The organism is Alterinioella sp. B-7 (assembly GCF_056857775.1).
The window spans coordinates 1-56,688 of sequence record NZ_JBSXNT010000028.1 but is presented as its reverse complement, the minus strand read 5'-3'; the positions used below and the strand labels follow the sequence as shown (position 1 = coordinate 56,688).

The 56,688-nt window shown below is 65.5% G+C and carries 48 protein-coding genes and 2 tRNA genes (1 of these 50 only partly in view); 18 read left to right on the top strand and 32 right to left on the bottom strand.

From position 1 onward, the window contains the following. Positions 1–170, top strand: the 3' portion of a protein-coding gene (locus AC13C7_RS07890) for an MBL fold metallo-hydrolase (RefSeq protein WP_482867138.1). 709 nt of this gene lie to the left of the window's left edge; only the last 170 of its 879 coding nucleotides appear in the window; its start codon lies off the left edge, out of view; its stop codon occupies positions 168–170. Positions 171–240: 70 nt separating this feature from the next. Then, positions 241–315 (top strand) — tRNA-Asn (locus AC13C7_RS07885). Between the two features lie 122 nt (positions 316–437). Here AC13C7_RS07885 and AC13C7_RS07880 read toward each other — a convergent pair. Next, entirely contained in the window at positions 438–3,842 is a 3,405-nt protein-coding gene (locus AC13C7_RS07880) for an indolepyruvate ferredoxin oxidoreductase family protein (protein ID WP_482867137.1), read from the bottom strand. A gap of 173 nt (positions 3,843–4,015) precedes the next feature. On the opposite strand from AC13C7_RS07880, the gene AC13C7_RS07875 reads away from it, so the two are divergent. The 4 genes from AC13C7_RS07875 (at position 4,016) to grxD (ending at position 8,122) form a co-directional block, all read left to right on the top strand. Next, complete coding sequence (locus AC13C7_RS07875; RefSeq protein ID WP_446120688.1) at positions 4,016–4,918, top strand: LysR family transcriptional regulator; 903 nt, start codon at positions 4,016–4,018, stop codon at positions 4,916–4,918. Between the two features lie 286 nt (positions 4,919–5,204). Next, positions 5,205–7,364, top strand: coding sequence for a phosphoribosylformylglycinamidine synthase subunit PurL (gene purL / locus AC13C7_RS07870; protein ID WP_482867142.1), 2,160 nt, complete (start codon positions 5,205–5,207; stop codon positions 7,362–7,364). 125 nt (positions 7,365–7,489) lie between these two features. Continuing rightward, entirely contained in the window at positions 7,490–7,720 is a 231-nt protein-coding gene (locus AC13C7_RS07865) for a BolA/IbaG family iron-sulfur metabolism protein (RefSeq protein ID WP_474888113.1), read from the top strand. 42 nt (positions 7,721–7,762) lie between these two features. Next, positions 7,763–8,122, top strand: a complete 360-nt coding sequence (gene grxD, locus AC13C7_RS07860) for a Grx4 family monothiol glutaredoxin (RefSeq protein WP_172319406.1) — start codon at positions 7,763–7,765, stop codon at positions 8,120–8,122. Between the two features lie 91 nt (positions 8,123–8,213). Here the strand turns inward: grxD and der are convergent, their stop codons facing one another. The 3 genes from der to AC13C7_RS07845 form a co-directional block, all read right to left on the bottom strand. After that, entirely contained in the window at positions 8,214–9,650 is a 1,437-nt protein-coding gene (gene der / locus AC13C7_RS07855; protein ID WP_482867136.1) for a ribosome biogenesis GTPase Der, read from the bottom strand. Between the two features lie 264 nt (positions 9,651–9,914). Continuing rightward, entirely contained in the window at positions 9,915–11,243 is a 1,329-nt protein-coding gene (locus AC13C7_RS07850) for a PQQ-like beta-propeller repeat protein (RefSeq protein ID WP_482867135.1), read from the bottom strand. Positions 11,244–11,291: 48 nt separating this feature from the next. Continuing rightward, the gene (locus AC13C7_RS07845) at positions 11,292–12,035 is read right to left on the bottom strand and encodes a tetratricopeptide repeat protein (protein ID WP_482867134.1); all 744 of its coding nucleotides are present in this window, start codon (positions 12,033–12,035) and stop codon (positions 11,292–11,294) included. A gap of 253 nt (positions 12,036–12,288) precedes the next feature. Here AC13C7_RS07845 and AC13C7_RS07840 point away from each other — a divergent pair, with 253 nt between their 5' ends. After that, positions 12,289–13,581 carry an efflux RND transporter periplasmic adaptor subunit gene (locus AC13C7_RS07840; RefSeq protein WP_482867133.1) on the top strand — a complete coding sequence of 431 codons (1,293 nt, stop codon included), beginning with the start codon at positions 12,289–12,291 and terminating at the stop codon, positions 13,579–13,581. Beyond that, positions 13,578–17,279, top strand: coding sequence for an efflux RND transporter permease subunit (locus AC13C7_RS07835; protein WP_482867132.1), 3,702 nt, complete (start codon positions 13,578–13,580; stop codon positions 17,277–17,279). The genes AC13C7_RS07840 and AC13C7_RS07835 overlap by 4 nt, the downstream gene beginning before the upstream one ends. A 178-nt stretch (positions 17,280–17,457) precedes the next feature. Here AC13C7_RS07835 and AC13C7_RS07830 read toward each other — a convergent pair whose 3' ends face one another. Further along, complete coding sequence (locus tag AC13C7_RS07830; protein WP_482867131.1) at positions 17,458–19,284, bottom strand: ABCB family ABC transporter ATP-binding protein/permease; 1,827 nt, start codon at positions 19,282–19,284, stop codon at positions 17,458–17,460. 102 nt (positions 19,285–19,386) lie between these two features. After that, complete coding sequence (locus tag AC13C7_RS07825; RefSeq protein ID WP_482867130.1) at positions 19,387–21,393, bottom strand: LysM peptidoglycan-binding domain-containing protein; 2,007 nt, start codon at positions 21,391–21,393, stop codon at positions 19,387–19,389. A gap of 116 nt (positions 21,394–21,509) precedes the next feature. Here AC13C7_RS07825 and AC13C7_RS07820 point away from each other — a divergent pair, with 116 nt between their 5' ends. Continuing rightward, positions 21,510–22,058, top strand: coding sequence for an LOG family protein (locus AC13C7_RS07820; RefSeq protein ID WP_172319412.1), 549 nt, complete (start codon positions 21,510–21,512; stop codon positions 22,056–22,058). Positions 22,059–22,078: 20 nt separating this feature from the next. Here the strand turns inward: AC13C7_RS07820 and AC13C7_RS07815 are convergent, their stop codons facing one another. From AC13C7_RS07815 to AC13C7_RS07765, 11 genes are all read right to left on the bottom strand, one after another. After that, positions 22,079–22,588, bottom strand: a complete 510-nt coding sequence (locus AC13C7_RS07815) for a host attachment family protein (protein WP_482867129.1) — start codon at positions 22,586–22,588, stop codon at positions 22,079–22,081. After that, entirely contained in the window at positions 22,585–22,806 is a 222-nt protein-coding gene (locus AC13C7_RS07810; RefSeq protein WP_172319413.1) for a hypothetical protein, read from the bottom strand. Before AC13C7_RS07810 ends, AC13C7_RS07815 begins: the two co-directional genes overlap by 4 nt. Positions 22,807–23,181: 375 nt before the next feature. After that, a complete protein-coding gene (locus AC13C7_RS07805; RefSeq protein WP_482867128.1) occupies positions 23,182–23,724 on the bottom strand; it encodes a cupredoxin domain-containing protein in 543 nt (180 codons plus the stop codon). Positions 23,725–24,068: 344 nt separating this feature from the next. Then, positions 24,069–24,668: a superoxide dismutase gene (locus AC13C7_RS07800; RefSeq protein ID WP_482867127.1), complete on the bottom strand. Its 600-nt coding sequence runs from the start codon at positions 24,666–24,668 to the stop codon at positions 24,069–24,071. Between the two features lie 199 nt (positions 24,669–24,867). Further along, a complete protein-coding gene (locus AC13C7_RS07795) occupies positions 24,868–25,893 on the bottom strand; it encodes an ATP-grasp fold amidoligase family protein (protein WP_482867126.1) in 1,026 nt (341 codons plus the stop codon). 152 nt (positions 25,894–26,045) lie between these two features. After that, the gene (locus AC13C7_RS07790) at positions 26,046–26,609 is read right to left on the bottom strand and encodes a sarcosine oxidase subunit gamma (protein WP_482867125.1); all 564 of its coding nucleotides are present in this window, start codon (positions 26,607–26,609) and stop codon (positions 26,046–26,048) included. Beyond that, positions 26,602–29,616, bottom strand: coding sequence for a sarcosine oxidase subunit alpha family protein (locus AC13C7_RS07785; protein ID WP_482867124.1), 3,015 nt, complete (start codon positions 29,614–29,616; stop codon positions 26,602–26,604). The genes AC13C7_RS07790 and AC13C7_RS07785 overlap by 8 nt, the downstream gene beginning before the upstream one ends. Next, the gene (locus tag AC13C7_RS07780) at positions 29,613–29,936 is read right to left on the bottom strand and encodes a sarcosine oxidase subunit delta (protein WP_172319419.1); all 324 of its coding nucleotides are present in this window, start codon (positions 29,934–29,936) and stop codon (positions 29,613–29,615) included. The genes AC13C7_RS07785 and AC13C7_RS07780 overlap by 4 nt, the downstream gene beginning before the upstream one ends. A 99-nt stretch (positions 29,937–30,035) precedes the next feature. Beyond that, the gene (locus AC13C7_RS07775; RefSeq protein WP_172319420.1) at positions 30,036–30,230 is read right to left on the bottom strand and encodes a hypothetical protein; all 195 of its coding nucleotides are present in this window, start codon (positions 30,228–30,230) and stop codon (positions 30,036–30,038) included. A 153-nt stretch (positions 30,231–30,383) separates the two neighbouring features. Continuing rightward, a complete protein-coding gene (locus AC13C7_RS07770) occupies positions 30,384–30,626 on the bottom strand; it encodes a hypothetical protein (protein ID WP_172319421.1) in 243 nt (80 codons plus the stop codon). 250 nt (positions 30,627–30,876) lie between these two features. Further along, a complete protein-coding gene (locus AC13C7_RS07765; RefSeq protein WP_172319422.1) occupies positions 30,877–32,121 on the bottom strand; it encodes a sarcosine oxidase subunit beta family protein in 1,245 nt (414 codons plus the stop codon). Positions 32,122–32,387: 266 nt separating this feature from the next. Between AC13C7_RS07765 and ruvX the strand changes: the two genes are divergently transcribed. Both ruvX and AC13C7_RS07755 read left to right on the top strand, forming a co-directional pair. Beyond that, entirely contained in the window at positions 32,388–32,867 is a 480-nt protein-coding gene (gene ruvX / locus AC13C7_RS07760) for a Holliday junction resolvase RuvX (RefSeq protein WP_172319423.1), read from the top strand. After that, positions 32,864–33,097 carry a DUF1289 domain-containing protein gene (locus AC13C7_RS07755; protein WP_482867123.1) on the top strand — a complete coding sequence of 78 codons (234 nt, stop codon included), beginning with the start codon at positions 32,864–32,866 and terminating at the stop codon, positions 33,095–33,097. Before ruvX ends, AC13C7_RS07755 begins: the two co-directional genes overlap by 4 nt. Before the next feature lie 21 nt (positions 33,098–33,118). On the opposite strand, the gene AC13C7_RS07750 is transcribed toward AC13C7_RS07755, so the two are convergent. Beyond that, entirely contained in the window at positions 33,119–33,895 is a 777-nt protein-coding gene (locus AC13C7_RS07750; RefSeq protein ID WP_482867122.1) for an enoyl-CoA hydratase-related protein, read from the bottom strand. A 366-nt stretch (positions 33,896–34,261) separates the two neighbouring features. On the opposite strand from AC13C7_RS07750, the gene AC13C7_RS07745 reads away from it, so the two are divergent. Then, a complete protein-coding gene (locus tag AC13C7_RS07745; protein ID WP_482867121.1) occupies positions 34,262–35,302 on the top strand; it encodes a Hint domain-containing protein in 1,041 nt (346 codons plus the stop codon). A 1-nt stretch (position 35,303) separates the two neighbouring features. Here AC13C7_RS07745 and AC13C7_RS07740 read toward each other — a convergent pair whose 3' ends face one another. Continuing rightward, complete coding sequence (locus AC13C7_RS07740; protein WP_482867120.1) at positions 35,304–36,863, bottom strand: helicase HerA-like domain-containing protein; 1,560 nt, start codon at positions 36,861–36,863, stop codon at positions 35,304–35,306. Between the two features lie 499 nt (positions 36,864–37,362). Between AC13C7_RS07740 and AC13C7_RS07735 the strand changes: the two genes are divergently transcribed. Next, positions 37,363–38,010 carry an invasion associated locus B family protein gene (locus AC13C7_RS07735; protein ID WP_482867119.1) on the top strand — a complete coding sequence of 216 codons (648 nt, stop codon included), beginning with the start codon at positions 37,363–37,365 and terminating at the stop codon, positions 38,008–38,010. Positions 38,011–38,072: 62 nt separating this feature from the next. Here AC13C7_RS07735 and AC13C7_RS07730 read toward each other — a convergent pair whose 3' ends face one another. Genes AC13C7_RS07730 through AC13C7_RS07710 form a run of 5 tightly spaced genes read right to left on the bottom strand, consistent with a single transcriptional unit; the run spans position 38,073 to position 42,717 of the window. Continuing rightward, positions 38,073–38,474 (bottom strand): ACT domain-containing protein, encoded by a 402-nt coding sequence (locus AC13C7_RS07730; RefSeq protein ID WP_446120480.1) that lies wholly within the window; start codon positions 38,472–38,474, stop codon positions 38,073–38,075. Next, positions 38,471–39,682, bottom strand: a complete 1,212-nt coding sequence (locus AC13C7_RS07725; RefSeq protein ID WP_172319430.1) for a beta-ketoacyl-[acyl-carrier-protein] synthase family protein — start codon at positions 39,680–39,682, stop codon at positions 38,471–38,473. The genes AC13C7_RS07730 and AC13C7_RS07725 overlap by 4 nt, the downstream gene beginning before the upstream one ends. Next, entirely contained in the window at positions 39,679–39,942 is a 264-nt protein-coding gene (locus AC13C7_RS07720) for an acyl carrier protein (RefSeq protein WP_482867118.1), read from the bottom strand. The genes AC13C7_RS07725 and AC13C7_RS07720 overlap by 4 nt, the downstream gene beginning before the upstream one ends. Positions 39,943–39,981: 39 nt before the next feature. Next, complete coding sequence (gene lpxD / locus AC13C7_RS07715; RefSeq protein ID WP_482867117.1) at positions 39,982–41,070, bottom strand: UDP-3-O-(3-hydroxymyristoyl)glucosamine N-acyltransferase; 1,089 nt, start codon at positions 41,068–41,070, stop codon at positions 39,982–39,984. A 39-nt stretch (positions 41,071–41,109) separates the two neighbouring features. Next, positions 41,110–42,717, bottom strand: a complete 1,608-nt coding sequence (locus tag AC13C7_RS07710) for a L,D-transpeptidase family protein (protein WP_482867116.1) — start codon at positions 42,715–42,717, stop codon at positions 41,110–41,112. A 353-nt stretch (positions 42,718–43,070) separates the two neighbouring features. Between AC13C7_RS07710 and mepK the strand changes: the two genes are divergently transcribed. Continuing rightward, entirely contained in the window at positions 43,071–43,631 is a 561-nt protein-coding gene (gene mepK / locus AC13C7_RS07705) for a peptidoglycan L,D-endopeptidase MepK (RefSeq protein ID WP_482867115.1), read from the top strand. A 111-nt stretch (positions 43,632–43,742) separates the two neighbouring features. On the opposite strand, the gene AC13C7_RS07700 is transcribed toward mepK, so the two are convergent. The 7 genes from AC13C7_RS07700 to AC13C7_RS07670 all read right to left on the bottom strand — a co-directional run bounded on the left by AC13C7_RS07700 (position 43,743) and on the right by AC13C7_RS07670 (position 51,836). Further along, complete coding sequence (locus tag AC13C7_RS07700) at positions 43,743–44,690, bottom strand: 1-phosphofructokinase family hexose kinase (protein ID WP_482867114.1); 948 nt, start codon at positions 44,688–44,690, stop codon at positions 43,743–43,745. Between the two features lie 25 nt (positions 44,691–44,715). Next, entirely contained in the window at positions 44,716–45,471 is a 756-nt protein-coding gene (locus tag AC13C7_RS07695) for an SDR family NAD(P)-dependent oxidoreductase (protein ID WP_482867113.1), read from the bottom strand. 64 nt (positions 45,472–45,535) lie between these two features. Beyond that, on the bottom strand, positions 45,536–46,627 hold the full coding sequence (locus AC13C7_RS07690; RefSeq protein ID WP_482867112.1) for an ABC transporter ATP-binding protein: 1,092 nt from the start codon (positions 46,625–46,627) through the stop codon (positions 45,536–45,538). Between the two features lie 3 nt (positions 46,628–46,630). After that, positions 46,631–48,274, bottom strand: a complete 1,644-nt coding sequence (locus AC13C7_RS07685; protein WP_482867111.1) for an alpha-amylase family glycosyl hydrolase — start codon at positions 48,272–48,274, stop codon at positions 46,631–46,633. Positions 48,275–48,290: 16 nt separating this feature from the next. Next, positions 48,291–49,439 (bottom strand): carbohydrate ABC transporter permease, encoded by a 1,149-nt coding sequence (locus AC13C7_RS07680; RefSeq protein ID WP_446120461.1) that lies wholly within the window; start codon positions 49,437–49,439, stop codon positions 48,291–48,293. Then, the gene (locus AC13C7_RS07675) at positions 49,439–50,416 is read right to left on the bottom strand and encodes a carbohydrate ABC transporter permease (RefSeq protein WP_482867110.1); all 978 of its coding nucleotides are present in this window, start codon (positions 50,414–50,416) and stop codon (positions 49,439–49,441) included. The genes AC13C7_RS07680 and AC13C7_RS07675 overlap by 1 nt, the downstream gene beginning before the upstream one ends. A 73-nt stretch (positions 50,417–50,489) precedes the next feature. Next, positions 50,490–51,836 carry an ABC transporter substrate-binding protein gene (locus tag AC13C7_RS07670; protein WP_482867109.1) on the bottom strand — a complete coding sequence of 449 codons (1,347 nt, stop codon included), beginning with the start codon at positions 51,834–51,836 and terminating at the stop codon, positions 50,490–50,492. Between the two features lie 262 nt (positions 51,837–52,098). On the opposite strand from AC13C7_RS07670, the gene AC13C7_RS07665 reads away from it, so the two are divergent. From AC13C7_RS07665 to AC13C7_RS07650, 4 genes are all read left to right on the top strand, one after another. Then, positions 52,099–53,130: a substrate-binding domain-containing protein gene (locus tag AC13C7_RS07665; RefSeq protein WP_482867108.1), complete on the top strand. Its 1,032-nt coding sequence runs from the start codon at positions 52,099–52,101 to the stop codon at positions 53,128–53,130. A gap of 4 nt (positions 53,131–53,134) precedes the next feature. Next, the gene (locus AC13C7_RS07660; RefSeq protein WP_482867107.1) at positions 53,135–54,469 is read left to right on the top strand and encodes a GH1 family beta-glucosidase; all 1,335 of its coding nucleotides are present in this window, start codon (positions 53,135–53,137) and stop codon (positions 54,467–54,469) included. Continuing rightward, complete coding sequence (locus AC13C7_RS07655) at positions 54,466–55,416, top strand: glucokinase (RefSeq protein ID WP_482867106.1); 951 nt, start codon at positions 54,466–54,468, stop codon at positions 55,414–55,416. The genes AC13C7_RS07660 and AC13C7_RS07655 overlap by 4 nt, the downstream gene beginning before the upstream one ends. A 73-nt stretch (positions 55,417–55,489) precedes the next feature. Then, positions 55,490–55,579 (top strand) — tRNA-Ser (locus tag AC13C7_RS07650). Between the two features lie 328 nt (positions 55,580–55,907). Here AC13C7_RS07650 and AC13C7_RS07645 read toward each other — a convergent pair. Further along, on the bottom strand, positions 55,908–56,348 hold the full coding sequence (locus tag AC13C7_RS07645) for a hypothetical protein (RefSeq protein WP_482867105.1): 441 nt from the start codon (positions 56,346–56,348) through the stop codon (positions 55,908–55,910). Between the last annotated feature and the right edge of the window lie 340 nt (positions 56,349–56,688).

The following is a 56,688-nucleotide window of genomic DNA, read 5'->3' as shown; positions in this document are numbered from 1 at the left end:
GCCCCGCCACGCCCGCCACGCTGACGGGGCGCATCTACACCGACATACCCGCCCCGCTTCTGCCGGTGGCCGAACGCAACGTCCTGGCCCATCTCATTGATCTGGTTGAACGAAACAAGGTCTCACCCGAGGGCCGCCTCTCCGCCCGCGCCCGCTTTCACCTGAATTGACCCCTGCCCCGGAATTTTCCGCAAAACCCACTGGACGCGAGGAATCCCCCTTGCTATATCGCCCGAGTGTTCCGGCGTAGCTCAGCGGTAGAGCAGTTGACTGTTAATCAATTGGTCGTAGGTTCGATCCCTACCGCCGGAGCCAAAGATTTCAAGGGCTTAGCGTCTTGTCGCTAAGACCTTTTTCATGTCTTGACAGTTCTTCCCGTCCGTCCGATCGGCCGCGCCAGGGTCTCTTCCCGGCGCGGTTCAAGATGGGAACCAGCCTTACGCCGCCGCGCTCGTGGCAGGCGCGCCGCCCGCGCGGAACGCGGTCAGGAGCTCGGCGCGGCGGGCCTTCGCGGCCTCGGCATTGGCCTCCTTGATCGGGCCGAAGCCACGGATCGTCAGCGGCAGGGCGGCCAGGTCGCGGGCGATCTCCAGCGTCTCGGGGGTCACGTCGCGCAGCACCTCGGCCATGTCGCGCTCATACTCCTTGATCAGCGCGCGCTCCAGCTTGCGATCCGCCGAATAGCCGAACGGGTTCAGCGGCGTGCCGCGCAGCACCTTCATCCTGGCCAAGAGCTTGTAGGCCCCGCCGATCCACGCGCCGAACTCGCGCTTTTTCGGACGGCCCTCTGCATCCGTGCCCGGCAGCATCGGCGGGGCCAGGTGATAGGTCAGCTTCAGGTCGCCCTCAAACTCCTCGCGCAGCTTCGCCTCGGTGCTCAGGTGCAGCCGCGCGACCTCGAACTCGTCCTTGTAGGCCAGGAGCTTGTGATACCCCAACGCCACCGCCTCGCGCAGGGCCGGATCGTCCACGCCATCAACCAGCGCGCGGTATTTCTTCGCCAGACGCTTGCCCTGATAGGCGGTCAGGTGGGTGGCGCGATAGGCGATCTTCTCCTCAAGCGTCCTGGGCAGGCGGGTGACGTTGGGCTGGCTCACGCGCGCCGCTTCCTCGGGGTTCAGTACGGCCCAACGGCCAAACTCGAAGGCCTGCTTGTTGCGCTCGGGTGCCGCGCCGTTCATCTCGATGGCCTGCAGGATCGCCTCCTCGCTCAGCGGCACGAGGCCGCGCTGCCAGGACGCGCCCAGCACCATCATGTTGGAGAAGATCGAATCCCCCATCAGTGCGCGGGCCAGGTCGGAGGCATCGAACAGCGCCAGATCGTCGCCCAGACGCGCCTGAAGCGCGACCTCCAGGTCATTGACCGGGATACGGAATTCCGTGTTTCCGGTGAACTCGCCGGTGATGATCTCATGGCTGTTGACCACGGCCCCCGTGCGCCCCGTCGTCATCAGGCCCAGCGTGTTTGCGCCCGCCGAGACCACAAGATCGCCGCCGATGATGGCATCGGCCTCGCCCACCGCCACGCGGATGGCCGAGATGTCGGAGGGCTTTTCGGCAATGCGCAGGTGGATGCTGACCGCGCCGCCCTTTTGCGCCAGGCCCGCCATCTCGATCATGCCGGCACCCTTGCCGTCCAGTTGCGCGGCCTGTGCCAGCACCGCGCCGATGGTGACGACGCCGGTGCCGCCCACCCCGGTGATGACGGTGTTATGGGTGCCGTTTATCGCGGGCAGATCCGGCGCGGGCAGATGGCCCACGTCGATCTCGGCCGAGGCCTCTTTCCTGATCTTGCCGCCCGTGACCGTCACGAAGGACGGGCAGAAGCCCTTGACGCAGGAATAATCCTTGTTGCAGCTTGACTGGTCGATCGCCCGCTTGCGGCCCAGTTCGGTCTCCTTCGGCACGATGGAGACGCAGTTCGACTGCACGCCGCAATCGCCGCAGCCTTCGCAGACATCGGGGTTGATGAAAACGCGCTTGTCGGGATCGGGGAAGGTGCCGCGCTTTCTCCGGCGGCGTTTCTCGGCGGCGCAGGTCTGCACATAGATGATGGCCGAGACGCCCTCGATCTCCTGATATTTCTTCTGCACCTGCATCAGGTCGTCACGGCTGTGACGCTCCAGCCCCGCCGGAAAGGCCGAGAAATCAATCTCTTCCTTCTCGTCATAGACCAGCGCGATATGGCGAACGCCCATCGCCTTCAGCTCATGCGCGATCTGTTCGGGCTGGAGGTCGCCCTCATTGGGCTGACCGCCCGTCATCGCGACGGCATCGTTGAAGAGGATCTTGTAGGTGATGTTGGTGTTCAGCGCCAAAGCCGCGCGAATGGCCAGGATGCCCGAGTGGTTATAGGTGCCCTCGCCAAGGTTCTGGAACATGTGCTTGCGGGTCGAAAACGGCGCCTCGCCCGCCCAGTTCACGCCCTCGCCGCCCATATGGGTGTAGGCTTCGGTGTTGCGGTCCATCCATTTCGCCATGAAGTGACAGCCGATGCCCGCGCCGCCGCGCGCGCCATCGGGCACCTTGGTCGATGTGTTATGCGGACAACCGGCGCAGAACCACGGCAGGCGGGTGGCCAGTTCCTGCGCGTTATTGGCGCGCATCGCGTCGCGCACCTGCGCGATACCGGCGGTGATACGGTCGGTGCCGCGCCCTTCCTCGACGAGGATCTCGCCCAGTTTCACGGCAATATCGTTGGGGTCCAGCGCGTAATGCGTCGGGAACAGCACCTTGCCGTTCTTCTTGAAGCCATAGACGCGGCGGCCCCGGCGGTCGTCGAAAATCGCCTCCTTGACCTGCACCTCGATCAGCTTGCGCTTTTCCTCGACCACGACGATCAGTTCCAGCCCCTCGGCCCAGTCGTGGAAGCCCTCCATATCCAGCGGCCAGGTCTGGCCGACCTTGTAGGTGGTGACGCCCAGGCGCGCGGCCTCCTCCTCGCCGATGCCCAGAAGCGACATGGCATGGACCAGGTCGAGCCAGTTCTTGCCCGCCGCGACAAAGCCGATCTTGGCACCGGGCTGGCCCAGCACGCGCTTGTCCATCTTGTTGGCATGGCTGAACGCCTCGGCGGCAAAGCGCTTGTGGCCGAGCAGCCGCTCCTCCTGCGCGATCCAGTGGTCGCCCAGGCGGATGTTCAGCCCGTCGGCGGGCATGTCGAAGTCTTCCGGCAGGACGAATTTCATCCGGTCCGGGCGGCCGTCGACGACGGATGTGGCCTCGACCGTGTCCTTCATCGTCTTGAGGCCGACCCAGACACCGGCAAAGCGGCTCATCTCGATGGCGTAATGGCCGTAATCCAGGATCTCCTGCACGCCCGCGGGGCTGAGCACCGGCATATGCACATCCACCAGCGCCCAATCGGACTGGTGGCAAACGGTCGAGCTTTCGCCGGTATGGTCGTCGCCCATCGCCATGATGACACCGCCATGGCGCGAAGTGCCCGCCATGTTGACATGGCGCATCACGTCGCCGGTGCGGTCCACCCCCGGCCCCTTGCCATACCAGAGACCGAAGACACCGTCATACCTGCCTTCGCCGCGCAGTTCCGCCTGCTGACTGCCCCAAAGTGCCGTGGCCGCCAGATCCTCGTTCTGACCCGGCTGGAACACCACATCCGAGGCGCTGAGCAGCTTTTTCGCCTTCATCATCTGCAAATCGACCCCGCCCAGAGGCGAGCCGCGATAGCCCGTGACCAGACCGGCCGTGTTCAGCCCGGCCTGCCGGTCGCGCCATTTCTGCGCCAGCATCAGGCGCACCAGCGCCTGCGTCCCGTTCAGCAGAACAGGCGACTTTTCCAGATCGAAACGGTCTTGCAGTGAGATTTGGGCGATACCCATGGCGTCCTCCCCCCGAATGTGCGGTAATTGCCCCGATTATAGGTCAGCTTTTTTGACCTTTCAAGGAGAATGTCCCGCCATTCCCCGATTGCACGTTGAATTATAGCCCGACATGGCTAGGTTGCACCTCGAATTCAGGTGATCCAAGAAACTTGCAACGAACGGGTGCCCCAATGGATTGGGACAAGCTGCGAATATTTCATGCCGTTGCCGATGCGGGCAGCCTGACCCATGCCGGCGACACGCTGCATCTGAGCCAATCCGCCGTCAGCCGCCAGGTCCGCGCGCTGGAGGAAAGCCTCAACGCCACCCTCTTCCACCGCCACGCCCGCGGGCTGATCCTGACCGAACAGGGCGAGCTTCTGTTCGACGCCACCCGCGCCATGGCCAAGCGCCTCGATACCGCCACCGCCCGCATCCGCGACAGCGAGGAAGAGGTGGTCGGCGAATTGCGCGTCACCACCACCGTGGGTTTCGGCCTGCTGTGGCTCGCCCCGCGCCTGCCGCAGCTCTACAAGACCTCGCCCAACCTCAAGATCGACCTGATCCTGGAGGAGGCGGTGCTGGACCTGCCGATGCGCGAGGCCGATGTCGCGATCCGCATGAAGGAGCCCTCCCAGGCCGACCTCATCCGCAAGAAACTGATGTCGGTGCGCATGTGCCTCTATGCCAGCCCGACCTATATCGCGACCCATGGCGCGCCCGCCTCGCTGGACGACATGGAACACCACCGCCTGATCAGCCAGAACGTCACCGCCGCCCAGGTCAGCGCGGGCGCGATGCTGATCAAGGAGATCATGTCGCACAACGTGGGCTCCTTCCTGACCATCAACAACTATTTCGGCGTGCTCCAGGGCGTTCTGCATGACCTCGGCATCGGCCTGCTGCCCGATTACCTGACCGATGACTTCCCCGACCTCGTGCGCGTCCTGCCCGATGTGGAAAGCAACGAAGTCCCTGTTTTCCTTGCCTATCCCGAGGAATTGCGCCATTCGAAACGGATCGAGAATTTCCGCGATTTCGTCACCGAGGAAATCATCGCCCATCGCCGCCGCCGCCGGGATGCGCAGAACTAGCCCCCGCAACAACTGTGAGCCATGTGCAACGCGCATAGCAGCATTGCGACAGGGGGGCAGTGTTTTTTCTTGATCGGCCAGACACGGATAGCTATGTGATCGGGCAGTGGAGCACAAGATTTGAGCTTCACTACCTCCCTGTTGGACTTTGGCCGAGAACTTGTTCTCGGCCTTTTTTTTTGGCCTTGACAGGCGCGCCGCCAAGGCCGCGACACCCGCCCCCCTTTCCCCCGACCGGCCCTTGGCCTAAAGAAGCGCCAATGCTGTTTCGGGGGACCATATGACCATGCAGGAACCGGCCATCACGCCTGATCTCATTGCCGCCCACGGGCTGAGCGCGGATGAATACGACCGTATTCTCGAGATCATCGGGCGCGAGCCCACTTTCACCGAGCTTGGCATCTTTTCCGCCATGTGGAACGAGCATTGTTCCTACAAATCCTCCAAGAAATGGCTGCGCACCCTGCCCACGGACGGCCCCCAGGTCATCTGCGGCCCCGGCGAGAATGCGGGCGTCGTCGATATCGGCGACGGTCAGGCGGTCATCTTCAAGATGGAGAGCCACAACCACCCCTCCTATATCGAGCCCTACCAGGGCGCGGCCACCGGCGTCGGCGGCATCCTGCGCGATGTCTTCACCATGGGCGCGCGCCCCATCGCGGCGATGAACGCGCTCAGCTTCGGCGCGCCTGATCACCGCAAGACCCGCCAGCTTGTGCATGGCGTCGTCGAGGGCATCGGCGGCTACGGCAATTGCTTCGGCGTGCCCACCGTGGGCGGCGAGGTCCGGTTCCATGCCGCCTATAACGGCAATTGCCTGGTCAACGCCTTTGCCGCCGGTCTGGCCGATACCGACAAGATCTTCTATTCGGCGGCCTCGGGCGTCGGCATGCCGGTGGTCTATCTGGGCGCCAAGACGGGCCGCGACGGGGTTGGCGGGGCCACCATGGCCAGCGCCGAGTTCGACGACACGATCGAGGAAAAGCGCCCCACCGTGCAGGTCGGCGACCCTTTCACCGAGAAACGCCTGATGGAGGCGACGCTGGAGCTGATGGCCACCGGCGCTGTGATCTCGATCCAGGATATGGGGGCGGCGGGGCTGACCTGTTCGGCCGTGGAAATGGGCGACAAGGGCGGGCTTGGCGTGCGGCTGACGCTCGACGCGGTGCCGCAGCGCGAAGACAATATGACCGCCTATGAGATGATGCTGAGCGAGAGCCAGGAGCGGATGCTGATGGTTCTGCGCCCGGAAAAAGAGGCCGAGGCGCGCGCGGTGTTCGAGAAATGGGATCTCGATTTCGCCATCGTGGGCGAGACCATCACTGACGATCGCTTCATCATCGAGCATCAGGGCAAGATCGTGGCCGACCTGCCGCTGGCCACCCTCTCCGGCTCCGCCCCCGAATATGACCGCCCCTATATCGAGACACCGCCAGCGGCAGAGATGGACCCGGTCACCGGCGTCGATCCCATCGACGGGCTCAAGGCGCTCATTGCCTCGCCCAACCACGCCGCCAAGCACTGGGTCTATGAGCAGTACGACAGCCAGGTCATGGCCGACACGGTGCGCGCCCCCGGCCTTGGCGCGGGCGTCGTGCGGGTGCATGGCAGTGACAAGGCGCTGGCCTTCACCTCGGACGTGACCCCGCGCTACGTCAAGGCAAACCCGTTCGAGGGCGGCAAGCAGGCGGTGGCCGAGGCCTATCGCAACCTGACCGCCTGCGGCGCGCGCCCGCTGGCCACCACCGACAACATGAATTTCGGCAATCCCGAAAAGCCCGAGATCATGGGGCAGTTCGTGGGCGCCATCAAGGGCATCGGCGCGGCCTGTCTGGCGCTCGACATGCCCATCGTCTCGGGCAATGTCAGCCTCTACAACGAGACCGACGGCAAGGGCATCCTGCCCACCCCCACCATCGGCGCGGTCGGCCTCCTCGACCATCTGGACGATCTCATCGGCGGCACCGCACGCGACGGTCACTTTGCGGTGCTGGTGGGCGAAACCACGGGCCATCTGGGCCAATCCGCGCTGCTCTCCGAGGTGTTCAATCGCGAGGATGGCGACGCGCCCTTCGTCGATCTCGACGCAGAGAAGCTGAACGGCGATTTCATCCGCGCCAACCGCGCGTGGATCGACATGTGCAGCGATCTTTCGGATGGCGGGTTGGCGCTCGCGGCCTTCGAGATGGCGGAAGCCTCCGGCGTTGGCGTGACACTGGACAGCGGCGACACCGCGACCCTCTTCGGCGAGGACCAGGCCCGCTACCTCATCGCATGCTCCTTCGACAAGGCCGAGGCGCTGATGATCGCGGCGGGCAAGGCCGGCGTGCGGGTCGAGACGGTCGGCAAGTTCGGCGGCACCTCAGTGCGCTTCGGCGGCTCGGAGGCCCCGCTGGAGGAGCTCACCACGCTCTACCGCGACAGCTTCAGCGCGGTGTTCGCCTGACGCGAGGGGGTGTACAGGGGGTGCATCGGGGGGTGTACGCAGGGCTCCCCCCTCATTTGCCCGCCACCGCCTTGCAGCCCGCCCGCCGCGCCTCTACATTTGGGCGAACAGATCAAGGGAAAATCATGGCCATACTCGCCTCAGAAATCGAAGACCTGCTGCGCCAGGCCTTCCCCGACGCCAAGATCACCGTGGAAGGCGACGACGGTGCCCATTTCGCCGCAGAAGTGGTCGATGAGAGCTTCCGCGGGAAGAGCCGCGTGCAGCAACAACGTGCTGTAAACGCTGCAGTAAAATCGCAGATCGACAGCGGACAATTGCACGCGCTGGCCCTGACCACGCGGGCCCCGGAGTAAGACGACACAGGCCGAAAGGCAGACCGAAAAGGACAAGGCAAGATGACCGCACAAGACCAGATCAAGGAAACCGTCACCTCCAACGACGTGGTGCTGTTCATGAAGGGCACCAAGGCGATGCCGCAATGCGGGTTCTCCAGCCGCGTGGCGGGCGTGCTGAATTTCATGGGCGTCGATTATTCCGACGTCAACGTGTTGGAAAACGAGGATATTCGCCAGGGCATCAAGGAGTATTCCGACTGGCCGACCATCCCGCAGCTCTACGTCAAGGGCGAGTTCGTCGGCGGCTGCGACATCATCACCGAGATGACGCTGTCGGGCGAATTGGACCAGATGTTCGAACAGAATGGCGTATCCTTCGACAAGGATGCGGCGGAGAAGATCCGCGCGGCGAACGCCTGATCAAAGGGCTTCGGATTGCTGCGCAATCCGACCCGCGGGGGGACGCTGTCCCCCCGCACCCCCCTGAGGTATTTCCAGCAAAATGAAAGGGCTAGCCCTTTTTCGTGGCCCCCTTCTTCACATGCTTGCTGAGCCGTGAGGGAATGGATTTCTTGCGGTTCTTATAGGGGTTGGCATCCGATTGGCTGCGCATATGCAGCCGGATCGGCGTGCCGGGCATGTCGAAATCCTCGCGCAGCCCGTTGACCAGGTAGCGCGAATAGCTTTCGGGCAGTTTCTCGGGCAGCGAGCACATCACCACGAAACCCGGCGGCCGCGTCTTGGCCTGGGTCATGTAGCGCAGCTTGATGCGGCGGCCCGCCGGCGCGGGCGGCGGATGCGCCTCGACCATGCCCGCAAGCCAGGAGTTGAGCCGCGCCGTGGGGATACGCCGGTTCCAGACCTCATGCGCCCGGATGATCGCTTCGCGCAGCCGGTCGAGGCCCCGCCCCGTCTTGGCCGAGACCGTGATCAGCGGCGCGCCGCGCAATTGCGGCAAGAGGCGCTCGAACGCCTCCTTGAGGTCGCGCAGCTTTTCCTGCTTGGCCTCCTCGATATCCCATTTGTTGACCGCGACAACCACGGCCCGGCCCTCGCGTTCGGCGAGGTCCGCGATGCGCAGATCCTGCTGCTCGAACGGGATCGCGGCATCGAGCAAGACCACGACAACCTCGGCGAATTTCACCGCGCGCAGCCCGTCGGAGACCGAGAGTTTCTCCAGCTTTTCCTGCACCTTGGCGCGCTTGCGCATGCCCGCCGTGTCGAAAAGGCGCATCTTGGTGCCGCCCCAGGTGATCGGCACGGCAATCGAATCGCGGGTAATTCCGGCCTCGGGGCCGGTCAGCAGGCGCTCCTCGCCGATGATCTTGTTGATCAGCGTGGACTTGCCGGCATTGGGCCGCCCGACAACGGCGATCTGCAAGGGCTTGTCCGGCGCGGTCTCGCCCTCCTCGAGGTCGATATCTGTCACCGCCTCTTCGTCGCGGGCCTCTGCCTCCTCGATCATCGGCGTCAGCGCAACGGCAAGCTCGGCCATGCCCTCGCCATGTTCCGCCGACAGCGCGATCGGCTCGCCAAGCCCGACGCTATAGGCCTCGATGATCCCGGCCTCGGCGGCGCGCCCCTCGGCCTTGTTCGCCCCCAGGATCACCGGCGTGCCGGAGCGGCGCAGGATATCGGCAAAGACCTCATCCGTCGGCGTCAGCCCGACCCGCGCGTCGATCAGGAACAGGCAGGCATCGGCCATGCCGACAGCGCGTTCCGTCAGCCGCCGCATCCGGCCCTGCAGGCTGTCATCGGTGGCCTCCTCCAGCCCGGCGGTATCGACCACGGTGAAATTCAACCCACCAAGACGCGCCTCGCCTTCGCGCAGGTCGCGCGTCACGCCGGGCTGGTCATCGACCAGCGCCAGACGCTTGCCCACCAGCCGGTTGAACAAGGTGGATTTCCCGACATTCGGTCGCCCGACAATGGCCAGCACAAAGCTCATCGGCCCAATTCCTTTAGCGTCTCAAGATCGTGCCGGATAGCGCAGGGCCGGAAGGAAGAAAAGCCCCTGCCTTCTTTGTTCCGAAAATATCCCCGCCCATTGCCCGGTAGGCGGTGCCTTCACCGCCGTAAGGGGAGGCTGCGCAACGGATGCCCCGAAAACGACCTCGATGCATCGTCCCGAACCTCACCGCTCGTCCATGGCAATGCGGGCCGGCGAGGGCTCCCCGCTTGGGGGGCCCGAGACGGGTCGCGCCCCCGGCCCCTACCTATAGGCGTGCAGCCGCCCGTCGCCCGAGACGACATAAAGCACACCGCCCACCACGATGGGAAGGGCCGCAGCACCACCACGCAGGGCGACCTGCCCTGTCGCGGCCCCGCTTTCGGGATCGAAGAACCGGATCAGCCCGTCGCCCGAGGCGATGACCAGCCGACCACCGGCCAGGATCGGGCCGAAATGGGTGAAGACGGCCTGCCTTCGACGCTCGCGCTGCTGCACGTAGAGCGGGAGTTCCGTGCCCCAGATGCGGTCTCCGGTCTCGGCGTCCAGCCGGATCAGTTCGTTGCGATCGGACACGAAGAAGACGCTGTCGCCCGCGGGCAGGATCGGCGAATAGGCCCCGTCCTGCGCGGTCCAGATGCGCTCGCCCGACGCTGCCTCCATCGCCACCACGCGGCCAGACTGGTTGCCCGCGTAGACCGTGCCGCCGACGATCACTGGATCGCCGGTGATGTCGTTGAGGTTGTTGTAGGCCACGCCGCGCCGGCCGCCCGCCACGGATGTGCCCCAGACCCGCACGCCCGACAGGCGCAAGGTCGCGACCAGTTCGCCCGAGCCGAAGGGGAAGATCACCAGCCGGTCGGTTACGGCTGGGGCCGAGCCGCCCGACAGGACCGCATCGGGCGCGCCTGCGGGCAGTTGCCAGCGGATGCGGCCGTTTTCGGGGTTGATCGACCAGGCCTGGCTGTCGCGGCTGACGACATAGATGGAATTGCCGGTCACCGTCGGCGCGGTGATGCCAGCCGCGAGGCGCTGGCGCCAGTTTTCGGCCCCCGTCGCGGGATCGAGCGAGATCAGCTCGCCATAGCCCGTCGTCGCATAGAGCGCGCCGCCGACCACGGCCAGCCCGCCGCCCGAGATCCCGCCACCGCGCTCAAAACCAGGGGTCAGGTCGCGCGACCAGAGGGTCGCACCGGCGGTTGAAGTCGCGACCAGCCCGGCATCGGAATCGAGCGTGAAGATGCGGCCATCGGCGGCCACTGGATCGGCAGTGATGCGGTTGCGGCGCGAATTGCCCTGGCCGATATTCGCGGCCCAGATTTCGGTCGGGGCTGAAGACAGCGCGACATGCGGCATCCGGTTCTCGTCGGTCGCCGCGCGCATCGGCCAGGCCGAGAGGTTGACGGGGGCCGCCAGGCTGATCGGGCGGGTCTGATCGACCTCTTCGGCTGCGGGCGCCTCACCCGGCACGGCCTCTTCCAATGGCACGCGGGTGCCGAAGCGCTGGCCTTCCAGGATCAGTTCGCGTTCGCCGCAGCCCGAAAGACCGGCCAGCAGCCCGATCCCGATCACTCCGATAGACACCCTGTTCATCTGCCCGCCGCCTCTTTCTGCCACCCGGCTTGAACTGCCAGGCGCTTGCTATTCGGTCGCCTCCACCGCGTCCGCATCCGTCTCGGGCGCTGGCGTCTCGTCCGCGTCTTGCGCCGCGTCTTCCTCTGCCGCCGCCTCCTCGGGGGCGTCTTGCAGGGTCGATCCGGCCTCAAGCGCCACAATCAACTGACTTGTGCGCTGTTGCAAGCCTGCCGTGGCCTGGCTGTCCTGTTCCAGCGCGCGCAAGATCTCGATCGCGGTCTCGCTGTCGCCGTTCTGGACATGAAGCAGCGCTTGCTGTTCCAGCGCCAGGGCGCGATAGGGCGCGCCGGGTTCGGCCAGCATCTCCAGCGTGGTCATCGCGTCTTCCTGCGGGTCCAGCAGATGCGCCTTGAGAAGCGCCAGGTCGCGGTAGCGCGGCGCCAGATCGGGCTGGTCGGCAATCGCGCGCAGGCTGGCCGCCGCCGCCACCGGATCGCCCGCGCGGGCCTGTTCCGTCGCCAGGAGCAGCGCCAGAAGCGTCTCGCCATCTTCGCCCGGTGCGCTGACGCTTTCGAGCGCCGCCACCCGGTCCGCGCCATCCTGGACCTCCAGGGCTGCGACCAGCGCGTCGCCGAAGGCTTCGGCCTCGGCCCGCTCCTGCGCCAGGCTGTATTCACGGTAAGCCGCGGCGCCGACGATGATCAGCACCACAAGCACCGGGATCCAGCCCCATTTGCGGAACATCGCAAACAGGCGGTCGCGGCGAAGCTCTTCGTTCACCTCGTCAATGAAACTGTCGGTATTGGCCATGTCCGCCCCAGATTCCTGCCGCTTTGCGCGGGTATCAACTACTGACCCGCCTCTTAACGCGAAGATCGGCCCCTTGCCAAGGCTTTGCCCCCGCACAGCCGCAAAACTGAACCGAACAGTTCAGTCTTGCGATTGACAGCGCAAGGATTTAAACTAAACCAAACGGTTCAGTGCATTGGTTGGGGTTGCCTTTTTCTGCAATCCGCACGATTTCATCCCGAATACCGCATGTTGCGGGTATCAAGAGGCTTCGATGCGACTTTTTCCCATCCTGACCGCACTTCTCGTCAGCGCCGTTCTCTATGCCGTGGTAATGGAGCGCGAGCGCCTGGTCGGCTTCGCAGAGGGTTTCCGTCCGCCTGCCGAGACCCCCGGGGAAACCCCGCTGGACATCGGCGACGAGCCCGTCGAGGCCGCGCCCGCCGGGGCCGAGCGCGTCTCGGTCGTGGTGCGCCGCTCGGTGACCGAGGAGGTCGACTCAGCCGTCTTGCTGCGGGGCCGGACCGAGGCCGCGCGCCAGGTCGAGGTGCGCGCCGAGACCTCGGGGCTGATCACCTCGCAACCGATCCGCGCGGGGGCCTTTGTCGAGGAAGGGCAGCTTCTGTGCGAGATCGCGCCCGGTGCCCGCGCCGCCGCCCTGGCCGAGGCCGAGGCCCGCCTGCTGGAGGCGCAGGCCCGCCTGCCCGAGGCCGAGGCGCAATTGCCCGCCGCCCGCGCCCGCCAGTCCGAGGCCGAGGCGATGCTGGCCGCCGCGCGCATCGATTCGAACGCGGCCACGCGGCTCAGCGAAAGCGGCTTCGGCTCGGAAACCCGCGCCGCATCGGCCAGCGCCACGGTCAGTGCGGCCGAGGCCGCGCTGGAAGGGGCCGTTGCCGGGATCCAGACCGCGCAGGCCGCCGTGCAATCCGCGCAAAGCGGCATCCGCGCCGCCGAAGCCGCGGTGCTGCGCGCCGAGCAGGAGATCTCCAACCTGCAGATCTTCGCCCCGTTCGAGGGTCTGCTGGAAAGCGACACCGCCGAGCTTGGCTCGCTGATGCAGCCCGGCGCGCTCTGCGCCACGGTGATCCAGCTCGACCCGATCAAGCTGGTGGGCTTCGTGCCCGAGGCCGAGGTTGCCCGCGTCACCGTCGGCGCGCCTGCCGCCGCGCGTCTGGCCTCGGGCGCGCAGGTCCAGGGCGAGGTGACATTCCTCAGCCGCTCCGCCGATCCGCAGACCCGCACCTTCCGGGTCGAGGTCACGGTGCCCAACAGCGACCTGGCGATCAGCGATGGCCAGACCGCCGATATCATCATCGCCTCGGAAGGGTTGATGGCGCATCTGCTGCCGTCCTCGGCCCTGACGCTGAACGATGACGGCGTGCTTGGCCTGCGCATCGTGGACGAGGAGCAGATCGCGCGTTTCGCCCCCGTCACCTTCCTGCGCGACAATGCCCAGGGCGTGCTGCTGTCCGGCCTGCCCGAACGCGCCGAGGTCATCGTCGTGGGGCAGGAGTTCGTCACCGACGGCACGCCCGTCGAGCCGCATTACGGGGACATGACGCAATGATCGGCATGGTGGACTGGGCCGCGAAACGGGCCCGCATGGTGGTGGCCTTCGTGATCCTGTCCGTCGTGATCGGGGCCGCGGCCTATGTCGGCCTGCCGAAAGAGGGCGAGCCGGATATCGACATCCCCGGCCTCTTCATCTCGGTCCCCTTCCCCGGCATTTCCGCCGCCGACAGCGAACGCCTGCTGGTGCGCCCGATGGAGACCGAGTTCCAGGATCTCGACGGCCTGAACACGATCACGGCGACCGCCTCCGAAGGCTATGCCGGCGTGTTCCTGGAGTTCGAGTTCGGCTGGGACAAATCCGCCACCATCGCCGATGTGCGCGACGCGATGGACACGGCCTCGGCCCAGTTTCCGGAAGGCGCCGAAACCTACTCGATCAACGAGATCAACTTTTCCGAGTTTCCCATCATCATCGTGGCGCTCTCGGGCGACGCGCCGGAACGCACGCTCTTGCGGCTTGCGCGCGAATTGCAGGACCGGCTGGAGGCGCTGCCGCCCATTCTGGAGGCGGGGCTTGCCGGTGACCGCGACGAGATGGTCGAGGTCGTCATCGACCCGCTGGCGCTGGAGGCCTACAATGTCACCGCGCGCGAATTGATCGACGCGGTGGTCAACAACAACCAGCTGATCGCGGCGGGCGAGGTTTCCACCGATAGTGGTGCCATCGCGGTGTCGATCCCGTCGAGCTTCGACAATACCGAGGACATCTTTGCCCTGCCCGTCAAGGTCAATGGCGACCGCGTGGTGACGCTTGGCGATCTGGCCGATATTCGTCTGACCTACGAGGACCGCACCGGCACCGCGCGCTTCAACGGCGAACCCACGGTGGCGTTGCAGGTGGTCAAACGGCTTGGCTACAACATCATCGACACCGCCGCGCTGGTGCGCGCCGAGATCGAGGCCGCGCAGGAAGACTGGCCGCCCGAGCTGCGCCAATCCGTCCAGGTCTCCACTTCGCTGGATCAATCCGTCACCGTGGAAAGCATGGTCAGCCAGCTGGAAGGCTCGGTCCTGACCGCCATCGCGCTGGTGATGATCGTGGTGCTGGCGGCCCTCGGCACACGCTCGGCGCTGTTGGTGGGGTTCGCGATCCCGACCTCGTTCCTTCTGTGCTTCATCCTGCTGGGGATCATGGGCATCACGATCTCGAACATCGTCATGTTCGGGCTGATCCTGGCCGTGGGGATGCTGGTCGACGGGGCCATCGTGGTGGTCGAATATGCCGACAAGCGCCTGGCCGAGGGCGCCCGCCCGATGGAGGCCTATACCGATGCCGCCAAGCGCATGTTCTGGCCCATCGTCTCCTCCACCGCGACGACGCTCTGCGCCTTCCTGCCGATGCTGTTCTGGCCCGGTGTGCCAGGGGAATTCATGGGGATGCTCCCCGTGACCCTGATCTTCGTGCTGTCGGCATCGCTCATTGTGGCACTGATCTACCTGCCGGTCCTGGGCGGCGTCGCGGCGCGGTTCTCGCGGCTGGTCGAACATGGCACCGCCGCCGTCAAGGCCCTCCTGCCCTTCTGGATCCTGCGCGCCGCGATCACGCTCGGCGTCGGTTACCTGATGTTCATGGCGGCGCTGCAAACCATCAGCCCCGGCGTACTGTTTCCGCCCGCGCCAGAGGCCAGCCCCTTCATGGCGATGCTGCCCGGCGGGCTTCTCTTCGTGGCGGCATCGGTCCTGATGTCGGTGATGCTCGGCTCGATCCAGTTGCCCAAACGCGAGAAACCCGTGCGCGCGGGCTATCGGCGCAGCCCGTTCGGGTGGGTGATCCATGCCATTGTCGGCAACCCGGTGATGCCCATCGTGGCCATCGCATCGGTCGCGGGTTTCGTCGGCTTCGTCTTCGTGACCTTCCAGCAGAACAATAACGGGGTGGAGTTCTTCGTCGCCTCCGAGCCCGAAAACGCCATCGTCTATGTCCGCGCGCGCGGCAATCTCAGCGTCGAGGAGATGGACGCGCAGGTCCGGCTGGTCGAGCAGATCGTGATGGAAACCGAGGGCGTGCGCGATGTCTTCGCCTTTGCGGGCGAAGGCGGGCTGAACAGCAATACCGGCGGCTCCGAGGCCCCCCGCGACACGATCGGCCAGGTGCAGCTGGACCTTGAGGAATGGGGCACGCGCCCGGGGGGCGACGACATCCTCGATGGCTTGCAGGAGCGGCTGGACCAGATCCCCGGCATCCGCACCGAGATCCTCGCCGCCTCACGCGGGCCCGCCTCGGGCAAGCCGGTCAGCCTGCGCCTTGCGGGCGACAACTGGGAGGAATTGCAGGAGGCCACGCGGCTGGTGCGCGCCCGGTTCGAGGAGACCCCCGCCCTGACCCTGATCGAGGACACCCTGCCCTTGCCCGGCGTCGAATGGGAGATCAATGTCGATGTCGAGGCGGCGGGCCGTTTCGGGGCCAATGTGGCGACCGTGGGGGCGATGGTGCAGCTTGTCACGCGCGGTATCCTTCTCGATACGATGCGGGTGCCATCGAGCGACGAGGAGGTCGAAATCCGCGTCCGTTTCCCCGAGGAGGCGCGTGTGCTGTCCACGCTCGACACGCTTCGGGTGCGCACGGCGGACGGGCTGGTGCCGCTGTCAAACTTCATCAGCCGCGAACCCGCCCCGCAACTGGCCGAGATCGACCGCCGCGATCAAAGCCGCATCTTCCATGTCCGCGCCGATGTCGAGGACGGGCTGACGCGCCTGACCGACACCGAAACCGGGGAAACCTGGCTGGAGAGGAGCGACCTGGTCGAGGAGAGCTTTGCGCTGCAGGAAGGCTTGCGCACCGGCGCGCTGGAATCCGAGCCCGTCACCGCGAATGAACGCATCGCCACGCTGACCGGATGGCTGGAATCCGAGAGGCCCCTGCCACCCTCGGTCACCTGGGAATGGGCCGGGGACCAGGCCGAGCAGGAAGAAAGCCAGGCCTTCCTTGGCCAAGCCTTTCTGGGGGCGCTCGGGCTCATGTTCATCATCCTGCTGGCGCAGTTCAATTCCGTCTACAACGCGGTCCTGGTGCTGCTGGCAGTTGTCTTGTCCACGACCGGCGTGCTGATCGGGATGCTGGTGATGGATCAGACCTTCTCGATCATCATGACCGGCACCGGCATCGTCGCGCTGGCGGGGATCGTGGTGAACAACAATATTGTCCTGATCGACACCTACCAGGAATACAGCCGCTACATGCCCAAGATCGAGGCGATCACCCGCACCGCCGAGGCGCGCATCCGTCCCGTCCTGCTGACCACGATCACCACCATGGCGGGCCTCGCCCCGATGATGTACGGCATCAGCCTGGATTTCGGCGCCGGCGGCTACACCGTCGATAGCCCCACGGCGCTATGGTGGAAGCAACTGGCCACGGCGGTCGTCTTCGGGCTTGGTATCGCCACCGTTCTGACGCTGGTGATGACGCCGTCCCTGTTGGCGCTGCGGGTCTGGTCGGTGACGATCGCGGCCTGGCTGGCACGCGGTCTTGGGCGGCTCGGCGCGCGGCGGGTGAGCCTCCGCGCGCAGGATTGGGCCCTGGCCCGCGAAGCGCGCAGGCTGCGCCACCCGGTGATCTTGTGGGAAGAGCCCCCGGTGACGCATGAGGTGGTGCCACTGGAACTGGGGCCGGACCTGCGTGTCGCGGAGGAGGCCGAGGTCGAACAGGAAGAATCCGCACCCCCGAACGCCCCCTTGCGCGCGGCGGAATAAGGCGGCGGGAGGCTTTTCGAAAAGCCTCCGCAGGGCCTTCGAAGGCCCTGGCGACACGACTTGTCCGATATTGGAAAGAGGCTCTTCGAAGAGCCTCGACAAGAGCTTTGGAAAGCTCTTGCAATCGCGGGGTCGTCCCCCGCGGGAGAAAAGCCGCATCGACGCGGGCGCGCGCGCCTCAGGCCGCATCCTCGCGTTCCGACGCCTGGCGCACCCACATCGAGGCATAGCGCCCGTCGGCCTCCAGCAACTCCTCATGCGTGCCATGCTCGGCGATCTGGCCCGCCTCAAGCACGATGATGCGGTCGGCATGAACCACGGTGGACAGCCGGTGCGCGATGGTGATGACCGAACGTCCCTGCCCCATCATCTTCAACTCTTCCTGGATCTCCTGCTCGGTCTCGGTATCCAGTGCCGATGTCGCCTCGTCGAGCAGCAGGATCGGCGGATCCTTCAGCAGTGTCCTTGCAATCCCCACCCGCTGCTTTTCACCGCCGGACAGCTTCAGACCGCGCTCGCCCACGGCCGTTTCATACCCCTCGGGCAGCGATTTGATGAAGCGGTCGATCTTGGCCGCTTTCGCCGCCGCCTCGATCTCGGCGAAGCTGGCCTCGGGGCGGCCATAGGCGATGTTGTAGCGGATGGTGTCGTTGAAGAGGACGGTATCTTGCGGCACCACGCCGATGCGCGCATGCAGGCTCTCCTGCGTCACGTCGCGCAGGTCCTGCCCGTCGATGCGCACCGCGCCACCATCGACATCATAGAAGCGGAAGAGAAGCCGCCCGATGGTCGATTTGCCCGAACCGGAAGGGCCGACCAGCGCCACGGTTTCGCCCGCGCCGACCTTGAAGGACAAGCCTTTCAGGATGGGCCGCGCCGGGTCATAGCCAAACTCCACATTGTCGAACTCGACCTCTCCCCTGGGGCAGTCCAGCTCCCTCGCGCCGTCACGATCCACCACATCGGCGGGCTGGCCCAACAGGTCGAACATCTCGCCCATATCGACCAGCGCCTGCCGGATCTCGCGATAGACCGTGCCGAGGAAGTTCAGTGGCAAGGTGATCTGGATCATGTAGGCGTTGACCATGACGAAATCGCCCACCGTCAGGTCGCCACGCTCGACCCCCATGGCCGCCATCACCATGACGATGACCAGCCCCACCGTGATGATCACGGATTGGCCGAAATTCAGGTAGCCGAGCGAATAGGCCGTGCGGATCGCGGCATCCTCATAGCCCGCCATGGCGCTGTCATAGCGCGCGGCCTCGCGCTTTTCGGCCCCGAAATACTTGACGGTCTCGAAATTGAGAAGGCTGTCGATGGCCTTCTGGTTGGCATCCGTGTCCTGGTCGTTCATCTGCTTGCGGATCTTCACCCGCCATTCCGTCACCTTGAACGTGAACCAGATGTAGATCGCGATCGTGACGGCGACGACGACGAAATACCAGATGTCGAAGATCACGGCGAGGACGACGCCGATCATCAGAAGCTCCAGCACCAGCGGCCCGATGGAAAAGAGCATGAAGCGCAGAAGGAACTCGACCCCCTTCACGCCCCGCTCGATGATGCGGCTGAGGCCCCCCGTCTTGCGGGTGATGTGGTAGCGAAGGCTGAGCGCGTGGATATGCTCGAAGGTCTCCAGCGCCAGTTGTCGCAATGCGCGCTGGCCGACGCGGGCGAAGATCATGTCGCGCAACTGCGTGAACCCCACCGACATCGCCCGCGCCATGCCATAGGCCACGGTCAGCCCCACGGCCCCGATGGCCAGCCAACGGGCGGGGTCGGCCTCGCCGGCCAGCACGTCCACCGCGTCGGCATAGAGGAAGGGCGTGTAGACCGAGATCAGCCGCGCCACCACCAGCATCACCAGCGCCCAGATGACGCGCGGTTTGACCCATGGGTGGGTGTCGGACCACAGGTAGGGCGCGACGCGCTTGATGGTGCGCCAGCCGGATCGGCGGGCCTCGGCGCCCGAGGGCTGGTCGGTGATCGTGGCTGGGGGCATGGGCGGGCTTTTCGGCTGGCGGATGTCGGGAAGGTGCAGATTATGCGCAGCCCGCCCGGATGACCAGATCATCCGGACGCCTCCCGCTTGTGCGTTTTTGCATTACTCGGCGGGGACCGCGTCGGGGATCGCGAAGATCTGGCCGGGATAGATCCAGTGCGGGTCGCGGATCAGGTCGCGATTGGCCTCGTAGACCTGCACATAGAGCACCCCGTCGCCCAACTGATCGCGCGCGATACCCCAGAGCGTGTGGCCCGGTTGCACCGTGATGACCGAGACTCCTTCGCGCTGCGGCAGCGTCGCCAGCAATTCGGGTTCCTCGCGCAGGAAGGGGGTTTCGACACGGCTGAGCACATCGCCGGTTTCGCTGACCTCGTCGACGCGCAGCGTGTAGGTGCCGGGGTCGACCTGCGGCAATTGCGTCGACCAGCCGCCGCCCTCGTCGATCTGCGCCAGTTGCACCGGCTGGTTGTCGAGATAGAGCCGCACATCCGAGCGCGCGGGCCCGCGCCCCGCCAGCACGACCTCGCCACCAAGGTCATAGGAGATCGTGTCCAGCACCACCTGCGCCTGCGGCTGCGGCCCGCCGGTCTGCACCACGCGGATGCCCTCGCTGTCGGCGATCATGACGGTGGGGGCCTGCGGGGCCTCCGGCACGTCGGGGGCCGGGGGCGCATCGGCAAGATCCGCCCCGGTCGGCGCGGGGCCTGACAACGCAGTTTCGACCGCGCCGGACTCGACCAGCGCGGGCGGGGTCACGGCAGGCGCGGGGCTGCTGCCGGTCGCTTGCGTGTCGGTCTCTGCCACGCTGGTCTCTGGGGGCGTCGGGCCCGTTCCGGCCTCCGGCGCCGCTGTCCCTGTCTCGGTCGTCGCGGGCGTCCCGGCGTTGCCTGCCGTGGCGGGATCGGTGGCCGGGGGCTGCGGCGCGGCGATGGCGCTGTCGGTTGTGGCCTCAGCGGCCCCGGCGGCGGTCGCTCCCGTATCCGCGCCGCCTGACGGCGTGGGTTCGGGGGCCTGTGCCGCCGGGTCCACCGTGCCGGGCGGCTCGGCCTCCAGCATCGCCAGATCGGTCACCGCATCGGGCGCGGCTGCGTCGGTCTGCGGCACATCGGGGACGGCGGGCGTCTCCGCCGGGGCCGCTGCCTCGGGCTGGCCGGGATCGGCGGTTCCTGTCGCCGGGGCCTCGGTCGCGTCCGGGTCGAGCGCCGCGATGTCTGTCGTTTCGGGGGTGGCAGGCGTCTGGGGCTGCGCCGGACTGTCACCTGCCACGGGATCGGTGGCTGCCACTACGGGGGCGTCGGGCGTAGCGGTGGACGGCGTCTCTGCGGCGGGGGTCTCGGCCAACTCGGTCTGTCGCGTGGCGGGCGCGGGCTCCGCCGCATCGGATGCGACCGTCCCCTGCCCGCCCGGTGCCGCCGGCAGGTCGGGCGCGGCCAGTTGCGGGGCTGTGGGCGCGGCGGGGGCCGCATCGCCCGCCAGGTTCGCGGCGAGGTCGAGCGCATCGCCGCCCGGATCGGGCAGCATGGGCGAGGCATCGGCGACCGCCGTGGTGGTGGTGGTGGTGGTCGTCGGCGAGATGATCACGCTTTGATCCGAGACGAGGACCGAGCCGCCCTCCATCAGCATTTCGAGGCTCAGAACCTGCGGCAGGTCCGAACGCGGGATCGACAACATGGCCACGAAGGAGCCGGTGCCATCGCTGCTGGCCTGGTGTATCTCCTCGCCATCGAGACGCAGGCGCAGATCGGCATTGGCCTCGGCCCGGCCCGCGATCACGGCGCCGCCCGCCGCATCGACGCGGACGAGATCGAAACGGGGCGCGACCGGAGGGGCCGCGTCCGGCGCCTCGGGGCTGTCCGGCGCGGGTTCAGCGACCGTCTCAGGCTCTGGCGCGGCCTCCATCGGGGTCTCCGGCGCCGCCTCAGGCAGGGGCGGCGCAGGGTCGGTCGTCTCGGGCAGGCCCGTTACCTCGACCTGCGGGGCCGGATCCTGCGGGGCGTCGGTTTCGCCAAAGTATTGATAGCCAACGGCCCCCGCCACGACCAGCGTGGCCGCAGCACCTGCGGCGATCATGCTGCCGCTCAGGCCGGATCCAGACCAGATTGCCATTGCGTCGACCTCTCCCCGATCGGGGCCGCCCTTCCCCAGAAGGGTCAGCCCTGTTGTGTGACCTTATCAAGAGGTCTATCACGGGTCAAAACACCATATCTTGGGGTGCTTCACCAATGACATATTCCGTTTGTGTGTATTGCGGGTCACGCTCCGGCGCGCGCGACACCTATGCCGAGGATGCCGCAAAACTGGGCACCGCTCTGGCCGAGGCCGGGATGCGGCTGGTCTACGGGGCGGGCGATGTCGGGCTGATGGGGATCGTGGCGCGCGCCGCGATGGCCGCGGGCGGCACCACCTTCGGCGTCATCCCCGATCACCTGATGCGGCGCGAGGTCGGCAAGCGCGACCTGCACACCTTCATCGTCACCGAGACGATGCACGAGCGCAAGAAGGTGATGGTGATGAATGCCGATGCCATTATCGTGCTGCCCGGTGGGGCCGGGTCGCTGGACGAGTTCTTCGAGGTGCTGACATGGCGTCAGCTCGGCCTGCATGACAAGCCGATATTCCTTTTGAATTCAGAAGGCTACTGGGACAAGTTGAGAGGCTTGCTGGATCATATCGTCGATCAGGGGTTCGCCGATGGCAGCCTGCTGGAGTTTTTCCAGACCGCCAGCGACGTGCCCGGGGTCATGCAGGCGCTGTTGCGCGCCGCGCGCTGACGCCCCATGATCACCCAAGCTCAGCTTTCCGGCGTCGTGGCTTCGGCGATCCGCCTGGCCATGTCATCGACGGTGTGATTGGTCAGGGTCAGGTCGGCCTCGGCCACCACCTTGTCGGTCACTTCCTTGTGCAGGTCCCGGCGCAGTTCACCCAGAAGTTTCGGCCCCGCAACCAGGATGATCCTCTCGAACCGGCCCTTGCGCACCTGGTCGAGCAGCAGATCCGCGAGGTCGGCGGCAAAGCGTTCCTTGGCCAGCCAGTGCCAATCGGTGTCCTGAACCGCCGAGCGCTGCACCTGCGGGCCATCATTGTAGCGGCCTGGCGCGTGGGTGCCCTGTTCGCGGCTTGGCGGGTTGTCCTGCACCTCCTCGCGGCGCACCTCCAGCCTCGGGGTTTCGGCATCGCCGATATTCTCCAGCAGCAACGCCTTTTCGCCATCGGCCACCATCACCCAGGTGCCCATCTTGAGCGGCGAGCGGTTCTTGCGCGTGTAATCAATCTCGGGATGTTTCAATCTGGGGTCTGTCATGACTTGCCTTTCTTGTCCGTCGCGGTGTCGATCTCGTCGGATTTGCGGACACGGGTGGCGGCTCCGGGCTTGTCGATACGCTGCTTCTTCTCGTCCCGCGTGCCGACCTTGCGCTCCAGGTTGCCGTCGGCGCGGCCCTGCTGGCCCGGCTGATCAAGATCGTCGGTAAACTTCTCGGTCTCCTTGACGCCGTCCTTGCTGCGATGTCGGTCTGCCATGTCGTCCTCCAATCATGAAAGCTGTCTGGTAAAACGCGAGGGCATGCGGGGGGGTTCCGGTGGACGGACAAGAAAAAAAGGCCCGCCGGGTCGGCGCGTGTTGCCGAAGGTCGGTGTGACCGGAATGCTCCCGCACATCGGCGGCACGGTCCGGTTGAGCGCCGTTCCCGGTCTTGGTCACGACGGGCGATCCATCCCGTGATCCGGACCGGCCGGCATCAGCCCGGATCAAACGGCCCGAGGATGGCAGCGTACGGCGCCGCTGGCTGGCGCTACATATGAAAAACCGGCCGCGAGGGCGGCCGGTTTGCGCTGCGTTTCCTGGGCCGGGCTGCGGGCCCGGCGGTTGCCCGCCGGATCGCCGCTCCGCGACGGTCAGGAGGCGTGGTCTTCGCCGATCACGACCGAGGCTTCCATCCCGGCCTGACGGTGGCCGGGCACGTTGCAGGCGATGATCAGCTCGTCCTGGTCACCGCTGAAGGTCCAGACGATCTCGGAGGTCTCGCCGGGTTCCAGAAGACGGGCATTTGCATCGACATGCATCATGCCGGCTTCCAGCATCCGGTCATGGCGCAGTTCGCGCACGGTCATCATGCCGTTCTGCATCATCGTGCGCATTTCCTGAAGATGCGCGTCATGCATCTCATCGGTTCCGATGGCGAATTCATGGACGGCGCGACCGCTGTTGATCAGTTCGAACCGAACCGTCTCGCCGCGCTCGAATTCATAGGCGTCGGGCGTGAAATACATCTCGCCCATATCGACCTGAATCACGCGGTCCACATGCGAGATGTCACCGGCCTGCCCGATATTCGGGGTCTCATCATGACCGGGCGACGCCAGGGCGGCTGTTCCGCCGAAAGCCAGAAACGGTACCAGCGCGATACCGGCCAGACGGGCGATGCTTGTCTTGCTCATTTCTTGGTCCTTTCCAATTCTTAGACCTGACGAGGCAGCGATTCTGCCGACGTCCATTCACCCTTTCACGCGCGGCCTTGAGCAGGTGCTTGCAATCGGGATTGACGAGACTTTAGCGCCAAGCCGTGTGCCGCGCATTGCGCTAGATCAAATAGGATTACCTCGCATATGCAGAAACCCCCGCGCGCCCAAGAAACATTGCGTCAAATCAACGCGGCAATGCAGCATTTCCCATGATTTTTCGTGTATCAGGCCCGGATGCGGCGCACCCGGATGCGGCGCAAAGGAAAAGGCCCGCCGGGTCGGGCGGGCCTTTGTCGATCTTCTTCTGCGTCGCGCGTCATTCACATCCGGCTTGCGACGTTTTCCCAGTTGACCAGGTTGTCGAGGAAATTCTTCAGGTAATCCGGCCGCTTGTTGCGGAAGTCGATGTAATAGGAATGTTCCCACACATCGCAGCCAAGCAGCGCGGTCTGGTTGAAGCATAGCGGGTTGACGCCGTTCTCGGTCTTGGTCACGGCCAGCGATCCGTCCGCGTTCTTGACCAGCCAGCACCAGCCCGAGCCGAACTGACCGGCGCCCGCGGCGGAAAACTGCGACTTGAACTCATCGACCGAGCCAAACGCCTCGGTCAGGGCCGATTCCAGCTCGGAGGGCATGGCGCTGCTGCCCGGTCCCATCATTTCCCAGAACTGGTTATGGTTCCAGAGCTGGCTGATATTGTTGAAGATCCCCGATTGCGCCACGGCATTGGCGTCATAGGTGCCCTTGATGATCTCCTCCAGCGATTTGCCGTCCCACTCGGTCCCCTCGATGGCCTTGTTGCCATTGGTGACATAGGCGTTGTGGTGGATGTCGTGGTGATATTCCAGCGTCTCCTTCGACATGCCCTTATCGGCCAATGCGTCGTGAGCGTAGGGAAGATCGGGAAGTTGGAAAGCCATGGGTCGCGCCCCTTTTTTGTTCACATCTCTATTGCTTCACACATGGAGTGTGGGATGCCCCGAGGTCAAGCCCGACACCGCAAAAAACGCGCCGACTCATCCCATCGATCTGGGGGGATGGAATGCGACCAGCGCGAGCGCAACATCGGTTGGCCCCGGGACGGGACTCCAACGCAGCCCGCGCAGCGTTGGTTCCAAGTCAATCGCCGATGGCAACGACCTGCGGGATCGGATCGAAGAAGGCGCAGAGGTATTCGTTCAGTGCATCGGACTTGACACGTCGGCGGCCTGAGATGGGCAGGAAGGTCAATTCACCCAAGAAGACCTCGGTGTCGCGCACATAGGTGTCGACGCGGACATAGGGAAACTTCTTGCAGATTGCGGCGGCGGCATTGCGCGCTTTTTCAGCCCCCTTCGGCAGGTCCACCTCGGCCTTATTGGCGCGATGAAAACTGTGCGGCATGTAATTGAGATTGCCGTCAAAAACCGGATTGTTGCGAGCGTCGGTGCCCCGTCCGCTATCAATCTGTAGCATTGCCACCTTGCCATTGATACAGTGAAAGCGGAAATCTGGGACGATCTCGCCCTCCTCCCAGCTGAGGTCTTCCTCGATGAACACCTTGCGATCGATGAAACGATACCACCATTGCGAGGTATAGGTGCCGTGATCGCCGGCAAGCCACTTGGCGCAGGTTTTCTTGTACGCGGCCATATCCGTATCGGAAATCGGCGCCTTGGCGCGGATCACATGGGTGGAGCCGTGGTTCGACTTGATCACATAGCGACCCGGTTCGAGGTCGGCCTGGTCCAGGTCATCCGCATCCGAATAGGCCGCGAAGACCTTGGGCGGGCGGATCTTGCTGCTGACCCCTTTCGGGATATACTCACCTACCAACAGTTTGTCGGCGGGGTTCACGCGTGGCATCGGTGAGATGATCGAGTTCAAGAGCGTCATCGCCGTGAAATCGCGTGCCTCGCGGAAATCGGGAAACACGCCTAGCGCGCGAAAGTAATTGCCGATCCCGCGACGCATCGCACGCCAGAAATCCTTGGGCGTCAGCATGTCATGCGCGATCATCCAGTCCTTGGCCGGGACCGTGGGCGCGGTTTTCAGGCATTCCTCGTACCAGTCGAGGAAATCGACCGCGTATTCCTGCAAGTATGTCCAGCCCGTCGCCTCGAAGGTGCGCTTGTTATAGAAGGCCTGCTCATCGAAATGGCGCATCTGCCCTGCCTCATGTTTTCTGCTCGTTTTTTGTTAGGCATGAATCTGCCCGCCGGGGCGGGTCAGGTCAAGCTTATCCACAGGCAAAACCGGCAGGGGTGGCAGAGGAGCCATAGTGCACGGGCGACATTGGGCCGCCCGCACAGGAAGTCTCAGCCGAAATAGCCGACCCTGCCGCTGTCATCGGCAGAGAGGGCCAGGATGTCGAAGACATATTTCGCCACGGATCGAAAGGCGATGACCGAGATCTCGTCCGCCTCGCTCAACCAGATCGCGGCGGGCACCTGCGCCAGCCGCGTGCGGCGCATCTCGCCTGCCTTGAAGCTCTCGGGGTGCAGATCGACCGGGGCAAGCTTGGCCAGCGCCTCGCGCGCCCCCGGCCCCGTCACGCGCAGCATCACGCGGGCATCCGAGACGTTGACGGCGAGGATATGCTCGCCCTCCAATGCCGCCTCCAGCTCCGCGACCACGGCGTTTGCCTCTGCGTGGGGGCAGAGGATCAGCACCTCGTCGCGGGCCATCCAGGCCACGGCGCGGTCGTCCTTCTCGACGATCTGGCGCCGGTCGGGCAGGCCCGGCCCCACCGCCTCCAGCGCCGCCTTCATCTTGGCCGATCCCAAATCGCCCTTGAGCGTGACCATGCCCTGCAGCCCGGCCTCCTCGACGCGGGTTGGCCCGTCCGCCACGGCCCCGTTCAGCGCGCTGACCTCAAACATTCTGCTTCTCCCCGTCCTTGTCGAAGAAGACCGGATCGACGATCTTCGCCGCGACCGTACCGCCATCGACCTTGTTGAATTCGACGATATCGCCCATCCGGTCCGGCCCGTTCAGGACCAGCCCCATGGCGATACCGCGACCCAGGGTGGGCGAATGATAGGTCGAGGTCACCCGCCCCTGCACATTGCGCTGGTTGTTGGCATTGGTCCCCGCCGCGATGCAATAGGCGCCATCGGGCAGCGTCGAGCCGTCAGTCGTCTCCAGCCCCACCAGTTTCCAGCGGGTCGGATCGGTCATGTGGCTGCGCGCCTGCGCGCGTTTGCCCAGGTAATCCTCTTTCTTCTTCGAGATCGCCCAGTTCAGCCCCAGATCCTGCGGGATCACGGTGCCGTCGGTCTCGTCGCCGATCATGATGAAGCCCTTCTCGGCCCGCATGATATGCAGCGCTTCCGTGCCGTAGGGGGTGATGTCCCATGTCCCCCCGGCCTCCAACGCGGCATCCCAGAAGGCGCGGCCCTGGCTGGCCGGAATGGCGATCTCATAGGAGAGTTCCCCCGAGAAGGAGATGCGGAAGACGCGGGCGTCAAAGCCCCCGATCCGTCCCTCGGCCCATCCCATGAAGGGCAGCGCCCCGGCGCTCAGATCCATATCGCCGCCCATCTTCTCCAGCAGTTTCCGGGCGTTCGGGCCAACCACGGCAATCTGGGCGAATTGTTCCGTGATGTTGACGGTGTGGACCTTCCAGTCCCACCACTCGCATTGCAGCCAGTCCTCCATATGGGCGTGGGTATGTTCCGCCCCGCCCGAGGTGGTGTGGACAAGAAACGTGTCCTCATCCAGCCGCGCCACGACACCGTCATCCATCAGGAAGCCGTTTTCGTTGCACATGAGGCCGTAGCGGCATTTGCCGGGTTTCAGCGTGCTCATCATGTTGGTGTAGAGCATGTCGAGGAACTTGCCCGCATCGGGGCCTTTGACAAGGATCTTGCCAAGCGTCGAGGCATCCAGCAGCCCGAGCGAGTTGCGCGTCGCCAGAACCTCGCGATGCACGGATTGGGCGTGGCTTTCACCGGTCTTCGGATAGGTATAGGGACGCCGCCAATGGCCGACGGGTTCCATATAGGCACCCTGGTCCTCGTGGTAGTCATGGATCGGGGTGCGGCGCAGCGGCTGGAAGGTGGCATCGCGCGCCTCGCCCGCGATTGCCCCCATCGAGATCGGCGTATAGGGCGGGCGGAAGGTGGTGGTGCCGACAGCCGGAATCTCTGCATTCAACGCATTAGCCAGTGTCGCCAGTCCGTTGATATTGCTGAGCTTCCCTTGATCCGTCGCCATGCCGAGCGTGGTGTAGCGCTTGGTATGTTCAACGCTTTCATAGCCCTCCTGGGCGGCCAGCCGCACATCCGAGACTTTCACATCATTCTGGTAATCCAGCCACATCTTCATGCGTTTCGCGGGGCCCGCGCCCTGCGGCATGATCCAGACCGGGGCCATGGGTTCTTCATGCGGGTCATTGGTGCCGGCTGCGTCCGCGTCCGGCAGGGATCGCCCGAGCGCGTCGGCGGCGGCGCCCGCCGCGGTCTCCGCATCCGCCAGCACGTCGCCGGCGGTTTCCGCGCCCGAGGCCGCGCCCGCCGTGATCACGAAGGGCTTGCCGTCATGCCCCGTGGGGGCGCGGGTGGCGTCGGGGCGGAAATGGGATCGCTCGGCGTCCCAGATCAGCTTGCCGCCGCAATGCGACCACAGATGCACGACCGGGGACCAGCCGCCCGACATGGCGACCGCTTCGCACGCGATCTCATCCGTCGCGGCGCCCTCGCCCGCCTGCGCGCAGAGCACGACGCCGGTGACGGATTTCCGCCCCTTGACCTCGGCGATGCCGGTGCCGGTCAGCACACGTATCCCGGCCTCACGCGCCGCCTGCGGCAGGTCACCGGTGGCCGAGGGCCGCGCATCGACGATGGCGGGCACCGCGAGCCCCGCCTCGTGCAGCACCAGCGCGGTGCGGTAGGCGTCGTCAGTATTGGTCACGATCACGGTGCGGTCACCGGGCGAGATGCCCCAGTTGACCACGTAGTCGCGCAGGGCCGAGGCCAGCATCACGCCGGGAATATCATTGCCCGCGAAGGAGAGCGGACGCTCGATCGCCCCGGTCGCGGTGATGATCTGACCGGCACGGACCCGCCACAACCGATGGCGCGGCCCGCCCATCTCGGGCGCATGATCGGTCAGCCGCTCATAGACCAGCGCATAGCCATGGTCATAAACACCGGAGGCCATGGCACGGGTGCGGATACGGACATTCTCCATCCCTTCAAGGGCTTGCAGCGTGTCGTTGATCCACTCCTCCGCCGGTTTTCCACCGATCTCGACCCCGTCAACCGGCGCGCGGCCACCCCAATGGGCGGTCTGTTCGACCAGCAGCACGCGCAGACCCGCCTGGCCCGCGCGCAGCGCCGCTTGCAGCCCCGCGATACCGCCGCCCGCGACCAGCACGTCGACATGGGCGTAGAAATGTTCATAGCGATCCGCGTCGCGATCCTTGGGCGCGGCCCCGAGGCCCGCGGATTTGCGGATCACCGGCTCGAACACATGCTTCCAGAACGGGCGCGGGAACATGAAGGTCTTGTAGTAGAACCCGGCGGGCAATAGGCGCGGCACCATCGCGTTGACCGCGCCCACGTCGAAATCGAGGCTCGGCCAGTGGTTCTGCGTCTTCGCGGTCAGCCCATCGAAAATCTCGGTCGTGGTGGCGCGCTGGTTAGGCTCGAACCGCCCGCCCTCGCCGATCCCCATCAGGGCGTTGGGTTCCTCCGCGCCGCTGGCGACCACGCCGCGCGGGCGGTGATACTTGAAGCTGCGCCCCATCAGCGTCTGGCCATTGGCCAGGAGCGCCGAGGCCAGCGTATCGCCGTCATGCCCCGACAGGCGCTTGCCGTTGAAGGTGAAGGTGCGGGTCGTGTGACGGTCGATCAGGCGACCGCCCGAGGCAAGGCGGGTGCTCATGTCTCATGGCTCCAATCGGGGCGCTTCGCCTTGATGGCGGCGATGACGGTATCGGGAACGGTGCTGGTTTGCGCCGTGTAGGTCGCGAAGACCTCCAGCGTGTTGGTGCAGCGGGCGGCGTGGAACCACTTGCCGCAGCCATTGGCGTGCCGCCAGCGTTCGAAATGCACGCCCTTGGGGTTGGCGCGGTGGAACAGGTAGCCTTCGAATTCCTCATCCGAGGATCCGGGGCCGAAGCGCTTCAGATGCGCCTCGCCACCGGCGGAAAGCTCGGTCTCGTCGGCCATGACGCCGCAATTGGGGCATTCGAGGATCAGCATGTCACTCTCCGATCGGGCATGAAAAACGGGCGGCAGGCCAGATGGCCGCCGCCCGGACAGAGCTGTTGCAGGAATAGCGCCGAAAGGGCGCGCGCGGCGTCAGCCGCCGCCTTCCACTTCGCCTTCGATGGACCCGCCGCCGGGCAAGTCGATCTGGATGTCGGGCTCGTCAAGCGGGTTCTCGCCGCCCGAGAAGACGACCCAGGCCAACACGCCAAGTGCCACGACGACGGCGCCGAGGATGAAGGCCAATCCGGTATTGCCGCCGGAGGAATTATTGTTGCGGTCTGCCATCGGGTCTGCTCCTTCTTGATGTCAATCGAGAAGGCAACGTGTGGGGTTCGTGCAGGGTTCCCGGTCGCCCCGGGCAGGGCGCGGGTTTCCGCCGAGGCCCCGCACGGCAGGACCGGGCGACCCTTGCAAAGGGGGCCGCCCGGTCCGCGCGCATCAATAGGCCGGCGCGGCGGGTGCGACCGGTGCGGGGTCTTCCTGCACGACAACAGGCGGAGCGCCCGCGCCGCCAGGGTGGACATCCGTGGTCGTGCCACCCGGCCCGAAGACCAGCAGCGCCAGGATGATGAGGGCTGCGATCCCGATAAGGATGCGCCAGCCGCCGCCACCGCTGCGCGATGCCGAATAGTCGATGCGCTCAGGGTGTCTTGGGGTAAGATCGTCTGGGGTATAGTACATGTCGCGACCTCCTTTCGCTGATGAAAGGATAACCGCGCGCCGCAGTCGCGCGTTCCGCAGGCCGCGACGTCCTGCCGAAACGGGCCAGAACATGCGGGTTTCTGCACCGCGGATAGGCCAGAACTGGCCGTGTTCACGCGAATGTGAGGATCGGTCGCGGAACATGCCCCCCCTCCGCCGATCGCGCGCCACGCCGGAAAATCCTTCGGGAAGGATTTTCGGACCGAAGAATTTTCAGGAAAATTCTTCATCAATGCGCCACCCCCGCCGCGACGCTCTCATCAATGAACCGCCCCTCGCGGAACCGGTTGAGGCCGAACTCGGCGGTCAGCGGCGAATAGCCCCGCGCCATCAGCTCGGCAAAGCCCCATCCCGATCCGGGGATCGCCTTGAACCCGCCCGTGCCCCATCCGCAGTTGAAGAACATCCCCTCGACCGGTGCCTTGGAGATGATCGGCGAGCGGTCGCCCGTCACGTCCACGATGCCGCCCCATTGGCGCAGCATCTTGAGGCGCGAGATCATCGGGAAGGTCTCGACCAGGGCGCGCACGGTTTCCTCGATATGGTGGAAGCTGCCGCGCTGCGTGTAATTGTTGTAGCCATCCGTGCCGCCGCCGATCACCATCTCACCCTTGTCGGACTGGCTCATGTAGCCATGCACGGTATTGGCCATGACGACGCAATCCATGCAGGGCTTGATGGGCTCGCTGACCAGCGCCTGCAACGCCACCGATTCCATCGGCAGGCGAAAGCCCGCCATCTCGGCCAGTACGCTGGAATGCCCCGCCACCACGACGCCCAGTTTCTTGCAGCCGATGGTTCCCCTGGTGGTCTCCACCCCCGTGACCGCGCCGTTTTCCGTGTTCACGCCGGTCACTTCGCATTTCTGGATGATGTCCATCCCCATGTCCGAGCACGCCCGCGCATAGCCCCAGGCCACGGCGTCATGGCGGGCGGTCCCGGCCCGCGCCTGCCAAAGCGCACCCAGGACCGGATAGCGCGGCCCGTCGATATTGATGATCGGCACGATCTCCTTGACGCGCTCGGGCCCGACGAACTCGGTCTTGACGCCTTGCAAGGCGTTCGCGTGTGCAGTGCGGGTATAGCCGCGCACCTCGTGTTCCGTCTGCGCCAGCATCAGCACGCCGCGCGGCGAGAACATGACGTTGTAATTCAGGTCCTGGCTCATCGTCTCGTAAAGGCTGCGCGCCTTCTCGTAGATCGCCGCCGAGGGGTCTTGCAGGTAATTCGAGCGGATGATCGTCGTGTTGCGCCCCGTGTTGCCGCCGCCAAGCCAGCCCTTCTCGATCACCGCGACATTGGTGATGCCGAAATTTTTCCCGAGGTAGAAGGCGGTGGCCAGACCATGCCCGCCCGCGCCGACGATGATCACGTCATAGGCGCGTTTGGGTTCCGGCGAGGCCCAGGCCCGTTCCCATCCCTGGTGATAGCGGGCCGCCTCTCGGGCGATGGCAAAAGCGGAGTAGCGGCGCATGGGGGTCCCCTCATGACAGATCAGGCTGACACTTAATGATCTGTGGCGACGGAAAAGTAACATCACGGCGCGGCATTTCGATTGGAAAAAACGACAGTGCGACATGTCGCGCCGGATGCGCGCGGGGCTTTCGGATCGGGTCGTGCCGGGGTAGAGAGTGCGCAACATCCAATTGGTGGAGGGCGCATGGGGTTCTGGTTGATGGCGGGTCTGATCGCGGCGCTGGAGATAGTCCGCGCGGCCGGAACCGGGCTGGAGGACGCCCCGTGATCTGCGACGGAATCGAAAGCTTCGCCGCCGCCCTGCCGCCCGCGCGCGCGTTGATGGGGCTGGACCTTGGCACCAAGACCATCGGCGTTGCCGTCTCGGACCCGTTCCTGGCCATCGCCACGCCGCTGGAGACCGTCCGCCGCATCAAGTTCACCCAGGACGCCGCCGCGCTGCAAAAGATCATCGCGCATCGCACCATCGGCGGCATCGTGCTTGGGCTGCCCTTCAACATGGACGGCAGCGAGGGTCCGCGCGCCCAATCGACCCGCGCCTTCGCCCGCAACCTCGACCGTCTCACCGACCTGCCGATTGCCTTCTGGGACGAACGCCTGTCCACCGTCGCCGCCGAACGGGCGCTGTTGGAGGCGGATACGTCGCGCAAACGTCGCGGCGAGGTGATCGACCACGTCGCGGCGGGGTATATCCTGCAAGGGGTGCTGGACCGGCTGGCGCATCTGAAAGGGGCTGCGGGATGAGTGACGAGATATGGCAACGCAACGAGGTGGAGAGCCCCTGCGTCAAGATCTGCGTCGTCCACCCCAACGCGCGCATCTGCATCGGCTGTTTCCGCAGCGTCGAGGAAATCACCCAGTGGAGTCGCATGAGCCACGCGGAGCGCACCCGCATCATGGATGAGTTGCCCAACCGCAAGGGCCAGGTCGCGCAGCGCCGGGGGGGACGGGCCGCGCGGCTGAAACGGTCCTGATGCGGGGATATGCCGGGGGACTCAGCGCCCCTCGAACTTCGCCGGCCGCTTGTCCAGGAAGGCCACCACGCCTTCCCGGAAATCGCGGGTGCGGCCACATTCGCCCTGCAGCCGCGCCTCCAGCATCAGTTGTTCTTCCATCCCGTTGGCCAGGCTTTCCCGCATCGCCTGCTTGATGCGCGAGAACGCCTGGGTCGGACCGCTGGCCAGGTGATCGGCCCGGGCGCGCCAGTGATCCTCGAACGCGTCATCGGCGACGGCCTCCCAGATCAGGCCCTGGTCGGCGGCGTCGCGCGCCGCCAGCTTGTCGGCGAAGAGCGCCAGACCCATCGCGCGGGCCAGCCCCAGTTTGCGCGGCAGCACATAGGTGCCGCCCGCATCCGGCATCAGCCCGATCCTGGAAAACGCCTGCATGAAACTGGCGCTCTCAGTTGCGATCACTACGTCACAAGCCAGCGCCAGGTTGGCCCCGGCCCCGGCAGCGACCCCGTTGACGGCGGCGATGACCGGCACCGGGCAGTCCGCGATGGCCAACAGGATCGGCGTGTACTCGTCGCGCAGGAGGCGTTCGAGGTTGATATTGTTCAGGTTCCCGGTATCGCCCAGATCCTGCCCGGCGCAGAAGGCCCGCCCCTCGCCCGTCAGCACGACCGCGCGCGCCTCACCGCTCGCGCGCTTGACCGCGTGCAGCAGCTCCGCCCGCATTTGCGCATTCAGCGCGTTCATCACATCGGGCCGCGCCAGCGTGATCAGAGCCACGCCATCGGTCAGGTCGTAGTGGAGGGTCTCATACTGCATCGCGCGGGCCTGTCTGTTGCGGGGGGTGCCCCACGTGAATAGGGCCAGAGCGCGGGCGAGGAAAGCCGAAACGCCGCGTCAGTCGTCCATCAGTTGCGCCAGCCGCCTGTTCCTCGGGGCTCACCCCCTCGGGCGACATGGCAATGAATGAACAGCCCATTGATTGCTTGCAGCCAGCCCCGTCGCCATTGTCGCCCGGACCAATGGCGCAATAATGGCGCCCCCCCGAGGATGTTTTCAGAACAAGGAAGGGGGCCTGCGCGCGCCTGTCCCGCTTTGGGAAGAACCCGCGGAATTGCGCAGAACCTCCACAGTTCCGCCCGAATCCGGTTGCATCACACCCCTTCAAGACAAGGGGCACGCCACATGCCGGTTTACACGATCTACACGCTGGAAAGCGCCAACATCACCGTCTCGGGCGGCGAACAGCTGTCGGGCATCACGCAGGGCGACGGCTCGCACCTGATGGGCGAGACGATCACGCTGAACAGCAACGATTGGATCGCGGTCGATATCGACGACAGCAATGACAGCAATTTCGACGATTCCGACACATCGCAAAGCCTGGAGAACGCGATCTCCTATGACGGGACGGCCTATGCGTCGGGGCTGCGGGTCGAATCCGAATACAAGATGATCTTGCAGGATCCCGACGGCAACACCTACACGGTGCTGGCCTTCAACATCAACGAACCGGGCGTGACCTCCTACGCCACGGTCGAGGGGCTGGCCTTTGTCGGCGGCGTCGGCGGCTTTCCTCCGATCGGCGTGCCGCTGACGGTGATCTCGACCGGCGAGGGGCCGAGCGACCCCTATTCCAGCCTCGCCACGCCCCCCTGCTTCACCGCCGGGTGCCTGATCGACACGACGAACGGACCGGTCCCGGTCGAGACGCTGGAGGTTGGCGACCTGGTCGAGACGCTGGACCACGGGCCGCAGCCCATCCGCTGGATCGGGCGGCGCAGGTTCCCGGCGGCCGTCTTGCAGCGCGAGGCCGGATTCCGACCCATCCTGGTGCGCAAGGACGCGTTCGGCCCCGGCCAGCCAGGCGCCGATATCCGCCTCTCGCCGCAGCATCGCGTGCTGGTGCAGGGCTGGCGCGCGGAACTGATGACCGGGGAGGCGGAGGTCCTGGTGCCCGTCAAGAAGCTGGTCAATGACACCAGCATCCGGGTTTGCGGCGCCGGGACGGATGTCACCTATGTCCACATCCTGTTTGACGGGCACGAGATCGTCACCTGCGACGGGTTGCTTACGGAGAGCTATTTCACCGGCGAGACCACCCCCGATGCCACAGACACGCGGGCCGAGATCCTGCGCATCTTTCCCACGCTTGGCGGCAGCATGGACATGGCCGCAGCGCGTCCTGTCGTGTCGAACACCAGCGCGGCGCTGCTGGCCCCTTGATCTAGCGCCCCCGGAACAGCCCGCCCAGGATGCCGCGCACCACGGCGCGGCCCGACTGGGTGCCGATCTGGCGCGCGAAGCTCTTGGCAAAGGCCGTGCCGACGCTGTCGGAGCGGAACGAGCGGCGGCGGGCGGGCGTGCTGCCGCTCGACCTGCCGACGCGGTTGCCGGAATAGCGCCGGCCAGCCTGGTATTCGCGTTCCGCCGCGCTCTCGGCCGCCTCCTCGGCCTGCTCGGCCTCCTCGGCTTCACGCGCCGCGGCCTCGGCGCGGGCGGCGAGAATCTCGAATGCGCTTTCGCGGTCGATGGCCGTGTCGTATTTGCCCGCGACGGGCGATCCGGTCATCACCGCGCGGCGCGCATCCGGGTCAATCGGCCCAAGCTGCGACGAGGGCGGGCGGATCAGCGTGCGCTGCACCACCCCCGGCACGCCCTTGCGCTCCAGCATCGAGGTCACGGCCTCGCCGACGCCAACCTCGCGGATCGCATCCTCGGTGTCGAAATCGGGGTTCTCGCGGTAGTTTTCCGCCGCCTGCCGCAACTCGCGCCGGTCCTTGCCGGTGAAGGCGCGCAGGGCGTGCTGCACCCGGTTGCCTAGCTGGCCCAACACATCCTCGGGCACATCCGCCGGATTCTGGGTGATGAAATAGACCCCGACCCCCTTGGAGCGAATGAGGCGCGCGACCTGTTCGACCTTGTCGATAAGCGCCTTGGGCGCGTCGTCGAACAAGAGATGCGCCTCGTCGAAGAAGAAGACCAGCTTCGGTTTGTCCGGGTCGCCGACCTCGGGCAGGATCTCGAAAAGCTCCGACAGCAGCCACAGCAGGAAGGTCGCGTAGAGGCGCGGGGAGTTCATCAGCTTGTCGGCGGCCAGGATGTTGATGCGGCCAAACCCGGCCTCGTCATGGGTCATGATGTCGGACAATTCCAGCGCCGGTTCGCCGAAAAGGCGGTCGCCGCCCTGCCCCTCCAGCACCAGCAGCCGCCGCTGAATGGCCCCGATCGAGGCGGTGGAAACATTGCCGTAGCGCAAGGACAGCGTCTTGCGGTTCTCGCCCACCCAGACCAGCAGCGATTGCAGATCCTTGAGGTCGAGCAGCGCAAGCCCCTGTTCGTCGGCGACGCGGAAGGCGATGTTCATGATGCCTTCCTGGGCCTCGCTCAACTCCATCAGCCGCGACAGCAGCAGTGGACCCATTTCCGATATGGTGGTGCGCACGGGATGGCCGACCTCGCCGTAGAGATCCCAGAAGGTGACCGGATAGGCGCGATAGGCGTAATCGGTGAAGCCGATGGTGCCCGCCCGGCCCATGAAGGCGTCATGCAGGTGGAAATCGGCCCGGCCCGAGGCGCCGAGGCCGGAGAGATCGCCCTTCACATCGGACAGGAAGACCGGCACGCCCTGCGACGCAAAGCTTTCGGCCAGGATCTGCAGCGTCACCGTCTTGCCGGTGCCCGTGGCCCCCGCGATGAGGCCGTGCCGGTTGGCGTATTTCAGCAGCAGGTGCTGCGGCTCGGCGTAGCCTGCGCCCCCGCCGCCGATGAAGATCCGATCCGTCATTGCCTGCCCCCTCGTTGCCGCTCCGGCGCTTAAGTCGCCGGTCACAATACATTCTTAACCCTATTGTGCCAGTCTGAGTCTCGTGCCGGGCACGGAATGATCCCGCGTCCCGGCATGAACTTCCTCCCTGTTAACTGGCCGCGCCGCATTGGCGCGGTTCTTTTTCTTGCGCCCCACCCGCCACGCGCCACGCGTTGGCCCAAACCGCTTTGAAAAAATTGACCGTTTCGGACCTTTTTCCCTGTTGACGCAACGCCGGTGTCCCCATAACGTGCGCTCATAAGTCGGCCAGTCCGACAGGGAGAGAATAAAAAATTCTGAAAAGGGCCCCATCTGCGGGCCCTTTTTACTTGGCCCATGAAGGGCTTGGCGAAAACGGGCCGATGGCGGCGCTCCGCGCCCGCGCGCCGGTGCATTTTGCGCCTGACAGTATCACGCGGCCATGTTAGCCAAGGACCGAACATACCGTTTTCTTCGCATCCATTGACGAGGCGTTCACATGAAACTGACCATCATCACCGCAGCCGCTTTGGCTGGCCTCCTGTCCCTGCCGCTGGCCGCACAGGAAACCGAAACCACAGAAGGCAGCGGCGACACGCTCGGCCTGTCCACCGGCACGCCCGAAGTGGGTTCCACCTACCTGGAGGCCGAATTCGGCGATTGGGAAATGCGCTGCGTGACCGCGCCCGAAGGCCAGCCCGACCCGTGCCAGCTCTACCAGCTTCTGCGCGACCAGGACGGCAACGCCGTGGCCGAGTTCAACCTCTTCGACGTGCCCAATGAAGGTGACCTTGCCGCGGGCGCCACCATCGTCACGCCGCTGGACACGCTCCTGACCGGGCAATTGCGCATGGCCGTCGACAGCGCGCAGCCGCGCGTCTACCCGTTCAGCTTCTGCCAGCCCATCGGCTGCTTCGTGCGCCTCGGCCTGACCCATGGCGACCTGGATGCGTTCCGCGCCGGCAACGTGGCCACGATCGCCATCGTGCCGCTGCCCGCGCCCGACCAGGTGGTGGCGCTTGGCCTGTCGCTCACGGGCTTCACTGCAGGCTTCGAGGCGCTGGAGGCCTATAATGCCGAGGCCCGCGTGCAGATGGAGGCGCTGATCGGCACGCCCGACACCGAAAGCACCGAAGCGACCGAGTAACGCGAGGCGCGTTCATCAATTCCAAGGGCCCGCCGGAGTTTCCGCGCGGGCCTTTTTCCGTGTCACCCGGCGTGATCGGCGGCGATCCGGGCCAGGATGCGCAATGCGTCCCCCTCGCGGCCCTCGGGCACAAAGATATGGTCATGGTAGAAGCCCGCGACCGGGTTCACGCCCATCCCCGCCTTCGCCAGTTCCGTCGCGATCACCGCGATGAACCCCACCGCCTCCAGCGCCGAATGCACATCGAGCGTGATCATCCGGCTTGGAAACTCATAGGCCAGCCCCGCCGCCTCGGCCTCGGCCCGTGTCACGATCAGCGTGGTGCCCTCGGCCTCGCGGAACACCATGCGCGCGGTGACGCCCTGCGGGATCGGCCCGGTCAATGTGGCGAAGACATACGTGTCCGGCACAAGCGTGGCGCGCAGTCCGGCCAAGAGCTTGCCCAGATCGGTCTCACCGCTCATGGGGCCGCCCGGAAGGCCAGCACCGCGTTCAGCCCGCCAAAGGCGAAGGCATTGGACAGGACCGCCGTGACCCGCGCCTCGCGCGCCTCGTTCGGAACCACGTCCAGCGCGCATTCGGGGTCCGGTTCCTCGTAGCCGATGGTCGGCGCGATCACCCCGTCGGTCAGCGCCATGATGCAGGCCAGCGCCTCGACCGCGCCGGTGCCGCCGATCAGGTGGCCGTGCATCGACTTGGTGGACGAGATCATCAACGCGTCGGCGTGATGGCCGAACACATCCGCCACGGCGGCGCATTCGACCTTGTCATTCGCCGCCGTCCCGGTGCCATGCGCGTTGATATAGCCGACATCCTCGCGGTTCAGCCCGGCATCCTTGAGCGCGCCGGCCATCGCCCGCGCCGCGCCCTGCTTGGACGGCATGACGATATCGGCGGCGTCCGAGGTCATGGCAAAGCCGACCACCTCGGCCAGGATCTCGGCCCCGCGCGCCTTTGCCCGCTCCAGCGTCTCGAAGACGAAGACGGCGGCCCCCTCGCCCTGCACCATGCCGTTCCTTGTGGCGCTGAACGGGCGGCAGCCATCCTTGGACATGACGCGCAGCCCTTCCCAGGCCTTCATGCCGCCAAAGCACAGCATCGATTCCGAGCCGCCCGTCACCATGACATCGCACATGCCCGACCGGATCATCCAGAACGCCTGCCCCATCGCGTGGTTCGACGAGGAGCAGGCGGTGGCGACGGTAAAGCTCGGGCCCTTGAGGTTGAACTCCATGCTGACATGGCTGGCCGCCGCGTTGTTCATCAGCTTCGGGACCACGAAGGGGTGCACCCGGTTCTTGCCGTCCTCGTAGACGGTGCGGTAATTCTCATCCAGCGTCTGCATGCCCCCGCCCGAGGTGCCAAGCACGACGCCCGAGCGCGCCGCCAGGTCGCCGCTGAACTCCAGCCCGGACTGCGCAATCGCCTCGCGCGCGGCGATCAGGGTGAACTGGGTGAAGCGGTCATAGAGCGAGATCTGCTGCCGGTTGAACAGCGCCTCCGGGTCGTAATCCTTGATCTGCCCGCCAATGCGCACCGCCAGCCGGTCGAGGTCGCGCATCTCAAGCTCGCCGATGCCGCAGCGCCCCTCGGCCATGGCCCGCTTGGTCGCGGCCACATCGGCCCCGAGCGCGTTGATCGTGCCCTGCCCGGTGATGACGACGCGCCTCATCTCTGCTCGGCCACCAGCGTCTTGACCGCCGCGATGATGGTCTCGACCGAGGAGATGTCGAAGGGGCTGTTCTGCGGCTCGTTCGCGTTGAAGGGAACCTGGATGTCGAACTCCTCCTCGATGGCGAAGATGTTTTCGACAAGGCCGAGGCTGTCGATGCCGAGATCGTCCAGCGTGGCGTCGCGGCGCACGTCCTCGGGCTCGATCACCGCCTGTTCCGCGAGGATCGCGATCACCCGTTTGTCGATTGTGTCAGTCATGGCGCCTGATGCCTGTGCGGGTCCGGTTCAGGGATGGACTTAGTCACTCGAGCCCGGTTTTGAAACGGCTTTCTGCAATGCCGCGACGGTGGCGGCCAGCCGCGGCAGGCGGCGCAGGGCCTTGTAGGTCTCGACATGGGTTTCCATCTTGACCGCCGGATAGCCCAAGACGGCCCGACCCGCCGGCACGTTCGACAGGATCTTGGTGCCGCCGCCCGCAACCACGTCCGACCCGATAGTCAGGTTGTCGGCAACGCCGACCTGGCCGCCGAACACCACCCGGTCCCCGATCGTGGTGGAGCCCGCGACCCCGACCAGTGCCGCGAAAAGACAGTGTTCACCGGTCACCACGTTATGGGCCAGGTGCACAAGGTTGTCGATCTTGCAGCCATTGCCCACCACGGTGTCGCGGATGGTGCCCCGGTCGATGGCGGCGTTGGCCCCGATCTCGACGTCATCGCCGATGCGCACCGAGCCGAGCGAATGGATACGGGTCCAGCTCTGGTTCGCGGCCTCGACCTGGCCCAGGCTTTCGCGGACCTGCTCGACGGTGGATTTCTCGGGCGTCACGAAGGACATCCCGTCATTGCCGACGGAGGCGCCGGGTTGCAGGATCACGCGGTCGCCGATGCGCACCCGCGCGCCGATGCGCACCCCTTGCAGGATCAGCGCGTCATCGCCGATCACCGCGCCTTCGGCAATGCTCACATGGCTGGCGATGCGGCCCCTGGCCCCGATCCGCGCGCCGCGTCCGATCACCACGAACGGGCCGATTGCGGCCCCGATGCCGATTTCGGCGGAGGGGTCGATGATGGCGGAGGGATGGATCCCCGGCGCGATCTCGGGCCCCGGATCCAGCGCCGCGGTCAGCCCCGCCATGGCATAGCGCGCGCGACCCACGAAGATCGCCGCCTCAAGCCCCGCGCCCTGCCAGTCGGTGCCGGGCGACAGCACCGCGGCCCTTGCGTGGCCCCTGGCCAGCCCCTCGACATATTGCGGAGCCATGGCCAGCGCCAGGTCGCGCGGACCTGCCGAGGCGGGTTCCGCCAGCCCGTCAATCTCAATGTCCAGCGCGCCCTCCGCCGAGGCCCCGAGAGCCTCGGCAATCTGCCGGATCGTATGTGCCATGTCTCTGCCCTCCAGCGACCGCCGCTTTCGGGCAGAGCTTTAGCTTGAGACCGAGCGGAGTTCCACCCCGGCCTCTTCCATCGCGCGCCACAGACGCGCGTCGCGGTCATAGACGTCGCGGCGGAAATGCAGCGCGCCATCTTGGTCCACAAAGCTGGTCCAGTAGACGATATGCACCGGAATCTGCGTGGCCAGATCGACCTGCGTTTCCTGGCCGGTGCTCAGGATGCCGTCGAAATAGCTCTGCGGCGACGCCTCCTGACGCGCCAGCAGGTGATAGGCCAGTTCCAGTGGGCGCTGCACGCGCACGCAGCCATGGCTGAAGGCGCGGCTTTCGCGCTCGAACAGGCTGCGCGTCGGTGTGTCGTGCAGGTAGATGTTGTGCCGGTTCGGGAACATGAACTTGACCCGGCCAAGCGCGTTGTTCGGCCCCGGCGGCTGGCGCAGGTCGAAGGGGAAGTTGCGCCGAGTATATTGCGTGAAGTCGATGCCCGTGCGGCTGACCGGACGACCGCCGCGCATCAGCTCCATTTGCGCCGCGCCGCCGGGATTGGCCTGCATCTGCGGCAGGTATTCATTCACCGTGATCGAGCGCGGAACATACCAGCTCGGATTGATGACCATGTGCTCCATGACGTCCGAGAACTCGGGCGTGGCACGATCCTCGGGGCTGGCACCGACGACGACGCGGGTGGAAAAGCTCACCTCTTCATCGTCGATCACAAAGGCGTGGAAATCGGGGATGTTGACCAGGATATGCCGGTCGCCCCGGTTCGGGTCTTCCCAGTTCAGCCAGCGCTGACGTTCCATGCCCAGGATGATCTGGCGCAGGCGCTGTTCGGGCGCCACGTTGATTTCCTCGAGCGTGCCGGTCCCGGCGACGCCATCGGCCTCCAGCCCGTGGCGCACCTGGAAAAGCTGGACCGCCGCCTGCAGTTCCGCGTCATAGACGGCGGTGGCCGAGCGATCCATGTAGCCCATCGCGATCAGGCGGTCGCGCAGGGCAACCACGGCAGGACCGCGCGCGCCAAGCTCCAGTCGGCCGCCGCGCACGGGTTCGCCCCACCCGCCATTGCCGATCACGCGCTCCATTTCCATCATGCGGCGTTGCAGGTTGACATATTCGGGATGCGCGGGCGGCAATGCGCGCATGAAATCATGCGGATCGCCCTGCATGAGACCGGTCAGCAGATCGGTGGGGTCGCGGCGCGGAAGCTCGCGCGCGATGACGGGGATGATATCGCCGGGCTCCAGCATCCCGGACTGCACGTCGCGGGCATAGGCCAGGAACATGGTCGAGGCCAGGATCTCGGCCTGGCCCCGCGCATAGGCGTTGTCGGCATCCATGAAGGCCGCGCGCAGCGTGTCGGGGTCATAGCGCGACACCGGCAGCCCGTGATCGGCGGCCCCCTCCAGCGCGGTCAGAAGCGCGTTGCGCCGGTCGGCATCCTCGGTCCGGGTCCAGATCGGCTCGAACGCGCGCCCGCGGTAGAACTCGGCCAGCCCGTCCTCGGCGGCAACGCCTTCCGCAATGGCCTGGCGGAAGGCCGTGACCAGCGCCGAGGCCGGGGCCGGAATCAGAAGGGTCAGTGTGAGGGCGAGGGCCAGCAGCGAAAGCGGCAGTCGGCGGAAGCTGAAAAAGGTCATGGATCACCTGTGCGCGTAAAGAGGTCCGTCATTTATAGGCATGAACCCTGCCAGACGCCCCCCCGCCTGTCTATTCACGTTTTTGAAACGCAGGCGCGCTAAACTGCCGAAATCATGGCAGGAAAACCGCCCTCATCGCGCGCCGGGAAATCGGCCAAGCCCATCGGATCATGGTCCTTTTTGGCAAGATTCTGCCGACCAGGCCCGGATCGGCAGAAAGTGCCGCCCTAAGACTATCAAAAATCTCCCGAATGTGTCAGTAAACCCACACTTGGGGATGGACACAAATAAAACCGAATTCAACGGTAATTTGTGATTTTGAAACGGGTACGAAGGACGGGGCTTTAAAAGACATGACGAAACCGACGATGACGCGGCGGGCACTTCTTGGTGCCTTTGCAGCGACGACCGTGGCGGCTGCGCCGTTTACGGCCAACGCATTCGGCATCCTGCGGGGCGCAGGTGATATCCGCCGATTGAAGATGCATTCCGGGCGCACCGGCGAGACTGTGGACATGGTCTACTGGATCGAGGGCGACTACATCCGCCCGGCAATTCAGGAGATCAACTATTTCATGCGCGACTGGCGCACGGATCAGGTGCATGACATCGATCCGCGTACGCTGGACATCATGAGCGCGTCGCACAAACTGCTGGAGACGAACGAACCCTACATGCTGTTGTCGGGCTACCGCTCGCCCGAGACCAACGCGATGCTTCGGGCCCGGTCTTCGGGCGTGGCGCGCCGGTCGCTGCACATGCAGGGCCAGGCGGCGGATCTGCGCGTCGCCGGACGCTCGGTCAGCCAGGTCGCCCGCGCGGCGCAAACCTGGTCGGCAGGGGGCGTCGGGCGCTATTCCGGATCGAACTTCACCCATATGGATTGCGGCCCGGTCCGCAGCTGGGGCGGCTAAGCTGCACGGGTGATCCTGTTGTGGAGGCGGCTGAACCCGTCTGCCCCCGACCGGCACCCGAACCGCGAGACACGAAACCGGCCCATGACGGCCGGTTTTTTCATGTGCGGGTCAAAGCGCGCGGACAGGGCAATCATCCATCAACGCCTCGGCATCCGAACGGCGGCACAGCGCGGTCGCCTCGGTCATCACCGCGGCACTTGCCGCGGCCACGCCGTGTTGCAGGGCGATCTCGGGGGCGTCACCCCGCGCCAGGGCGCCCGCGAAGCCGGCCACGAAACTGTCGCCCGCCCCGGTCCTGGAGCGCACCGGCACCCGGGCCGCGGTGCAGAACCAGCGCCCCGCACCCGTGACCAGCACCGACCCCTCGGCCCCGCGCGCCAGCACCACCATGCGCGCCACGCGCCGCGCAACCAGATCGGCGGCAAGGTCCGCGCTGGCGGCGCTGTCGGGAAGGTCGCGTCCGGCAAGCTCCTCGGCCTCGGCATGATCGAGCCGCAGCAGCTCCAGCCCCTGGATGCGCCCTTGCGCGATGGCGGCCAGCGCCGGGCCGGAACTGTCGAGGATCACGCCCGCCCCCTGCGCCTCCGCGATCGCCACCAGCCAGGCGGCGAAATCGTCGGGAAACCCCTCCGGCTGGCTGCCAGACAGGATCGCCAGCCCACCGGACGGCAGGGAAGCCGCGATCTCATCCTGCGCGCGGGCCAGGTCATCTTGCCGCCACTCCGGGCCGGGAAAGACAAAGCGGTATTGCGCGCCGCTGCTGCGGTCGGTGACGGAGAGATTCTGGCGCGTGTCACCGGGGGCCGCGACGCAGCGCGCCGTCACCCCCTCACGGTCCAGCAACCCCCGCAAGGTCTCGCCCGCCGCACCGCCCACGGCCACCAGCGCCACGCTGGTCCCGCCAAGCTCGGCCAGGGCGCGGCTGATATTGATGCCGCCGCCGCCGGGGTCCGTCCGGGGGGCGTCACAGCGCAGTTTGGGCCCCGGTTCCACCTCGGCTGCGGAACTGTCCAGGTCCACCGCCGGGTTCAGCGTTATCGTCAGGATCTCGCGCATGTCAGCCCCCTTTTCACGCCACAATCTAGGGCAGGCGCAGGCCCCCATCCAGCCGGATCGTCTCGCCGTTCAGATAGGCCATTTCGATGATGAAACGGACCGTGCGGGCGAACTCCTGCGGATCGCCGAGGCGGCGGGGAAAGACCACGTCGGCGGCCAGAGTGTCCATCATCTCCTGCCCCAGGCTTTCCAGCATCGGGGTCAGGAACAGGCCCGGCGCGATGGCCATGCAGCGAATGCCAAGCGAGGCGAGGTCGCGCGCCACCGGCAGGGACAGCCCCGCCACCCCGGCCTTGGAGGAGGCATAGGCCGCCTGCCCCTTCTGCCCGTCATAGGCCGCGATGGAGGCCGTGTTGACGATGACGCCGCGTTCGCCATCGGCGTTGGGATCGTTCCTGGCCATCTCGGCCGCGGCCAGCCGCGCGACATTGAAGGCGCCGACCAGGTTGATGTCGATGGTGCGCTGGAAATCGGCCAATGGGAACGGCCCCCTGGAGCCGACCGTCTTGGCCCCGGTCACGATCCCCGCGCAATTGACGACGCCGGTGATGCCGCCCATCTTGGCCGAGGCCTGGGCCACGCCCTCCGCGACGCTTTCCTCCGAGGTCACATCGACAAGGGTGAACCCGCCCCCGATCGCGTCGGCCACCGCCTGCCCCTTGTCGGCGTCGCGGTCGAACAGGGCAACCTGCGCCCCCGCCCCCGCCAGGTAGCGCGCCGTCGCCTCGCCAAGCCCGCTGGCCCCGCCTGTCACGATCAGTTTCGCCGTCGAAATATCCATCACGCCATCCCCCTTGAATTGAACATGCGTTCAGTTATCAGGCGCGGGCGATCCGGTCAAATCCTCAGCGATAGTGCAGCGAGACACCGTCGCGGAAAACATGCACCTTTTCCGGCGGCGCCGACATGCGCAGGGTCTTGTGGCGGTCGTCGGAATGCACGCCGGGGCGCTTGCCGATCACCGGATCCTGGCCGGTCGCGGCCTCGAAATACAGAAGCGTCACCTCGCCCAGGGCTTCCGTGATGGCGACCTTGCCCTCATAGGCGAAATCGGCGCTGTCGGTGACGACCATATCCTCGGGCCGGATGCCGACCCGCACCCGCGCGCCCTGATCATCAGCGTTCGACGGGTAATCAGACAGGATCGTGCCGCCGCCCTGATCCGTCTGCACCCGCGTCTGCGCGCCGGTCTCGACGATCTCGCCCGCCAGCAGGTTCATCTGCGGGCTGCCGATGAATTGCGCCACGAACTCGCTGTTGGGCCGCTCGTAAAGCTCCAGCGGCGTGCCGACCTGGGCGATGCCCTTGTTGGCCAGCACCACGATGCGGCTGGCCAGCGTCATCGCCTCGACCTGGTCATGCGTCACGTAGATCATGGTCGAGTCGGGCATCTGCTCCTTCAGCTGCGCGATCTCGATCCGGGTCGCCACGCGCAGGGCCGCGTCGAGGTTCGAGAGCGGCTCATCGAAGAGATAGACCTTGGGGTCGCGCACGATGGCACGGCCAATGGCCACCCGCTGACGCTGCCCGCCCGACAGCGCCTTGGGCAGGCGGTCAAGGTATTCCTTCAATTGCAGCTTTTCGGCCGCGCCATTGACGGCCTCGTCGATTTCGGCCTTGGACTTGCCCGCGATGTTCAGCGCGAAGGCCATGTTGTCGCGCACCGTCATATGCGGATAAAGCGCGTAGGTCTGGAACACCATGGCGATGCCGCGCTGCGAGGGGGGCACGTCGTTCATCACCTGCCCGTCGATGGTGAAAGTCCCACCCGAGATCTTCTCCAGCCCCGCCACCATGCGCAGAAGCGTGGACTTGCCGCAGCCCGAGGGGCCCACGAAGACGATCAGCTCGCCCGTCTTGATGTCGAGATTGATGTCGTTCAGGACATTCACATCGCCATAGGATTTGGCGACATCTTTCAGGATCAGATCGGCCATATTTCAGGTCTCCTCATGGGCGAACAGGGCCTGCCAGGGCCCGATATGCTGCGCGTCGGGGGTTGCGAAGGGGGCATCCTCGCACAGGGTCCAGTTGCCATCCGGCAGGGCGATGTCCTGACCCGCATCGCTCAGGTTGAAGGCGCAGAGCAGGCGCTGGCCGTCATGGGACCGGGCGAAGATCACGACGCCCTCCTCGGCACGGATCAGGGTGAAATCCCCCTTGGCCAGCGCCGGGTAACGTCCGCGAAACGCGATCATCCGGCGGTAAAAGTCCAGCATCGCGTCGGGCTGCGCGTTCTGCACCGAGACGGCGCGCGCCACATGTTCCATCGCGATGGGCAGCCACGGCTTGCCATCCGAGAACCCGGCATTGCGGTTATCGGCCACCCAGGGCATCGGCGTGCGGCAGCCGTCGCGGCCCTTGAACTTGGGCCAGAACCTTATGCCGTAGGGATCTTGCAGATCCTCATAGGCGACATAGGCCTCGCTCAGCCCCAGTTCCTCGCCCTGGTAGAGGCAGACCGAGCCGCGCAGGCTGAGCAGCAGCGCGGCGTAGGTCCGGTAGGCCGCATCGGACAGTTGCCAGCGCGTCGCGTGGCGGATCACGTCATGGTTGGAGAAGGCCCAACAGGCCCATCCGTCGCCGACGCCGGCCTCGAACTCCCTCAACACCCCGCCGACGCGGTCCGCCGTGGGGGAGACGCCGGACAGGAAATCGAAGCTGTAGCACATCTGCACCTTGTCATTGCCCGAGGTATAGGCGGCCTGGATTTCCTGGCCCCGCTGCGCATCGCCGACCTCGCCCACGGCGACGGCGGAGAACTCGTCCAGCACCGCGCGGAAGCGCTTGAGGAAGGCCAGGTTTTCGGGCTGGTTCTTGTCGTAGAGGTGATCTTGCCAGTTATAGGGGTTCACTTCAGGCGCGATAGTGGCGTTGCGCTGATCGGGGTCCAGCGCCGGGTTGTCGCGCAACTCCTTGTCGTGGAAGTAGAAATTGATCGTGTCGAGGCGGAAGCCATCGACGCCCCGCTCCAGCCAGAACCGCGCCACATCCAGCAGCGCATCCTGCACATCCGGGTTATGCAGGTTCAGGTCGGGCTGCGAGGTCAGGAAGTTGTGCAGGTAATACTGCATCCGCTCGCCATCCCATTCCCAGGCCGAGCCGCCGAAGATCGACAGCCAGTTGTTGGGCGGCGTGCCGTCGGGTTTGGCATCGGCCCAGACATACCAATCGGCGCGGGCATTCTCGCGGCTCTGGCGGCTTTCCTGGAACCAGGCATGCTGGTCCGACGAATGGCTCAGGACGAGGTCGATCAGCACCTTGATCCCAAGCTCATGCGCCCGCGCGATCAGCGCGTCGAAATCGCCCAAAGACCCGAACATCGGATCGACATCGCGGTAATCGGAGACGTCATAGCCGAAATCCAGCATCGGCGAGCGGAAGAAGGGCGAGATCCAGATCGCATCGACGCCGAGGCTGGCGACATGGTCCAGCCGGTGGATGATGCCGCTGAGGTCGCCGATCCCGTCGCCATTGCTGTCCTGGAAGCTGCGGGGGTAGATCTGGTAGATCACCGCCCCGCGCCACCAGTCCTGATCGGGGGCGTGGACATCCTTGCGGGACATATCCTGCATGAGGTTCATTACGTAACTGCCTTGTTTACTTGACCGAGCCGGCCAGGAGGCCGCGCACGAGATAGCGTTGCATTGTGAAGAAGACCAAGAGCGGCACCGCGATCGAGACGAAGGCCGCCGTGGCCAGGATCCCCCAATCGCCGCCGCGGCTGCCCAGGAGGTCATCGGCGATGGTGACGGTCATCACGCGGCTGGCCTCATCGGACGGCAGGAACACCTTGGCGACCAGCAGGTCGTTCCAGGTCCACAGGAACTGGAAGATGGCGAAGCTGGCAAGTGCCGGGAAGGACAGCGGCAGGATGATCTTGAGGAATATCTGGAAATCCGTGGCTCCATCGACCTTGGCGCTTTCGATGATGTCGCGTGGCAGGCCGACCATGTAGTTTCTGAGCAGATAGACCGCCAGCGGCAGGCCGAACCCGGTATGGGCCAGCCAGATGCCGACGAAACTCTGCCCGATGCCGATCTGGTTGTGCAGGTTCAAAAGCGGCACAAGCGCCAGTTGCAGGGGCACGACCAGCAGGCCGACGACACAGGCGATCAGCAGCCCGCGACCGGGGAAATCCATCCAGGCCAGCGCATAGGCCGCGAAGGCCGCGATCAGGATCGGGATGATGGTGGCCGGGATCGTCACCGTCAGCGTGTTGATGAAGGCCCGGTCCATCCCGTCCGAGGTCAGGATGGTGCGGTAATTGTCCAAGGTGAAATTGGGCGGCGTCTCGGCCGCGAAATAGACGCGCGGGCCGCTGCCCGGATCCTCATCGGAGGTATAGACATAGCTGCCATCGGCGTTGACCGTCAGCATCCCGCCATCGCGGGTTTCGACCTCTTCGCCCGGCGCATAGGCCGCCGGTTCACGGCCAAGGATACCGAAACCGGTGATCTGCGCCTCACCGCTGGTGAACTCCGCGGCCACTTCCGCGCTCTCGAAGATGTTGCCCTCGACGATCCAGAGGTCGCCCTCCTGGCGGGGGTCGGCATCGCCGCGCGTGCGGTAGGTCAGCTCGACCGAGAACGGCGCCACCCACCAGCCCGAGGCGGTGATCTGGTCGCGGTCGCGGAAGGACGAGACGAACAGCCCCACGGTCGGGATCAGCCAGGCGATGACCAGGATCAGGACCGAGATATTGACCGCCCATTTCAGCGCGTTGTTCTGTCCGGCGATATTGTCCATCAGCGCATCTCCTTCTGGGCCTGGCGGATGTTCCAGATCATCACCGGCAGGACGACGATCATGATCACCACGGCCACGGCGGTCGCCCGCCCGTCATCGCGGAACATGAAGCTCATCATGTAGCTTGGCAGGATCTCGGTACCGAAATTGCCGCCCGTCATGGTGTAGACGATGTCGAAGACCTTGAGCACGAGGATGGTGATCGTGGTCCAGACCACGACGATGGTGCCCATGATCTGCGGCACCTTGATGCGGAAGAAGACGCGGAACGGCCCCGCCCCGTCGATGATCGCGGCCTCGATCGTGTCCTCGGGCACGCCGCGCAGGGCGGCAGAGAGGATCACCATGGCAAAGCCTGTCTGGATCCAGACCAGGATCACCATGAGAAAGAAGTTGTTCCAGAACGGCAGTTGCAGCGGATCGAGCGGATCGAGCCCCATGCCGTCGCGGATCGCGTTGATGATGCCGATATCGGGATCGCCCGCGTAGACGAATTTCCAGATCAGCGAGGCGCCCACAAAGGAGATCGCCATCGGCATGAAGATCAGCGACTTGGCGATGTTGCCCCAGGACAGGCGATCGGTCAGCTGCGCCACCACGAGGCCGAAAAAGGTGGCGGCGGCGGGCACGACAAGCGCCCAGAGCGCGTTGTTGATCAGCGCGGTCTGGAACTCGGGGTCGCCCGCAAGCGAGGTGTAGTTGCCAAGCCCGATGAACTCGCTTCCGGCCCGGTTATACATCGACCGGATCAGGCTGCCGATGACCGGATAGACCAGGTAGATCGACAGCGCCAGGATGGCGGGCAGCAGGAACAGCCAGGGCCGGATCGCGTTGGCCCGGTTGATGTTGCGCCCGATATTGGGGCCCTTGGCGGGATAGATGACCTTATCGAGCAGCAGGTTCGCGGCATAGAAATAGCCGACACACCCGAACACACCGACGAAGATCGTGATTGCACCTTGCACCAGCGGTGACATGACCGTGCCCCTCCCCCCTTGAGTTGGCCGTATGGTCCCGGTCCGCGCGCATGGCGGGCCGGGATCTCGGTGTTTACTGGATCGAGTCCCAGCGGTCCTGGATCGACGCCGCCACATCCGCGGCATCCGCGCCGGTGACGTAATCGACCATGCCGGTCCAGAACGCGCCCGCGCCGATCTCACCGGGCATCAGGTCCGAGGCGTCGAACCGGAAGGTGGTGGCGTTCAGAAGGATCTCGTTCATGGCGCGCTGTGCATCCGAGGCGAAGACCTCGGCGTTCGCGTCGCCATAGGGCGTCAGGAAGCCCGATTGCGCCATCCAGACCTCATGCGCGATGGGGGTTTGCAGGAATTCCATCCACACATTGGCCGCATCGGACGGATCGGTGATCGCCCAGAGCGTGCCCGCGCCTAGGACCGGGCTGCCAAGACCCGCCTCTTCCGAGGCCGGGAAGTAGAAGAAATCCGCATCCGCGTCTTCCGGGAAGAAGGTCGGGATGAAGCTGGCCTGACGGTGCATGTAGCATTCCGCCGGGAAGGTGAAGAGGCCCGCGGGGCTGTCGCGGAAATCGGTCGTGGCCACGGCCTGCGATCCGCCGCTCACGTAATCCTCGTTGCGGGCGAACTCGCCGAAGGCCTCGATCGCGCCGACGACACGCTCGTCGTCGAAGGGAATCTCGTTGGCGACCCATTGGTCATAGACCTCGGGCGGCTGCGTGCGCAGCATCATGTCCTCGACCCAGTCGGTCGCGGGCCAGCCGGTCGCGGCGCCCGATCCCAGGCCGATGCACCAGGGCGTTTCGCCATCGGCGACGATCTGGTCGGAGAGCGCGCGCAGCTCTTCCATGGTTTCGGGCACCTCATAGCCCATCTCGTCGAAAGCCTCGGGCGAATACCAGACCAGCGATTTCAGATCGACCTTGTAGAAAAAGCCGAACAGCTCCTCCTCGCCGTCCTCGTTGGCATAGGTGCCCAGGTCGACCCAGGATTGTCCGGCGGCGTAGTTTTCGCGGATCCAGTCGGCGGTGCCCTCGGGCAAGGGCGTCAGCGCGCCGCGTCCGGCCATGTCCGAGGCCAGGCCCGGCTGCGGGAACACCGCGATATTGGGCGGGCTGTTGGCCTGAATCGAGATCACGATGTCCTGCTCGAAACTGTCCGAACCGGAATAGTTCACGGTGGCGCCGGTCGCCTCCTCGAAATAGGCGGCGACGCTGTTCATCAGGTCGGCATCGGCACCGGTCCAGGGGCCGGTGATGCTGAGCGTCTGACCGCTCAGGTCATTGTCCGCGGCGAAGGCCTCGAAACTGTCCCAGCTGAACGCGCCCTCGCCCGGCGCGAACATCAGGTGTCCCTCGGCATTGGCGGCCCCGGCTGCCAGCAGCGCGATGCCTGCCACGCCTGCGTATAGCGATGTCTTCATGATTCCCTCCCGGTTGTCGGCCCAATCGGGCCTGTCTTGTCTGGATGCACCCGGCATTTACAAAGATTACCAAAGCGCTTTGACTGGCTGCACAGTCTCGCAGAATCGTCTGCCTGTCAATTGGGCATGTTGCCACGGACCAATAAAAACAGGCACTCCCTTCGCAGGCGCAGCATTCCAAACGCAACTCCCCCTTTGACAGGCACAAAGGTTCCGGTCTAGCTTCTGCAAATATTGAAAGCGCTTTGGTGCCCCTTTGGCGATGAACCTCAAACAACTGGCCGAGACGCTCGGACTGTCGCAAACGACGGTCAGCCGGGCCATGAACGGCTACCCGGAGGTCAGCGAGGCCACCCGCGCGCGCGTCCATGCCGCCGCCGCGCGGCACAATTACCGCCCCAACACCCGCGCCCGCAGCCTGGCCACGGGCCGTTCGATGATGATCGGGCATGTGATCCCGGTCTCGACCCGGCACGAGATGATGAACCCGATCTTCTCGGATTTCATCTCGGGCGCGGGCGAAGCCTATGCCAAGGCCGGGTTCGACATGATGCTGTCGATCGTGCCCGACGACATGGAGGACAGCGCCTATCGCGCGCTGGCCCGGCGGCAATCGGTCGATGGCATCGTCATTCACGGCCCCCGCGCCGACGATCCGCGCATCGCGTTGCTGAAAGAGATCGGCCTGCCCTTCGTGGTGCATGGCCGCGCCTCGGACGCGCCCGCCGATTTCTCCTGGGTCGATGTCAACAACCGCCGCGCCTTTGCCCGCGCGACCGAACTGCTCTGCGATCTCGGGCACCGGCGCATCGCGCTGATCAACGGGCTGGAGGACATGGATTTCGCCCGCCGCCGCCGCGAAGGCGTCGAGATGACGTTGCGCGCGCGCGGGCTGGAGGTGAACCCCGACTGGATGAGCAGCGACGAGATGACCGAGCATTACGGCCACGACAGCGCGGCACGGATGCTGGCCGGAGATCCCGCCCCCACGGCCTTCCTGGTCTCCTCCATGATCCCGGCCATCGGCGTGCGCCGCGCGGTCGAGGATGCGGGGCTGAAACTGGGCCGCGACATCAGCGTGATCACCCATGACGACGCGCTGAGCTACCTGGGCAATGGCGGCGACGTGCCGATCTTCACCGCCACCCGTTCCTCGGTGCGCGAGGCGGGGCGCATCGCCGGCACCCTGCTGCTGGAGATGATCGCAGATCCCGGCGGCCCGCCCCTGCAAACCTTGCTTGAGGCCGAATTGATGCTCGGCCAATCCACCGGCCCCGTGCCAAGACCGGAGTGACCCCATGACATGGACGCGTAACGATTTCCCCGAAGGCTTCCTCTTCGGGGCGGCGACATCCTCCTACCAGATCGAGGGGCATGGCATGGGCGGCGCGGGGCCAACCCATTGGGACAGTTTCGCCGCCACGCCGGGCAATGTCGTGCGGGCCGAGGATGGCGCGCGCGCCTGCGCTCACTACACCCGCTGGCCCGAGGATCTGGACCTTCTGCGCGACCTCAATGTCGACATCTACCGCTTCTCGACCTCTTGGGCGCGGGTCTTGCCCGAGGGGACCGGCACGCCCAATCCGGAGGGGCTGGATTTCTACGACCGGCTGGTCGATGGCATGCTGGAACGCGGCTTGAAGCCCGCCGCGACGCTCTACCATTGGGAATTGCCGCAACCGCTGGCCGACAGGGGCGGCTGGCGCAACCGCGATATCGCAAGCTGGTTCGCCGAGTTCACCGAAACCATCATGGGGCGGATCGGCGACCGCCTCTGGTCCGCCGCCCCGATAAATGAGCCCTGGTGCGTCAGCTGGCTCAGCCATTTCGACGGCCATCACGCGCCGGGGATGCGCGACATCCGCGCCACCGCGCGCGCCATGCATCACGTGTTGCTGGCGCATGGCCGCGCGATCGAGGTCATGCGCGGCCTCGGGCTGTCAAACCTGGGCGGTGTGTTCAACCTGGAATGGGCCGATCCCGCCGACCCGGACAACCCGGCCGATGTCGCCGCCGCCGCGCGCTATGATGCGATCTATAACCGCTTCTTCCTGGGCGGCGTCTTTCAGGGGCATTACCCGGCGGAGGTTCTGGAGGGGCTGGAGCCGCATCTGCCGCAAGGCTGGCAGGACGATTTCGCCACGATCACCCAACCGCTCGACTGGGTCGGCCTGAATTACTACACCCGCAAGCTGATCGCCGCCGCCCCCGGCCCCTGGCCTGGTCTGACAGAGGTGCAAGGCCCCCTGCCCAAGACCCAGATGGGGTGGGAGGTCTGCCCCGAGGCGCTCTACCGGTTCATCATGCGCGTGGCCAATACCCATGCGCCCGACCTGCCCATCTATGTCACCGAGAACGGCATGGCCAATGCCGACCGGCTGCAAAGGGGCGTGATCGACGACCCAGAGAGGCTGGCCTATCTCGATGCGCATCTGGCGCAATGCCGCCGCGCCATCGCCGACGGGGCCGACCTGCGCGGCTACATCATCTGGTCGCTTCTGGACAATTACGAATGGGCCCTGGGCTATGAAAAGCGCTTCGGCCTCGTTCATGTCGATTTCGAAAGCTTGAAGCGCACCCCGAAAGCGTCCTATCACGCGCTTGAGCGCGCTTTGCGCCGAAAGGGCGGATGATGAGTTCGACGCTATCCCTCGTGGCCGATATCGGCGGCACCAACACCCGCGTGGCGCTGGCCGAGGGGGCGAGCGTGCGCGTGGACAGCGTGCGCCGCTACAAGAACGCAGGGTTCGCGGGGCTCTCGCCGGTGCTGGAGGCCTATCTGGCCGAGCTGGCCCCCGGCAACCTGACCGGAGCCTGCGTCGCCGTGGCGGGCCCGGTGCGCGACGGGGTCGGCCAGATGACCAATCTGGACTGGCGCATCGACCGGACCGATCTGGGCCAGGTCACGGGTGCTGCGAACCTCGCGGTGCTGAACGACCTTCAGGCGCAGGGCCATGCCGTGGGGCAAGTGACCGAGGGCGATCTGATCCGCCTGTTGCCGCAGCCCCCGGCCTCGCCCCAGGCGGCCAAGCTGGTGGTGGGCCTCGGCACCGGGTTCAACGCGGCGCCGATCTATGACACCAGGGCTGGTCGCTTCGTGCCGCCGTCCGAATGCGGTCACATCACCCTGCCCCGCTCCTCCGATGCGCTGGCCGCCCTGGCCGCCGACCTGACCGACGGGCGCGGTTTCGCCGCCGTGGAGGAGGCGCTGTCGGGCCGCGGCATCGTGGCGGTTCACAAGCACCTGCACGGCGTGCGCCTCACCAGCACCGAGATCATGGACCGGCTGGAGGCAGGCGACACACAGGCCCGTGCCACCGCGCGGCTCTTCACCCAGGCGCTCGGCACCGTGATGGGGGATCTGGCGCTCATCCATCTGCCCTTTGGCGGCATCTACCTGGTCGGCGGCATGGCCCGTGCCATCGCGCCCTGGCTGCAAGAGCTGGATTTCGCCCCCGCCTTCCGCGCCAAGGGCCGCTTTGCCCGCTTCATGGACCAGTTCGGCATCGCGGTGGTGACCGACGATTACGCCGCCCTCTCGGGCTGCGCAGCGCATCTCGATCACCTGCCCGCCGGGTAGCCCAGATTTTTTCACCTCAAGGCGCGCGCCCCCTTGCACCCGGCAACGTCCTTGCGCTATTGCGCTTCGGCACGGAGAGGTGGCCGAGTGGTCGAAGGCGCACGCCTGGAAAGTGTGTAGGCGGGAAACCGTCTCCAGGGTTCGAATCCCTGTCTCTCCGCCACTTGCCCCCGCGAAAGCGTTCTCTTGATCCGGACCCAGCCGGATCTTCTCGTTGTTTTCTAGGGTTATGCGGGACGGGCTGAGCACCGGCCACGTCGCCATTAGGCCCGGAAGCGGTCTCTCACGGCCGATATTCTCCGGACCTCATGACTGCGCCGACTTGATGAATTCCTTGCAAGACTCTGAAAATAATATATTTTCGGAAGAGAGGCGTGAGCATTTCGGCGGAAGTCGCGTTTCCCGAGACGGAACAGCACTCGAACCCTGGCCGATTGTCGTTATCCGCGTAATAGTGAGAAGCCATGCCCCACACGGCATGGCCAAACAAGTCATACGACTAGCCCTTCGACCTCATCGCAAAGGTAGTCGAGTGCGGTGTCTTCACCTCGACGATCAAGCATAGCTAACACTTCAGGCAGACCCGCGTGCGCATAGGAATTCGCAATCCGCATCATCTCTGAAGGCGAGTCAATCACACTTACATCATCTCTCTCAGCAATCGCGAGCAACGTGAGGGCCGTAGGCCGCCAAGGGTCTGACCCTAGAACGACACCCTCAGCCGCCTTGTAGGTCTTGCCCGACGGCCCGGTCGGTTTTAGGCCCTTCTTCACCGCAAGCATGATTGCAAAGAACCAGATATCAACGTTTCGCCGGAACGGTTGATGGACGGCCGAAGCCGAGCGACCTTCCCGGAGCTGAACGACAGCCTCAATACGTTCGCGAAAGTGCTCGTCGATATTAATGTCTTGTCCTGCAAACGAATTATCCATCACGCGGTCTCCGCCAAAGCTTGGGTAGAGGACTCGTATCTGTCACAAACCTTGCAAACCGTTCTATGGTTACAGGCACACTGCAGAATAATCGCCTCCTTTGTCTCAGGGTCGTTTTTCAAGATGCGCGGATAGTGAGCTGGATTCGTTAACGTGGCAGCGACAACGGCCCTTTCATCCAAGATGTCCCCACAGCCCTTAGAGGTGGCGCGGCAAATCTGAACAGTTGAGTTAGGTGGATTTTCCGCTCCTGATCCGGCAGCGTTGCCGAGACGAAGGAGCGAAGATGACCAAACGACCCAGACGGAACCACAGCCCTGCATTCAAGGCGAAGGTCGCA

What these genes read in the sequence shown, in the direction of transcription:
- AC13C7_RS07805 (WP_482867128.1), bottom strand. Translation starts at nt 23,724, where the DNA reads ATGAGCAAGACAAGCATCGCCCGTCTGGCCGGTATCGCGCTGGTACCG.
- AC13C7_RS07810 (WP_172319413.1), bottom strand. Translation starts at nt 22,806, where the DNA reads ATGGCAGACCGACATCGCAGCAAGGACGGCGTCAAGGAGACCGAGAAG.
- AC13C7_RS07730 (WP_446120480.1), bottom strand. Translation starts at nt 38,474, where the DNA reads ATGAGCGGTGAGACCGATCTGGGCAAGCTCTTGGCCGGACTGCGCGCC.
- AC13C7_RS07695 (WP_482867113.1), bottom strand. Translation starts at nt 45,471, where the DNA reads ATGGATATTTCGACGGCGAAACTGATCGTGACAGGCGGGGCCAGCGGG.
- AC13C7_RS07655 (WP_482867106.1), top strand. Translation starts at nt 54,466, where the DNA reads ATGATGAGTTCGACGCTATCCCTCGTGGCCGATATCGGCGGCACCAAC.
- AC13C7_RS07790 (WP_482867125.1), bottom strand. Translation starts at nt 26,609, where the DNA reads ATGTTTGAGGTCAGCGCGCTGAACGGGGCCGTGGCGGACGGGCCAACC.
- AC13C7_RS07820 (WP_172319412.1), top strand. Translation starts at nt 21,510, where the DNA reads ATGACATATTCCGTTTGTGTGTATTGCGGGTCACGCTCCGGCGCGCGC.
- AC13C7_RS07865 (WP_474888113.1), top strand. Translation starts at nt 7,490, where the DNA reads ATGGCCATACTCGCCTCAGAAATCGAAGACCTGCTGCGCCAGGCCTTC.
- mepK (WP_482867115.1), top strand. Translation starts at nt 43,071, where the DNA reads ATGACGAAACCGACGATGACGCGGCGGGCACTTCTTGGTGCCTTTGCA.
- AC13C7_RS07795 (WP_482867126.1), bottom strand. Translation starts at nt 25,893, where the DNA reads ATGCGCCATTTCGATGAGCAGGCCTTCTATAACAAGCGCACCTTCGAG.
- AC13C7_RS07670 (WP_482867109.1), bottom strand. Translation starts at nt 51,836, where the DNA reads ATGAAGACATCGCTATACGCAGGCGTGGCAGGCATCGCGCTGCTGGCA.
- AC13C7_RS07815 (WP_482867129.1), bottom strand. Translation starts at nt 22,588, where the DNA reads ATGACAGACCCCAGATTGAAACATCCCGAGATTGATTACACGCGCAAG.
- AC13C7_RS07875 (WP_446120688.1), top strand. Translation starts at nt 4,016, where the DNA reads ATGGATTGGGACAAGCTGCGAATATTTCATGCCGTTGCCGATGCGGGC.
- AC13C7_RS07645 (WP_482867105.1), bottom strand. Translation starts at nt 56,348, where the DNA reads ATGGATAATTCGTTTGCAGGACAAGACATTAATATCGACGAGCACTTT.
- AC13C7_RS07725 (WP_172319430.1), bottom strand. Translation starts at nt 39,682, where the DNA reads ATGAGGCGCGTCGTCATCACCGGGCAGGGCACGATCAACGCGCTCGGG.
- AC13C7_RS07785 (WP_482867124.1), bottom strand. Translation starts at nt 29,616, where the DNA reads ATGAGCACCCGCCTTGCCTCGGGCGGTCGCCTGATCGACCGTCACACG.
- purL (WP_482867142.1), top strand. Translation starts at nt 5,205, where the DNA reads ATGCAGGAACCGGCCATCACGCCTGATCTCATTGCCGCCCACGGGCTG.
- AC13C7_RS07720 (WP_482867118.1), bottom strand. Translation starts at nt 39,942, where the DNA reads ATGACTGACACAATCGACAAACGGGTGATCGCGATCCTCGCGGAACAG.
- AC13C7_RS07840 (WP_482867133.1), top strand. Translation starts at nt 12,289, where the DNA reads ATGCGACTTTTTCCCATCCTGACCGCACTTCTCGTCAGCGCCGTTCTC.
- AC13C7_RS07660 (WP_482867107.1), top strand. Translation starts at nt 53,135, where the DNA reads ATGACATGGACGCGTAACGATTTCCCCGAAGGCTTCCTCTTCGGGGCG.
- AC13C7_RS07825 (WP_482867130.1), bottom strand. Translation starts at nt 21,393, where the DNA reads ATGGCAATCTGGTCTGGATCCGGCCTGAGCGGCAGCATGATCGCCGCA.
- grxD (WP_172319406.1), top strand. Translation starts at nt 7,763, where the DNA reads ATGACCGCACAAGACCAGATCAAGGAAACCGTCACCTCCAACGACGTG.
- AC13C7_RS07745 (WP_482867121.1), top strand. Translation starts at nt 34,262, where the DNA reads ATGCCGGTTTACACGATCTACACGCTGGAAAGCGCCAACATCACCGTC.
- AC13C7_RS07700 (WP_482867114.1), bottom strand. Translation starts at nt 44,690, where the DNA reads ATGCGCGAGATCCTGACGATAACGCTGAACCCGGCGGTGGACCTGGAC.
- AC13C7_RS07665 (WP_482867108.1), top strand. Translation starts at nt 52,099, where the DNA reads ATGAACCTCAAACAACTGGCCGAGACGCTCGGACTGTCGCAAACGACG.
- AC13C7_RS07780 (WP_172319419.1), bottom strand. Translation starts at nt 29,936, where the DNA reads ATGCTGATCCTCGAATGCCCCAATTGCGGCGTCATGGCCGACGAGACC.
- AC13C7_RS07880 (WP_482867137.1), bottom strand. Translation starts at nt 3,842, where the DNA reads ATGGGTATCGCCCAAATCTCACTGCAAGACCGTTTCGATCTGGAAAAG.
- AC13C7_RS07755 (WP_482867123.1), top strand. Translation starts at nt 32,864, where the DNA reads ATGAGTGACGAGATATGGCAACGCAACGAGGTGGAGAGCCCCTGCGTC.
- AC13C7_RS07750 (WP_482867122.1), bottom strand. Translation starts at nt 33,895, where the DNA reads ATGCAGTATGAGACCCTCCACTACGACCTGACCGATGGCGTGGCTCTG.
- AC13C7_RS07845 (WP_482867134.1), bottom strand. Translation starts at nt 12,035, where the DNA reads ATGGCCAATACCGACAGTTTCATTGACGAGGTGAACGAAGAGCTTCGC.
- AC13C7_RS07735 (WP_482867119.1), top strand. Translation starts at nt 37,363, where the DNA reads ATGAAACTGACCATCATCACCGCAGCCGCTTTGGCTGGCCTCCTGTCC.
- der (WP_482867136.1), bottom strand. Translation starts at nt 9,650, where the DNA reads ATGAGCTTTGTGCTGGCCATTGTCGGGCGACCGAATGTCGGGAAATCC.
- AC13C7_RS07850 (WP_482867135.1), bottom strand. Translation starts at nt 11,243, where the DNA reads ATGAACAGGGTGTCTATCGGAGTGATCGGGATCGGGCTGCTGGCCGGT.
- AC13C7_RS07680 (WP_446120461.1), bottom strand. Translation starts at nt 49,439, where the DNA reads ATGGACAATATCGCCGGACAGAACAACGCGCTGAAATGGGCGGTCAAT.
- lpxD (WP_482867117.1), bottom strand. Translation starts at nt 41,070, where the DNA reads ATGGCACATACGATCCGGCAGATTGCCGAGGCTCTCGGGGCCTCGGCG.
- AC13C7_RS07835 (WP_482867132.1), top strand. Translation starts at nt 13,578, where the DNA reads ATGATCGGCATGGTGGACTGGGCCGCGAAACGGGCCCGCATGGTGGTG.
- AC13C7_RS07830 (WP_482867131.1), bottom strand. Translation starts at nt 19,284, where the DNA reads ATGCCCCCAGCCACGATCACCGACCAGCCCTCGGGCGCCGAGGCCCGC.
- AC13C7_RS07675 (WP_482867110.1), bottom strand. Translation starts at nt 50,416, where the DNA reads ATGTCACCGCTGGTGCAAGGTGCAATCACGATCTTCGTCGGTGTGTTC.
- AC13C7_RS07770 (WP_172319421.1), bottom strand. Translation starts at nt 30,626, where the DNA reads ATGTACTATACCCCAGACGATCTTACCCCAAGACACCCTGAGCGCATC.
- AC13C7_RS07685 (WP_482867111.1), bottom strand. Translation starts at nt 48,274, where the DNA reads ATGAACCTCATGCAGGATATGTCCCGCAAGGATGTCCACGCCCCCGAT.
- AC13C7_RS07765 (WP_172319422.1), bottom strand. Translation starts at nt 32,121, where the DNA reads ATGCGCCGCTACTCCGCTTTTGCCATCGCCCGAGAGGCGGCCCGCTAT.
- AC13C7_RS07690 (WP_482867112.1), bottom strand. Translation starts at nt 46,627, where the DNA reads ATGGCCGATCTGATCCTGAAAGATGTCGCCAAATCCTATGGCGATGTG.
- AC13C7_RS07775 (WP_172319420.1), bottom strand. Translation starts at nt 30,230, where the DNA reads ATGGCAGACCGCAACAATAATTCCTCCGGCGGCAATACCGGATTGGCC.
- AC13C7_RS07710 (WP_482867116.1), bottom strand. Translation starts at nt 42,717, where the DNA reads ATGACCTTTTTCAGCTTCCGCCGACTGCCGCTTTCGCTGCTGGCCCTC.
- AC13C7_RS07740 (WP_482867120.1), bottom strand. Translation starts at nt 36,863, where the DNA reads ATGACGGATCGGATCTTCATCGGCGGCGGGGGCGCAGGCTACGCCGAG.
- AC13C7_RS07800 (WP_482867127.1), bottom strand. Translation starts at nt 24,668, where the DNA reads ATGGCTTTCCAACTTCCCGATCTTCCCTACGCTCACGACGCATTGGCC.